General features: G+C 44.8%; 55 protein-coding genes, 4 tRNA genes, 1 pseudogene and 1 riboswitch (1 of these 61 running past the window's edge). Of the genes and pseudogenes, 39 read left to right on the top strand and 21 right to left on the bottom strand.

Translation table 11 applies throughout. From position 1 onward, the window contains the following. On the bottom strand, positions 1-48 hold the 5' end (the start) of the coding sequence (locus IEV39_RS17895; RefSeq protein WP_005281093.1) for an OprD family outer membrane porin. The gene continues 1,248 nt to the left of window position 1, outside the view; 48 of the gene's 1,296 nt are visible here — the first part of the coding sequence; it begins with the start codon at positions 46-48; its stop codon lies off the left edge, out of view. A 737-nt stretch (positions 49-785) separates the two neighbouring features. On the opposite strand from IEV39_RS17895, the gene IEV39_RS17890 reads away from it, so the two are divergent. After that, a complete protein-coding gene (locus IEV39_RS17890; RefSeq protein ID WP_005281090.1) occupies positions 786-1,556 on the top strand; it encodes a TorF family putative porin in 771 nt (256 codons plus the stop codon). A gap of 102 nt (positions 1,557-1,658) precedes the next feature. On the opposite strand, the gene IEV39_RS17885 is transcribed toward IEV39_RS17890, so the two are convergent. The 3 genes from IEV39_RS17885 to IEV39_RS17875 form a co-directional block, all read right to left on the bottom strand. Further along, positions 1,659-2,423 (bottom strand): sulfite exporter TauE/SafE family protein, encoded by a 765-nt coding sequence (locus IEV39_RS17885; RefSeq protein ID WP_005281086.1) that lies wholly within the window; start codon positions 2,421-2,423, stop codon positions 1,659-1,661. Between the two features lie 175 nt (positions 2,424-2,598). Beyond that, on the bottom strand, positions 2,599-4,086 hold the full coding sequence (locus IEV39_RS17880) for a YifB family Mg chelatase-like AAA ATPase (protein WP_005281084.1): 1,488 nt from the start codon (positions 4,084-4,086) through the stop codon (positions 2,599-2,601). A gap of 69 nt (positions 4,087-4,155) precedes the next feature. Continuing rightward, on the bottom strand, positions 4,156-4,383 hold the full coding sequence (locus IEV39_RS17875; protein WP_005226325.1) for an accessory factor UbiK family protein: 228 nt from the start codon (positions 4,381-4,383) through the stop codon (positions 4,156-4,158). 275 nt (positions 4,384-4,658) lie between these two features. Between IEV39_RS17875 and glnK the strand changes: the two genes are divergently transcribed. The 7 genes from glnK to IEV39_RS17840 all read left to right on the top strand — a co-directional run bounded on the left by glnK (position 4,659) and on the right by IEV39_RS17840 (position 11,508). Continuing rightward, the gene (gene glnK, locus IEV39_RS17870; RefSeq protein ID WP_004656379.1) at positions 4,659-4,997 is read left to right on the top strand and encodes a P-II family nitrogen regulator; all 339 of its coding nucleotides are present in this window, start codon (positions 4,659-4,661) and stop codon (positions 4,995-4,997) included. 69 nt (positions 4,998-5,066) lie between these two features. Continuing rightward, positions 5,067-6,476: an ammonium transporter gene (locus IEV39_RS17865; RefSeq protein WP_005281080.1), complete on the top strand. Its 1,410-nt coding sequence runs from the start codon at positions 5,067-5,069 to the stop codon at positions 6,474-6,476. Between the two features lie 124 nt (positions 6,477-6,600). Then, the gene (nrdR, locus tag IEV39_RS17860; protein ID WP_005226327.1) at positions 6,601-7,065 is read left to right on the top strand and encodes a transcriptional regulator NrdR; all 465 of its coding nucleotides are present in this window, start codon (positions 6,601-6,603) and stop codon (positions 7,063-7,065) included. A gap of 12 nt (positions 7,066-7,077) precedes the next feature. Beyond that, entirely contained in the window at positions 7,078-8,178 is a 1,101-nt protein-coding gene (gene ribD, locus IEV39_RS17855; protein WP_005281075.1) for a bifunctional diaminohydroxyphosphoribosylaminopyrimidine deaminase/5-amino-6-(5-phosphoribosylamino)uracil reductase RibD, read from the top strand. Continuing rightward, a complete protein-coding gene (locus IEV39_RS17850; protein WP_004773949.1) occupies positions 8,175-9,467 on the top strand; it encodes a DNA adenine methylase in 1,293 nt (430 codons plus the stop codon). The genes ribD and IEV39_RS17850 overlap by 4 nt, the downstream gene beginning before the upstream one ends. Before the next feature lie 381 nt (positions 9,468-9,848). Next, positions 9,849-10,688 carry an MIP/aquaporin family protein gene (locus tag IEV39_RS17845; RefSeq protein WP_005281072.1) on the top strand — a complete coding sequence of 280 codons (840 nt, stop codon included), beginning with the start codon at positions 9,849-9,851 and terminating at the stop codon, positions 10,686-10,688. Between the two features lie 160 nt (positions 10,689-10,848). Next, a complete protein-coding gene (locus IEV39_RS17840) occupies positions 10,849-11,508 on the top strand; it encodes a riboflavin synthase (RefSeq protein WP_005281067.1) in 660 nt (219 codons plus the stop codon). Between the two features lie 41 nt (positions 11,509-11,549). On the opposite strand, the gene blhA is transcribed toward IEV39_RS17840, so the two are convergent. Genes blhA through IEV39_RS17825 form a run of 3 tightly spaced genes read right to left on the bottom strand, consistent with a single transcriptional unit; the run spans position 11,550 to position 14,060 of the window. Further along, positions 11,550-12,176 (bottom strand): cell division protein BlhA, encoded by a 627-nt coding sequence (gene blhA, locus IEV39_RS17835; RefSeq protein ID WP_005281063.1) that lies wholly within the window; start codon positions 12,174-12,176, stop codon positions 11,550-11,552. Between the two features lie 35 nt (positions 12,177-12,211). Further along, entirely contained in the window at positions 12,212-12,619 is a 408-nt protein-coding gene (locus tag IEV39_RS17830; RefSeq protein ID WP_005281060.1) for a DNA polymerase III subunit chi, read from the bottom strand. After that, positions 12,612-14,060 (bottom strand): leucyl aminopeptidase, encoded by a 1,449-nt coding sequence (locus IEV39_RS17825; protein ID WP_005281057.1) that lies wholly within the window; start codon positions 14,058-14,060, stop codon positions 12,612-12,614. The genes IEV39_RS17830 and IEV39_RS17825 overlap by 8 nt, the downstream gene beginning before the upstream one ends. Before the next feature lie 153 nt (positions 14,061-14,213). Between IEV39_RS17825 and lptF the strand changes: the two genes are divergently transcribed. The 4 genes from lptF to IEV39_RS17805 all read left to right on the top strand — a co-directional run bounded on the left by lptF (position 14,214) and on the right by IEV39_RS17805 (position 19,233). Next, complete coding sequence (gene lptF / locus IEV39_RS17820) at positions 14,214-15,314, top strand: LPS export ABC transporter permease LptF (protein WP_005226334.1); 1,101 nt, start codon at positions 14,214-14,216, stop codon at positions 15,312-15,314. Beyond that, positions 15,314-16,384 carry an LPS export ABC transporter permease LptG gene (gene lptG, locus IEV39_RS17815; RefSeq protein WP_005281054.1) on the top strand — a complete coding sequence of 357 codons (1,071 nt, stop codon included), beginning with the start codon at positions 15,314-15,316 and terminating at the stop codon, positions 16,382-16,384. The genes lptF and lptG overlap by 1 nt, the downstream gene beginning before the upstream one ends. Positions 16,385-16,506: 122 nt before the next feature. Further along, positions 16,507-18,051, top strand: coding sequence for a 2,3-bisphosphoglycerate-independent phosphoglycerate mutase (gpmI, locus tag IEV39_RS17810; RefSeq protein ID WP_005281051.1), 1,545 nt, complete (start codon positions 16,507-16,509; stop codon positions 18,049-18,051). A gap of 9 nt (positions 18,052-18,060) precedes the next feature. Then, positions 18,061-19,233, top strand: coding sequence for a S41 family peptidase (locus tag IEV39_RS17805; RefSeq protein ID WP_005281046.1), 1,173 nt, complete (start codon positions 18,061-18,063; stop codon positions 19,231-19,233). 40 nt (positions 19,234-19,273) lie between these two features. On the opposite strand, the gene IEV39_RS17800 is transcribed toward IEV39_RS17805, so the two are convergent. From IEV39_RS17800 to gacA, 3 genes are read right to left on the bottom strand one after another with little or no spacing between them, the layout of a single operon-like run. Beyond that, positions 19,274-20,710: a sigma-54-dependent transcriptional regulator gene (locus IEV39_RS17800; RefSeq protein ID WP_005281043.1), complete on the bottom strand. Its 1,437-nt coding sequence runs from the start codon at positions 20,708-20,710 to the stop codon at positions 19,274-19,276. Between the two features lie 18 nt (positions 20,711-20,728). Continuing rightward, positions 20,729-22,297, bottom strand: a complete 1,569-nt coding sequence (locus IEV39_RS17795) for a sensor histidine kinase (RefSeq protein ID WP_005281039.1) — start codon at positions 22,295-22,297, stop codon at positions 20,729-20,731. Positions 22,298-22,323: 26 nt separating this feature from the next. Further along, a complete protein-coding gene (gacA, locus tag IEV39_RS17790; protein ID WP_004773961.1) occupies positions 22,324-22,959 on the bottom strand; it encodes a response regulator transcription factor GacA in 636 nt (211 codons plus the stop codon). A gap of 210 nt (positions 22,960-23,169) precedes the next feature. On the opposite strand from gacA, the gene pbpG reads away from it, so the two are divergent. After that, positions 23,170-24,234 (top strand): D-alanyl-D-alanine endopeptidase PBP7/8, encoded by a 1,065-nt coding sequence (gene pbpG / locus IEV39_RS17785; protein ID WP_126687697.1) that lies wholly within the window; start codon positions 23,170-23,172, stop codon positions 24,232-24,234. Between the two features lie 128 nt (positions 24,235-24,362). Here pbpG and thrC read toward each other — a convergent pair whose 3' ends face one another. From thrC to xerD, 4 genes are all read right to left on the bottom strand, one after another. Further along, positions 24,363-25,502, bottom strand: a complete 1,140-nt coding sequence (thrC, locus tag IEV39_RS17780; protein ID WP_005281036.1) for a threonine synthase — start codon at positions 25,500-25,502, stop codon at positions 24,363-24,365. 107 nt (positions 25,503-25,609) lie between these two features. After that, positions 25,610-26,911 carry a homoserine dehydrogenase gene (locus IEV39_RS17775; RefSeq protein ID WP_004773963.1) on the bottom strand — a complete coding sequence of 434 codons (1,302 nt, stop codon included), beginning with the start codon at positions 26,909-26,911 and terminating at the stop codon, positions 25,610-25,612. Positions 26,912-27,040: 129 nt separating this feature from the next. Further along, complete coding sequence (locus tag IEV39_RS17770; protein ID WP_005281034.1) at positions 27,041-27,856, bottom strand: DsbC family protein; 816 nt, start codon at positions 27,854-27,856, stop codon at positions 27,041-27,043. Positions 27,857-27,980: 124 nt separating this feature from the next. After that, positions 27,981-28,901, bottom strand: a complete 921-nt coding sequence (xerD, locus tag IEV39_RS17765; protein ID WP_005281030.1) for a site-specific tyrosine recombinase XerD — start codon at positions 28,899-28,901, stop codon at positions 27,981-27,983. A gap of 149 nt (positions 28,902-29,050) precedes the next feature. On the opposite strand from xerD, the gene IEV39_RS17760 reads away from it, so the two are divergent. The 6 genes and pseudogenes from IEV39_RS17760 to ftsW all read left to right on the top strand — a co-directional run bounded on the left by IEV39_RS17760 (position 29,051) and on the right by ftsW (position 34,491). Beyond that, on the top strand, positions 29,051-29,311 hold the full coding sequence (locus IEV39_RS17760; RefSeq protein ID WP_005226344.1) for a FeoA family protein: 261 nt from the start codon (positions 29,051-29,053) through the stop codon (positions 29,309-29,311). Continuing rightward, positions 29,308-31,161, top strand: a complete 1,854-nt coding sequence (gene feoB / locus IEV39_RS17755) for a ferrous iron transporter B (RefSeq protein WP_005281029.1) — start codon at positions 29,308-29,310, stop codon at positions 31,159-31,161. Before IEV39_RS17760 ends, feoB begins: the two co-directional genes overlap by 4 nt. A gap of 53 nt (positions 31,162-31,214) precedes the next feature. Then, positions 31,215-31,466 (top strand): DUF6587 family protein, encoded by a 252-nt coding sequence (locus IEV39_RS17750; protein WP_005281026.1) that lies wholly within the window; start codon positions 31,215-31,217, stop codon positions 31,464-31,466. 55 nt (positions 31,467-31,521) lie between these two features. Next, positions 31,522-31,813, top strand: a pseudogene (locus tag IEV39_RS18650) (hypothetical protein). Between the two features lie 114 nt (positions 31,814-31,927). Further along, on the top strand, positions 31,928-33,280 hold the full coding sequence (gene murD / locus IEV39_RS17745; protein ID WP_005281023.1) for a UDP-N-acetylmuramoyl-L-alanine--D-glutamate ligase: 1,353 nt from the start codon (positions 31,928-31,930) through the stop codon (positions 33,278-33,280). Between the two features lie 17 nt (positions 33,281-33,297). Then, positions 33,298-34,491: a putative lipid II flippase FtsW gene (gene ftsW / locus IEV39_RS17740; RefSeq protein WP_005226348.1), complete on the top strand. Its 1,194-nt coding sequence runs from the start codon at positions 33,298-33,300 to the stop codon at positions 34,489-34,491. A gap of 51 nt (positions 34,492-34,542) precedes the next feature. Here the strand turns inward: ftsW and gluQRS are convergent, their stop codons facing one another. The 5 genes from gluQRS to thiC form a co-directional block, all read right to left on the bottom strand. Further along, on the bottom strand, positions 34,543-35,475 hold the full coding sequence (gluQRS, locus tag IEV39_RS17735) for a tRNA glutamyl-Q(34) synthetase GluQRS (protein WP_005281020.1): 933 nt from the start codon (positions 35,473-35,475) through the stop codon (positions 34,543-34,545). 3 nt (positions 35,476-35,478) lie between these two features. Beyond that, complete coding sequence (gene dksA, locus IEV39_RS17730) at positions 35,479-36,009, bottom strand: RNA polymerase-binding protein DksA (RefSeq protein WP_005226351.1); 531 nt, start codon at positions 36,007-36,009, stop codon at positions 35,479-35,481. Between the two features lie 291 nt (positions 36,010-36,300). After that, on the bottom strand, positions 36,301-37,116 hold the full coding sequence (gene cpdA / locus IEV39_RS17725) for a 3',5'-cyclic-AMP phosphodiesterase (RefSeq protein WP_005226353.1): 816 nt from the start codon (positions 37,114-37,116) through the stop codon (positions 36,301-36,303). A 23-nt stretch (positions 37,117-37,139) separates the two neighbouring features. Beyond that, positions 37,140-37,751 (bottom strand): NUDIX domain-containing protein, encoded by a 612-nt coding sequence (locus IEV39_RS17720; protein WP_005281016.1) that lies wholly within the window; start codon positions 37,749-37,751, stop codon positions 37,140-37,142. A gap of 75 nt (positions 37,752-37,826) precedes the next feature. Beyond that, entirely contained in the window at positions 37,827-39,722 is a 1,896-nt protein-coding gene (thiC, locus tag IEV39_RS17715) for a phosphomethylpyrimidine synthase ThiC (protein ID WP_005281013.1), read from the bottom strand. Positions 39,723-39,806: 84 nt separating this feature from the next. Next, positions 39,807-39,927: riboswitch (TPP riboswitch) on the bottom strand. Positions 39,928-40,074: 147 nt separating this feature from the next. Here thiC and phoU point away from each other — a divergent pair. Then, positions 40,075-40,797, top strand: coding sequence for a phosphate signaling complex protein PhoU (phoU, locus tag IEV39_RS17710; RefSeq protein WP_004773981.1), 723 nt, complete (start codon positions 40,075-40,077; stop codon positions 40,795-40,797). A 295-nt stretch (positions 40,798-41,092) separates the two neighbouring features. Here phoU and IEV39_RS17705 read toward each other — a convergent pair whose 3' ends face one another. Both IEV39_RS17705 and argH read right to left on the bottom strand, forming a co-directional pair. Continuing rightward, positions 41,093-41,365 carry an oxidative damage protection protein gene (locus tag IEV39_RS17705; RefSeq protein WP_005226361.1) on the bottom strand — a complete coding sequence of 91 codons (273 nt, stop codon included), beginning with the start codon at positions 41,363-41,365 and terminating at the stop codon, positions 41,093-41,095. 49 nt (positions 41,366-41,414) lie between these two features. Continuing rightward, positions 41,415-42,845, bottom strand: a complete 1,431-nt coding sequence (argH, locus tag IEV39_RS17700) for an argininosuccinate lyase (RefSeq protein ID WP_032883118.1) — start codon at positions 42,843-42,845, stop codon at positions 41,415-41,417. On the opposite strand from argH, the gene IEV39_RS17695 reads away from it, so the two are divergent. The 19 genes from IEV39_RS17695 to IEV39_RS17605 form a co-directional block, all read left to right on the top strand. Next, positions 42,836-43,981 (top strand): sensor histidine kinase, encoded by a 1,146-nt coding sequence (locus IEV39_RS17695; protein WP_005281007.1) that lies wholly within the window; start codon positions 42,836-42,838, stop codon positions 43,979-43,981. The genes argH and IEV39_RS17695 overlap by 10 nt on opposite strands. 59 nt (positions 43,982-44,040) lie before the next feature. Continuing rightward, on the top strand, positions 44,041-44,781 hold the full coding sequence (locus tag IEV39_RS17690; protein WP_004773988.1) for a LytR/AlgR family response regulator transcription factor: 741 nt from the start codon (positions 44,041-44,043) through the stop codon (positions 44,779-44,781). A gap of 111 nt (positions 44,782-44,892) precedes the next feature. Continuing rightward, on the top strand, positions 44,893-45,810 hold the full coding sequence (gene hemC / locus IEV39_RS17685) for a hydroxymethylbilane synthase (protein WP_032883123.1): 918 nt from the start codon (positions 44,893-44,895) through the stop codon (positions 45,808-45,810). After that, on the top strand, positions 45,810-46,586 hold the full coding sequence (locus IEV39_RS17680; protein ID WP_005281001.1) for a uroporphyrinogen-III synthase: 777 nt from the start codon (positions 45,810-45,812) through the stop codon (positions 46,584-46,586). Before hemC ends, IEV39_RS17680 begins: the two co-directional genes overlap by 1 nt. Then, positions 46,583-47,410 carry a hypothetical protein gene (locus IEV39_RS17675; protein ID WP_005280998.1) on the top strand — a complete coding sequence of 276 codons (828 nt, stop codon included), beginning with the start codon at positions 46,583-46,585 and terminating at the stop codon, positions 47,408-47,410. Before IEV39_RS17680 ends, IEV39_RS17675 begins: the two co-directional genes overlap by 4 nt. Positions 47,411-47,416: 6 nt before the next feature. Beyond that, positions 47,417-48,610 (top strand): hypothetical protein, encoded by a 1,194-nt coding sequence (locus IEV39_RS17670; protein ID WP_005280995.1) that lies wholly within the window; start codon positions 47,417-47,419, stop codon positions 48,608-48,610. Positions 48,611-48,618: 8 nt separating this feature from the next. Beyond that, positions 48,619-49,065, top strand: coding sequence for an acyl-CoA thioesterase (locus tag IEV39_RS17665; RefSeq protein ID WP_005226373.1), 447 nt, complete (start codon positions 48,619-48,621; stop codon positions 49,063-49,065). 379 nt (positions 49,066-49,444) lie between these two features. Further along, entirely contained in the window at positions 49,445-49,771 is a 327-nt protein-coding gene (locus tag IEV39_RS17660; protein WP_005280991.1) for an H-NS histone family protein, read from the top strand. A gap of 177 nt (positions 49,772-49,948) precedes the next feature. Next, a complete protein-coding gene (gspN, locus tag IEV39_RS17655) occupies positions 49,949-50,692 on the top strand; it encodes a type II secretion system protein N (RefSeq protein ID WP_005226377.1) in 744 nt (247 codons plus the stop codon). After that, positions 50,692-51,531 (top strand): type II secretion system protein N, encoded by an 840-nt coding sequence (locus IEV39_RS17650; RefSeq protein WP_005280987.1) that lies wholly within the window; start codon positions 50,692-50,694, stop codon positions 51,529-51,531. The genes gspN and IEV39_RS17650 overlap by 1 nt, the downstream gene beginning before the upstream one ends. Before the next feature lie 40 nt (positions 51,532-51,571). After that, the gene (gene gspD, locus IEV39_RS17645; RefSeq protein ID WP_005280984.1) at positions 51,572-53,833 is read left to right on the top strand and encodes a type II secretion system secretin GspD; all 2,262 of its coding nucleotides are present in this window, start codon (positions 51,572-51,574) and stop codon (positions 53,831-53,833) included. Between the two features lie 62 nt (positions 53,834-53,895). Then, positions 53,896-54,510, top strand: a complete 615-nt coding sequence (locus IEV39_RS17640) for an FHA domain-containing protein (RefSeq protein WP_005280982.1) — start codon at positions 53,896-53,898, stop codon at positions 54,508-54,510. A 71-nt stretch (positions 54,511-54,581) separates the two neighbouring features. Beyond that, complete coding sequence (locus tag IEV39_RS17635) at positions 54,582-55,247, top strand: phosphoglycolate phosphatase (RefSeq protein ID WP_005280979.1); 666 nt, start codon at positions 54,582-54,584, stop codon at positions 55,245-55,247. A gap of 112 nt (positions 55,248-55,359) precedes the next feature. Further along, positions 55,360-56,853: an anthranilate synthase component I gene (gene trpE, locus IEV39_RS17630; protein WP_005280976.1), complete on the top strand. Its 1,494-nt coding sequence runs from the start codon at positions 55,360-55,362 to the stop codon at positions 56,851-56,853. A 99-nt stretch (positions 56,854-56,952) separates the two neighbouring features. Next, positions 56,953-57,028: transfer RNA gene (locus IEV39_RS17625), tRNA-Thr, on the top strand. Positions 57,029-57,079: 51 nt separating this feature from the next. Beyond that, positions 57,080-57,163, top strand: a tRNA-Tyr gene (locus IEV39_RS17620). Positions 57,164-57,192: 29 nt separating this feature from the next. Next, positions 57,193-57,268 (top strand) — tRNA-Gly (locus IEV39_RS17615). Between the two features lie 11 nt (positions 57,269-57,279). Then, a tRNA-Thr gene (locus IEV39_RS17610) sits at positions 57,280-57,354 on the top strand. A gap of 164 nt (positions 57,355-57,518) precedes the next feature. Beyond that, on the top strand, positions 57,519-57,671 hold a 153-nt coding region (locus IEV39_RS17605), incomplete at its 3' end, for a GTP-binding protein (RefSeq protein ID WP_159725216.1).

Here is a 57,671-nt window from a genome sequence, read left to right as displayed (position 1 = left end):
CGCGGCATTAATCAAAACCGCTAAAGTAAGTTTCTTTGCCTTTGGCATAGCTCGCCTCATTAGAAATAATAAATTTGGGATAAGACCGAAATTTTGATCAATTGTATAAGTTATGCATAAAAAAGATAGATTTTTATTAAAAAATTTTAATTATTTTTAAATAAAATACTTATAAAATTTTATGATTTATTTCTTGTTTAAAAAATACACGTTATAAATTTAAGTTTATGATTTTAAATAATAATATTATTTATTTTGGATATAAAATAATCTGGTTATTTTTTGTTTGGTTTGAATCAAAATATGTGATTTATTGAGGTAATTTTTCTTTTATTTTAAATATTTATTTTTTCTTTGTTTAAAAAATATTCAGCTTGATTTGCAAAAAATGACATCCCGACGAATGGCAATGACTGTCCGTTCTAAAATTTACAAAAGTTCAGGCGGATTTAAGTTTTAACTATGCACTTTTATGGGACAACGCCTATTTTTATAACGAAATGCCTATATTTTAAGCAAGTCAGATGTTTTTGCAGTTCAAGATATGCCACTTTTTTGTGCGAAAAATAATCTTGAATGGATGAATGCGTCTTAATAGTTCAAAAACTCAGAGGATTACAGTAAGGGACTCACTTGGAGAGCGTAAAAATCTAAGTCAAGAGAGGTTATTGGATAAAACCAAGTTGAATAGGGGCTTAAATGGAGTTGGCACAGCAATTGCTACTGACTATGCGATGCAATTTAAAACTTAAATCAGTCGAATATCCATCATGGGGGAGATCAAGATGATGAAATTTGCATGTAAAGCGATCGCGTTGAGTATTTGTGCTGTCACTTCAACTTTTGCGATGGCAGAAGAGGCCAATACCTTATCTCAATACGGTCTGAGTTTTTCAGGAACGGCTGCGTTAACGACAGATTATCGTTATCGTGGTATTACTCAAACCCAATCTGATCCGGCGGTACAGGGCGGTTTTGCATTAACACATTCATCTGGTCTTTATGCGGGGGTATGGGGCTCAAATGTTAATTTCGGTGGTGCTGATCCGCATCTCGAGTTAGACCCTTATGTCGGCTATGCGACTGAGCTACCATTTGCCGGTAAGCCGACTTTAGATGTTGGTTTATGGTATTACGGTTATCCAAGTGCATCTGACCTGAACTGGTTAGAACTCTACGCAAAACTGGGCTTTAAAAATGTATTGGCCTCTGGAGATAGTCTATTGGGGAGTTTGAACTATACCAATGATTTTGCAGGTACAGATGAGAACGGCTGGTATGTGAATACTACCTATAACATTCCGTTTGCGGATACTGGCTTTGGTGGAGTGGCAAGTGTCGGCTATACCAAAGTAGATAACTATGACTTCAGTGATACCGGTGGTGAAGACGATAATTATGTCGACTGGAAAGTGGGTGTGACCTATAGCGTCAAATCCGTGTCTGGCCTGACTGCTGAACTGGCTGCAGTAGGCACCAATATTGATGCAGATTTCCAACCGTATAAACGTGGCACAGAAACAGGTGCAGTATTTACCTTGACCAAAGCTTTCTAAGCTTGCTTGGATAAACAAAAAGCCAGCTCTATTGCTGGCTTTCTATATGGAAAGATAGTCGCTTGAGAGAGCGTTCAAATCAAATAATGACTGGCGATGAATTCACACTATAGATAAACCCATCCTGACAATCAGAAAGACTAACAGGAACAGAAAAAATATCCGGATAAACTGACTGCCATAGCGCAGCGCCAGAAATACACCGACGAAGGCGCCCAAGACATTACAGACGGCAATCATTAAGCCGATTTCCCACAGCACATGACCTGTAGGAATAAAGAATAAAAGTGCTGAACTAAAGGTGCCAATGTTCACAATTTTGGCTGATGCAGAGGCGTTGAGAAAATCAAAGCCAAAGCCTTTGACAAACAAGAACAACAGGAAGCTGCCACTGCCTGGCCCAAATACACCATCATAGAATCCGATGAGTCCACCAAAAAAGATTCCTAGAGCAATTTCTTTAGCTCCACAGTTCACATAGCGGTTATGGGTGCCTAAGTCCTTCTTGAGAAAGGTATAAATCGCCATAAAGATGAGTAAAAACAACACAAGATAGCTCATCAATTGCTTGGGAATATGTGCAATCGTCATTGCACCCACAAAGGCAAAGATAAAGGCTGATAGCATGGTCGGGATGAGCAACTTCCAGACCAATTGAATTTTATTCACATATCTAAAAATAGAGGAAACAGTACCTGCCCATACCGCCAGTTTATTGGTACCCAACACTGTGGTTATGCTGTGTTGGGGCAATGCATGTAATAGCGCGGGTATTTGGACTAAACCGCCGCCACCCACTGCGGCGTCAATCAGACCACCACAGAAGGCAAAGAATCCTAAGCTAAGTAGCACCGTGTCGTAGGTCATAATCGCCAGCCCGCGAGAAAGTTATTTAGGGAGGAATGATCAGGTTGCTTGTCTGGAATATTGATCTCGCTTGGTGCTGATGATTCCATCTTCTATTGTTTATTTTTAAAATCATGCTTCACAAAAGTACCCGCACTTTGATGGATACTTTTGTTGGGGTAGGAAAAGAAAAAACTCAGGTTTGATTGCCCCGATAGGACAGTGCTTCGGTTAAATGGCTGCTTGAGATCAGATCACTTTCGGCTAAGTCGGCAATCGTGCGTGCAACGCGCAATACTCGATGATAGGCACGTGCAGACAGGTTAAGGCGTTGCTGCGCCATTTCGATAATTTTGGTTGAGCTGTCATCTAACAGTGCATGTTGTTCCAGTAACTTCGGTGACAACGCCTGATTTAAGCATTGCTGTCTCTGAATCTGTTTGTTGTAAGCAGCAATCACGCGTTGTCTTACACTGGCAGAATTCTCGGTGGGGGTACGGTCTTGTAGTTCCTGAGCTTGTAACGGCGGTACATCAATATGTAAATCAATACGATCCAGCAATGGGCCAGAGATTCGGTTTTGATAGCGTTGAATACTTTCCGGGGAACATTGGCAACGGCTGTCCTGATTAAAGGCATAACCACATGGGCAAGGATTCATGGCTGCAATAAACTGGAAATTCGCAGGAAAGGTCATTTGCCGTGCCGCACGAGAGATCACAATCTCCTTGGACTCTAACGGTTGTCGTAATACTTCCAGCACCTTGCGGTCAAATTCAGGTAATTCATCTAAAAATAAAACACCCAGATGCGCTAAGGTGATTTCACCTGGCTTGGGTTGGGAACCGCCACCGACCAGCGCAATGGCTGAGGCGGTATGGTGGGGTGCTCTAAATGGACGCTGGCCAAAACTGTGCGGGGCGTTGGCTACCGAATAAATACTGGCGACTTCAAGATTTTCCTGTGCATTGAGCGGCGGTAAAATCGAAGGCAGGCGAGATGCCAATAAGGTTTTACCTGTGCCGGGTGGGCCTTTAAATAATAAAGAATGTCCGCCCGCAGCGGCAATTTCCAGCGCACGGCGTGGGCGCAACTGTCCTTTTACATCGGCCAGATCAAATGCATAGGCAGATGTGGCTGAGTTTGGTCGTTGTGGTGCAGCTACCAGCTTGGTATTGCCCGAAAAATGTGCACACACCTCTTGTAAATGTTGCGCGGCATAGACTTCAAAATCGGGAAGTTGGTTTGCCTCCTCCAGATTACCAGAGGGCAGCAGCAAACGATGTCGGGCCTGCTGGCAGGCCATGGCGATGGTTAATGCCCCTGAAATGGGACGTAAATGTCCATCCAGCGCCAGTTCCCCTATAAATTCAAAGTCTTCGGTACTGTGTTCCGGTAATTGTCCAGAAGCAATCAGAATCCCTAAAGCAATCGGCAGATCCAGCCGTGAACCATCTTTAGGTAAATCGGCAGGTGCCAGATTGATGGTTAAGCGCTTGGTGGGAAATTGAAAACCGCTATTGATGATGGCAGAACGTACACGATCTTTACTTTCACGCACGGCAGCTTCCGGCAAACCCACAATGGTTAAGGAAGGAAGCCCTGCACTGATATGTACTTCAACTTCAATTTGCGGGGCATGTAGTCCTAATAGCCCTCTGGTGTAGATCTTGGCAAAAGACATCTTATTATTGTTCCATTGTGGTGCTTTATTTTTAATCATTGAAGGGTGCAAAATGCACCGAGTTGGTGCTTATTTTTTGTTCTGAATGACGTCTTCAAGTGTTTTCATTTGTTGCTGGAGTTCAGTCAGACGTTGATTAGCAAGCTCAAGTGCCGTTCTTTGACGATCAAGCTCTTGTTTTGAAACGAGATCCAGTTTTTCGATGCTCTCATTTAACAAGGCGCGCAGATTTTTTTCTAAATCTTTTTTCGGTTGATCGACTTGCTGCAAAATAGCCTGTAAAAGCGTTTCAATCATAAGGGACTCAATCAGTTATGTATGTTTGCTGCTCAGTGTATCACTGCTTGCCGCAATCCTCTAGCACAGTTCGGGCCAGAAGCGGATATGACTTAGCAATCCAGTTAAACAGCGGCAAATGATACTTATTTTCGATGGACAATCTACATCTTCAAGGCTAAATAGGTTATAAAGAAAGCTTATGTCCGATATTTAAAAACCCCCAACCTTTAAATATTGGCATGAAAATTGAACATAAAACCTTACTGGTGAAAATAAGCCGAAGGAAAACAAACATGAAGCTTGTAACTGCAATTGTAAAACCATTCAAACTGGATGATGTGCGTGAAGCACTTTCTGAGATTGGTGTTCAAGGGATTACCGTAACTGAAGTCAAAGGTTTCGGACGTCAAAAAGGTCACACAGAACTGTACCGTGGTGCAGAGTATGTTGTTGATTTCTTACCAAAAGTAAAAATTGAAATTGCAATTAGCGATGAAATGGTTGATGCCGTGATCGAGTCGATTACGCGTGTCGCAAGCACAGGCAAAATTGGTGATGGCAAAATTTTTGTGACCAATTTGGAGCAAGTGATCCGTATCCGTACGGGCGAGACTGGGCCAGATGCTGTGTAAGTTGGCACAAACTTTGCTGAGCTATTAAAAGTATAGCAATAGCTCGCGAAATCAGGTTGGGGGACACGAATGAAAAAAATGCTTATGGCGCTCAGTCTATCTGGCGCACTCTTAGGTGGTTCAGCGCTGGTTTGGGCAGAAGATGCTGCTTCAACACCTGTTACTGAACACGCTGTAGCGGTTGATACCACAACTGCATCAACAGATATTGTTGCAGCAGAAGCGCCAGCTCCTGTGGAGGCAACTCCCGCACCTGCTGCGGAAGCAACCATCGATACGGGTGATACCGCATGGGTGCTGGTTTCAACAGCTTTGGTGCTGTTGATGACGATTCCCGGCCTAGCCTTGTTCTATGGGGGGATGGTGCGTAAGAAAAATGTTCTTAGCACCATGATGTTCAGCCTTTCTGCAGCGATTCTTGTGAGCTTGATCTGGGTGACCGTTGGTTACTCGCTGGCTTTCTCCGGTTCAGGGGCCTATGTCGGCGATCTCGCTAAAGCCATGCTGAATGGCGTAGCCTTTGATGCCTTGACGGGTACCATTCCAGAAAGCCTGTTCATTATTTTCCAAATGACCTTTGCCATCATTACGGTTGCCATTATCAGTGGTTCAATCGCTGACCGTATGAAGTATTCTGCATTTATGGCCTTTATCGCAGTGTGGGTGATTCTGGTTTATGCACCGATTACACACTGGGTCTGGGCAGCAGATGGCTGGTTATTTAAAGCAGGCGCATTAGATTTTGCTGGTGGTACGGTTGTACATATCAATGCCGGTGTCGCGGGTCTGGTTGCAGCGTATATGTTGGGCAAACGTACCGGCCTTGGCCGTGAATCGATGGCACCGCATAACCTGACCTTAACCGTGATTGGTGCCAGCCTGATTTGGGTGGGTTGGTTCGGCTTTAACGGTGGTAGTGCTTTAGGTGCGGGTGCACGTGCAGGTATGGCGATTTTGGTAACGCAAGTTGCTGCCGCAGCTGCTGCATTCTCTTGGCTGATTGTTGAACGTGTGATTCGTGGTAAGGCATCGGTACTTGGTGGTGCATCTGGTGCAGTTGCTGGTCTGGTGGTGATTACACCTGCTGCTGGTTTCGTGGGTGTCGGTGGCGCATTAATTATGGGTCTCATCGGTGGCGTGGTGTGTTTCTGGGGAATTACCGCATTGAAACGCCTGCTTAAAGCGGATGATGCTCTGGATGCATTTGGTCTACATGCAGTCGGTGGTATTGTTGGTGCGATTCTGACAGGCATCTTCTATAGCGATGAGATCATCAAGGCTGCAAATGTGGCACTCGCGCCAACGTTTGCGGGTCAATTGTGGGTGCAAATTGAAGGTGTACTAGCAACAATCGCATATAGTGCAATCGTGACCTTCATTATTCTGAAAGTGATTGATCTGGTGATCGGGATCCGTGTTAGCGCTGATGATGAGCGTATGGGTCTTGACTTGAGTCAACATGGCGAACGTATTGAATAATTCATACAAGATATGATGTAAAAACAGCCTCATGGGGCTGTTTTTTTATGCCTTCCGGGTGCTGGTTCTGCAATTGCAGAAACTTTGCTACACTTAGGCGAAGAGATTAAATAATCGCGCAACTATGCATTGTCCATTTTGTAACGCTGCTGATAGTAAAGTTATCGACTCCCGTCTAGCTGCTGAAGGGTGTCAGATTCGTCGTCGTCGTGAGTGCGTCATCTGTGGTGAGCGTTTTACCACATTTGAAAGTTATGATGTGGTGATGCCACGCGTCATTAAATCGGATGGTAAGAATGAGCCGTTCGATGAGGCAAAATTACGTCGTTCATTGATGCATGCTTTACAGAAACGTCCTGTGACTCAAGAACAGATTGAAACGGTACTCAGTGACATTCAGTCGCATATTCGCCGTTTGGGTGAGCGGGACGTGAAATCCAGAACCATTGGTGAAATCGTGATGCAGGCGCTGTTTGCACTGGATCATGTAGCCTATGTACGTTTTGCTTCGGTGTATCAGGATTTTCAGGATGTCGATGCATTTCGTCAGCAGATTGAACAAATGCAACAACGCGAAAATGAAAACTAAATTAGAGAAACCATGTCTGAGTTAACCCAAGATCATTTATCCGAACAGCAGTACTGGATGCAACGTGCCATTGCACTGGCGCGACTTGGACAATATTCAACCAAGCCCAATCCAAATGTGGGTTGTGTCATTGTCAAAGATGGACAGCTGATTGGCGAAGGCTATCATCCTAGAGCAGGCCAGCCCCATGCAGAAGTTTTTGCCCTGCGTCAGGCGGGTGAACATGCCAAAGACGCAACGGCTTATGTGACATTGGAACCCTGTGCCCATTATGGTCGAACGCCCCCTTGTGCCGAAGCATTGGTAAAAGCACAGGTCAAGAAGGTGGTGGTGGCCTGCTCGGATCCCAATCCGCTGGTGGCGGGTAAGGGCGTACAGATCTTGCAGAATGCCGGCATCGAAGTTGAAACCGGGATTTGTGTCGAGGAGGCCAAAACACTGAACCTTGGCTTTTTAAAAGCCATGTCGACCGGTATGCCTTATGTCCGTTTAAAAGTGGCTTCAAGTCTGGATGGTCGTACCGCCATGGCTTCGGGTGAATCGAAATGGATTACCGGCACTGCGGCGCGCCAGGATGTCCAGCATTGGCGTGCAATTTCAGGCGCCGTGATCACAGGCATCCAAACCGTGCTGGCAGATGATTGCGAATTAAATGTCCGCACTTTGACGGATGTTGATGTTTCGACAGTAGTACAGCCGAAACGAATCGTGCTAGATCGCCAAGGTCAGCTACCCTTGTCCGCCAAGATGTTGCAAAATCCTGAAACCGTGATGGTGATGACACCATTTCGTCAAGAACTTGCCGATTTAGGCGTGATACAATTGCCACCGCAACCTTTAAATCAATTATTGCAGACCTTATCTCAACAATATCAAATTTATGATGTATTGATTGAGGCAGGTGCAACTTTATCCACCGCCTTTTTACAGCAAGGTTTGGTTGATGAAATGATTAGTTATGTTGCACCTACTTTACTTGGTCAATCTGCCCGTGCGATGTTCAATGCTGAATTGAGCAAAATGGCAGAACAACGACGATTTGAGTTGGTCGATGTAACCCAACTCGGGCAAGACATTCGCCTGAGATTGCTCCCTATCCAAGAGTTGATATGAATCCAGAACCATCGGTTTATCACAAACGTCGTCATGCGGCCCGTACGACTGACGAATATCTTTTTCATCAGTTAGTTCCTTATCTCGGGAATAAGCGTCGACTTCTACACCTGATTTTAGAAGCGCTTGAGATTACCGGCACACTGAATAGCAAGAAAAAGAATCCACCGATTTTTGCGGATTTTTTTGCAGGCAGTGGGGTGGTTTCACGTTTGGCCCGCCAGAATGGCTACCGTGTGATTGCCAACGACTGGGAGCCGTATAGCCATGCGCTGAATCATGCGATTCTGGCCTGTGTTGATGCACCCGCCTTTAAAGAATTGGGGGGCTATCAAAAAGCCATCGATTATCTGAACCGCTTGCCTGAAGTCAAAGGCTGGGTCACACATAATCTATGCCCGCGCAATGACGATGTCTATGATCCTGCACGTGATCGCCTGTTCTTCAAACGTCGTAATGGCATGCGTATTGACGCGATTCGTCAGCAGATTGCAACTTGGCAGGCACAGGGCGCGATTAATGATGTGGAAATGAGTGCCTTACTGGCGCCGTTACTGTATTCGGCAAGTTTTGTCAGTAATACCAGTGGCGTTTTCAAAAGTTTCCATCAGGGCTGGGGCGGACGTACCCAAACCGCGCTAGAACGGATCGAGTCATTGTTGTGGCTGACACCGAGCCGCTTCTGTGAGATCGGTGATCCTAAACGTCCTGCGGCAGAAATGTGGTGTGTCGATGCCCAGCATCTCGCCAACCAGATGAGCGGTTTCGAAGTTGATGTGGCTTATCTGGATCCGCCTTATAACCAGCATGCCTATAGCAGTAACTATCACGTTCTCAATGCCTTGACTTTATGGGATCAGGTCGATTTACCTTCACCGGATACCAAAGGCTTTAAAAGCGGGATTGATCGGGCATGGCGTAAAGAGCGCCCAAGTCCTTATAACTCTTCTAAATATGCCAAAGAGGCTTATGAAAAGTTATTGGAAACCATCAATGCACGTTACATTTTGACCAGTTACTCGACCGATGGCAATATCGAGCCAAAAGACTTGCTGACCGCCAATTTAAAACGTGGCAAGGTGACTTTGCTGACCCAGGATGTACCGCGTTATCGTGTGAGTAAACAACGTCAGTCTGAACGGGCACGGGTACTGGAATTTATCGTGATTACCGATACGCATGCCAAGTCAGGACCGCCGTTACGACAGTTGTTAGGGCAGTTATATCACTTTGCTGAACTGGGCGGAGTCGATACCACCGGGAACAGTACCCAACTGGCACTTTGGTAAAATACAGGACACCACTTTTAAAAGTGGTGTTTTTGTATTCAGTTTCTTTGTTAAATCGGATAATTAGATAAATAAAATCGGTTTATATGATAAGTGTCTGTTTTTACGGTAAATATCTCGCATCTTTACTGGATTGGACTGTTGGGCTGGCGCTACTGCAAAAAATGATTATAATTTTATAAAAATAAATAAAAACAGATATTTGAGTTGTATTTTGGTCAGCTTATTAGTTGGTTTTAGAGGTGTTTTTTGAAGAAAAATCTTTTGACCAATCGTTTAAAAAATTACCAAACCATATTGACCCGTTTCAAAAATAAATATAGTTTGCCGAGCTTAATTTAGGGTCTTGCCTATTTGCAGCGATGACCAAGAGAGGTTGTTATGAGTCGCTCGGAACCCACCTTATTGGGGCAATGTGTAGCCGAATATTTTGCTACCGCAATTTTTTTATCGTTTGGTATTGGTGTGGTGGCTGCACTTAAGCTTGCAGGTGCAAGTTTAGGTCTGTGGGAAATCAGCATTGTATGGGGCTTGGCCGTTGCATTGGCTGTCTATTTGTCTGCAGGTATTTCTGGGGCTCATCTCAATCCTGCCGTGACCATCGCCCTGGCGTTATTCGCTGGCTTTGATAAACGTAAAGTCCCATTTTATATCATTGCTCAAGTGGCAGGTGCTGCGACAGGGGCTTTGCTGGTCTATGGCTTATATAGCAATCTGTTTATAGATTACGAACAGACCCATCACATGGTACGGGGCAGTGTCGAAAGTCTGGAACTGGCTGGAATTTTCTCAACTTATCCGCATCACCTATTGTCGCTGGGTCAGGCTTTCATGGTGGAAATGTTTATTAGCATGTTATTGCTGTGGCTGATTATGGCGATTGGGGATGACAGCAATGGTTTGCCGCGTGGTGCTTTGGCGCCGATTCTGGTGGGTTTGCTGGTGGCCGTGATTGGGGCTTCTTTTGGCCCATTAACTGGCTTTGCCATGAATCCTGCACGTGATTTTGGCCCGAAAATCGTGGCTTATTTCTCAGGCTGGGGTCCTGTTGCCTTTACTGGCGGTCGTGATATCCCTTATTTCATCGTACCCATCATTGCACCAATCGTAGGGGCATGTTTAGGTGTGCTGGGCTATAAATTATTCTTTAGCCATTTTCTGGTCAAGCATCAGGTGGTAGCAAAAGACCCAACAGATCAGCAAGTCTCTGAAATGCAATAAATGCATCACTCAATAAATAATACCAAAAGGGCGCTCAGATGATCGCCCTTTTTGATTTGCGGGTATTTGCTTGGGAGACGCCTTGTTATCTCAGGTTCTTTGCTTTAAGGTATCTGATTCAATGTGGCATACACTGCAATAAAGATAGGTTGAAACTCCCATGTTTACAGGCATTATTGAAAGTTTAGGTAAGGTTCAGAGCCTACAAAGTGTAGGCGGTGATGTTCGTCTACGTATCCAGACGGATCTGGACATGTCTGATGTGCATTTGGGTGATTCGATTGCCACCAATGGGATTTGTCTGACCGTGATTGAGTGGGGCGAGAACTGGTATGCGGCAGATGTTTCCCGCGAAAGCTTGAACCGTACCACATTAGGTCAATGGAAAGTTGGTCAAGCCGTCAATGTCGAAAAAGCGATGTTACCGACCACACGTTTTGGCGGACACATTGTTAGTGGTCACGTTGACGGGCTGGGTGAGATTACGCTGGTTCGTGAAGACGCACGCTCTTTATATTTTGAAGTGACTGCTCCGGTTGAGCTGGCAAAATATTTGGCTGAAAAAGGTTCTGTTACGGTCGATGGCATTAGCCTGACCATTAACCACTTACGTGGCAATATTCTGAGCCTGAATTTGATTCCGCATACCGCTGAACGTACCAATATTGGCACTTGGCAGGTGGGAAGCAAAGTGAATTTAGAAGTTGACGTATTGGCACGTTATATTGAGCGTTTATTGCTGGGTGATAAGGCGGCTGAGCAGAAAACTGAATCGAATATCAGCATGGCCTTTTTAGCTGAAAACGGTTTTTTAAAATAAAAGATCAAGTATAAAAAGCCCAGTTTAAACTGGGCTTTTTATTATTTCTCGTCCGAGAACTCACTGTTCTTCAAAATATATTCAATTTCATCTTGTGCCAGTGCATGCAGCTTGGCGCGGAACACGGTCACTGCTTGCTCAATCAGGCCTTCGGCTTCAAGCTCAAGTCGGACACGGACACTTTCCAGCTCAGAGAGAATCTGCTGATCATCAATGGCGATGCGCTGACCGCGTGCATAATCAATGCTTGGCTGTTCCGGGTTGGTTTGGTAACGCTCGGTCTGTTGCGCAATTTCCTGATCGATATGACCACGTAAGGCAACTAGATTCTCGGTTTGCTGCTCAAACTGACGTGCTTCATCCGCTTGTAACTGGGCTGCATAGGCGGCTTCAGCTGCACGTTTTTCTGCCAGTGCTTTTTCCAGCGCCAGCTGTTTACGAATACGTGCCTGTTCCAGTAACTCAGCCTTTAAATCGGCATAAGCTTGATCAATGCGTTGTTGAGACCGCTGTTGCGCGCTCTCTTCATTTTGCATCCAGGTTTGAATCGAGGTTTGTGGTAATAACAGATCACAGATACGTGCTAAATCTTCCTGATAGGTCTGACGAACCGCCTCAGGTGCATTTAACCAGCGTTTTTTAAAATCCTGACCTACATTTAATGCCACAAGACACTCCTAAAATGATGTTTTTTATCGCCAATTTATAATTTAAATGTACGAGGTTCTATACCCAACCGTCGATACAGTTTAAATTTTTCCCGCCCAATCTGTTTCGCAGTTTCATTATTTTCAATAATTTCGATAATGTGGCGAAAATCTTGAGTTTGTTCAAGTGCATGATTGTTAAAATTAAACACGATCCAATCATTGGAAGGGGGTAAGTCTTTTGAAATACACACTGGGCTGTGTGGCTGGTCAATCCCGTGCGCAATGAAACTTTGTGGATCAAAGCTCCAGAGCAGTTCATCCAGTTCATTTTGCAAGTCTGGATCAGCACAGTACCACCAGATGTGGGGATGCTGATTCAGAATCTTGCGACACAAACGGCAAGCACTTTCGACTTGCCGTTCCTGACTGTTTTCAAAGAGATAAAAACTGATTTTAGCCATTCGCTTGAACACGATTTGTCAGGAACTGCATCAATAATGGAACCGGGCGGCCGGTTGCACCTTTAGCGGTACCCGATAACCACGCCGTACCTGCCACATCAAGATGCGCCCAGCGATAGTCACGGGTAAAACGTTCGAGGAAGCAAGCTGCCGTGATGGCACCACCGTATGGCCCACCAATATTGGCAATATCGGCAAAAGGTGAGTCGAGTAATTCTTGATACTCTTCCATGACCGGCATACGCCAGACACGGTCAAGTGACTGTTCGCCTGCCTGTTGCAAGTCTTGTGCAAGCTCATCATCTGGTGTGAATAAACCACTGACCACTTTACCGAGCGCAACCACACAGGCGCCGGTCAGGGTGGCGATATCAATCACCAGAGCAGGGTTAAAGCGTTTGATATAGGTCAAGGTATCACACAGGACCAGACGGCCTTCTGCATCGGTATTCAGAATTTCTACAGTCTGACCGCTCATGGTAGTGACGATGTCACCAGGACGGGTGGCATGAGCAGATGGCATATTTTCTGCAGCGGCAATTGCACCCACCACATGAATAGGCAATTGGGCTTCACAGAGTGCCTGAATGGTGCCAAGAACCGAAGCTGCGCCGCACATATCAAATTTCATTTCATCCATGCCCAAGCCTGGTTTCAATGAAATACCGCCTGTATCAAAAGTCACACCTTTACCGACCAGTACCACAGGCGCTTGATCAATCTGGGCATTGTATTCGAGGGTAACAATACGACCTGGACGATCCGAACCTTTGCTTACGGCAAGGAAGGCATACATGCCCAGATCCGCCATTTGCTGCTCATCCAGTACAGTGACTTTTAATACGTCTGGATATTGCTTGGCTAGCGCAAGAGCCTGATCTGCAAGGTACTCAGGGAAACAGATATTTCCAGGACGGTTCCCCAGATCACGGGCAAAGTTTTGACCCGACTGAACCGCATGAATCAGCTTTAACTGTGCTTCATCTAATGTAGTCTGGCTGGCAATCAGGTGAATGGTATCTAATACAAACTCATTCTTTTTCGACTTAAACTCGTCATAACTATAAGCCGCTTGCGTAAGGCTCAAGACAAAGAGGGCGTGTAAATCGGTAGGCAATGCTGAAAGATCGACACTAATTTGTTTAAATTTATTTTGTGATGATTTGATAATGCTTTGTGCAAGTTTTGCTAATTTTGTCGCTTTAAGCTCGTCACTTTTGCCTAGCCCTAATAATTGGGCATTGGCTTGTACAGAGATATTGGCAAGCAGCGGCAAGTTGTCGTTAAAACCAGCTTTATATTGGCTTGCGTTAAGGATGTCATCTAGATGGTTGATTTGATAAGTATTTAAGTTCTGTTGTAATTGTTCTGAATCAACCAAAATCCACAAAGATTCGCTAGACGCCTGAGTTGGGAATGCGTTTTGAAGTGTAAATTTCATTGTTTATATAGAACCTAATGAGTAAAAAAGAAAGATAAGTCCATTAAACACTTTCAGATATGAGGTTGCAATCCGCAACAAGCGATAGGTTTTATATTTTTAACATTCGGGTAAACTAGCGTTACCTTCGATTGGTCTTTTGGAAATATTACTTTGATTATTCGGCGTTATCTCGTCAAACAGGTGGTTTCGACATCTCTCGTCGTCATTGGTTTATTGACCATGATCATGATGGGTGGTCGTTTGATCAAGTATTTTGGCGTCGCAGCTCAAGGTCGTTTGGATGCAGGGATCTTATTTAGCATTATCGGCTATCGTTTACCTGAATTTTTAACACTGATCTTACCACTGGGGTTCTTTATTGCCTTGATGCTGGTGTTCGGGCGTCTGTATGTCGACCATGAAATGGCGGTTTTAAATGGCAGTGGCGTCAGTCGGAATCAGTTGGCCCGATTACTGTTGCCGATGACCGTGGTATATCTGGTGGTACAGACCTGCTTAATGGTCTGGATGGGGCCGTGGGGCTTACGTGAGTTTGAAAAACTGACCAGTACTCAGGCAGTACGGACCGGATTTGACTTGGTCCGTCCGAAAGAGTTTATTTCTTCAGGGCCGTATACCATTTATGCGGGTTCACTTTCAGAAGACCGCAAGAACTTAAAAGATATTTTCTTCTATCAGAAAGGCAATCAGGCAGATAAACCTGATGTCATGATTCTGGCCAAAGAAGCAACACGGGTTGAAGTGGCCAATGATACCGCCAATGTGGTCGATCTGGTTCAGGGCCGTCGTTACGAGATTTATCCGAATCAACCACGTTATACACAGGCAGAATTCCAGTCTTATCGTTTACGTTTAGAAAATGATAAAGACGTAAAATTTGAGAGTGGTGATGTTGAAGCATTATCCATGTCCAAGTTATGGGAAAAACGTGATGATCCTGTCGTACGTAGTGAATTGGGCTGGCGTGTGTTTGGCCCATTTGTGATTATCGTGGCTTTAATGCTGGCGGTCGCATTGTCTGAGGTGAGTCCGCGTCAAGGTCGTTACTATCGTTTGATTCCCGCGATCTTTATCTTTGCCAGCTTGATCGTATTATTGATTGCGATTAAGACCCGAATCAGTAAGGAAGAGCTTGATATATGGGCTTATCCAGTGGTTCTTCTTGTTTATGCCATTGCCGCAGCAGTTTTTGCGCGTAAACAAAAACTGGCACCAAAATTTAAGAGAAGTATTCAGCGAGTGGGGTTGTGATGTTAGCACGTCGAATAGTCGCCAAACATGTGACAAAAACCACGATCCTGGCCATGCTGGGCACGACGCTGGTGTTATCTTTCTTACAGGTTCTGTTTACCTATTTAGGTGAATTAGGTTCGCTCAAGCCCGACTATAATGCCTGGCAGGCTTTCCTGTACGTGATGTGGGGAGCGCCGCATTATCTCTATGAAATCCTTCCTGTTGCCGCCTTGATTGGCTCGGTGCTGGGACTGGGTGCATTGGCTTCGAATAGTGAACTGATCGTGATGCGCTCGGTCGGGATTAGCTTATGGCGAATCGTTGGCTGGGTAATGCGTTCGGCACTGTTATTGATTGTATTGTCCTTTGTGCTGAGCGAATGGGTGATTCCTTATACCAATGAGCAGGCACAAAGCATCAAGAAGCAACGTAGCGTGGCGGCGTTGGGTGAAGTCAAAGGCTACTGGACCCGTGAAGGACAGCGTTTTATTTATATTGACTATGCTAACTCCAAAGGCCAGTTACGCAATATCCAGTCGATCGATTTTGATCAGGACTATCGTTTGCAGTCTTTTGTGAATGCAGAAAAGGGCCAGTTTGTTAAAGATGGCGAATGGACGCTAGAACAGTCACATCAGGTGGATTTGCTGGCTCAAGGGAATGCCATTAAAACCGATCATGCACAGCAGTCGCTGGGTTTGGCCTTGCAGCCTAAATATGTGCATATGGTCACCCTTGACCCGGAAGATTTGTCTCCAAGCCAGCTGATTAGTTTTATGCGCTATATGGATGAATATAGTCAGGTACCGAAAACCTACGAACTGGCGTTCTGGCAAAAAGTGACCTCGCCGTTTGCCTTGATTACGCTGGTGTTAATCGCCTGTTCATTCATTTTCGGACCATTACGCCAACAGTCGATGGGCTTCCGTCTGGTGATTGCCTTATTTACCGGACTGGGCTTTTTCTACTTACAAGATTTCCTCGGCTATGCGAGTCTGGTTTATGCCCCTTCTCCAGCCTGGTTCGTGCTGATGCCGGTGGTGCTCATCTTTATGGTAGGCAGTTACTTACTTTATCGAGCAAGATAAAGGACTTTGATTCATGGGCGCTATCATCGCTATTAATGAAAGCCATGAGTGGGGTCATAGAGAAATACCTTAAACTTCGGTAAAATAGACCGAACAAATGATCGACAAATAGAGAGTCCATTATGACGGATGCAAATGCTGGCAAAATTCCTCACGTTCTCGTAATCATGGATGGCGTAGGACATCGTGAAGCAGTTGATGACAATGCCTTTCTGGCAGCAAAAACACCCAACCTCACGGCAATGAAAGCCAAGCATCCGAATAGTTTAATTTCTGGCTCCGGTGAAGATGTCGGTCTGCCTGATGGTCAAATGGGTAACTCTGAAGTCGGGCATATGAATCTGGGAGCAGGTCGTGTGTTGTATCAGGATTTCACCCGTATTACCAAAGATATTCGTACCGGTGCTTTTTTTGAGCATGAAGTTCTGGTGGATGCGGTTGAAAAGGCTAAAGCAGCCAATGGCGCCGTACACGTGATGGGCTTGTTGTCGGAAGGCGGTGTGCACTCGCATCAAGATCATATTGTCGCCATGTGCGAACTGGCGTTAAAACGCGGTGCAAAAGTGTATTTACACGCTTTTCTGGACGGCCGTGATACACCACCACGCAGTGCGCAACCATCATTAGAAAAACTGGATGCCTTGTTCGCACAATATCCAAATCAGGGTCGTATTGTGTCGATGATTGGCCGTTATTTCGCGATGGACCGTGACAACCGTTGGGACCGTGTGGAACAGGCTTATCGTTTAATTACAGAAGGCGAAGCCGTACGTGTCACCAATTCTGCGGTTGAAGGTTTGGAACAAGCCTATGCAGCCAATGAAAATGATGAGTTTGTTAAAGCCACGCGCATCGGTGATGTCACCAAAGTACAAGATGGCGACAGCATTGTATTCATGAACTTCCGTGCCGATCGTGCGCGTGAAATTACCCGTGCGTTTGTGGAAAAGGATTTTGCCGGTTTTGAACGTAAAGTACTGCCGAATTTATCTAAATTCGTGATGTTGACCCGTTATCAGGCCAGCATTGATGCACCAGTTGCATATATGCCAGAAGGGCTAAAAAACTCGATTGGTGAATACCTGTCTGATTTGGGCAAAACTCAATTGCGTATTGCTGAAACCGAAAAATATGCCCATGTGACTTTCTTCTTTAGCGGTGGGCGCGAAGATGAATATCCGGGTGAAAAGCGTATCCTGATTCCATCACCGAATGTTGCAACCTATGATTTAAAGCCTGAAATGAGCGCTTATGAAGTGACCGATGAGTTGGTCAATGCCATCAATTCAGGTGAGTTTGATCTGTTGGTGGTGAACTATGCCAACGGCGATATGGTCGGGCATACCGGCGTTTTTGATGCGGCAGTAAAAGCGGTTGAAACGGTGGATACCTGCTTGGGTCGTGTTTACGATGCAGTCATGGCAAACAAAGGACACATGTTAATTACTGCGGATCATGGTAATGTAGAGCAAATGCAAGACTATGACAGTGGTCAGGTGCATACCCAACATACCACTGAACTGGTGCCATTTATTTATGTTGGTCCGACGCAAGCAATTATTGCAGAAGGCGGGGTATTGGCTGATGTGGCGCCCACACTCCTGCATTTAATGCACATTCCTGTACCGCCAGAAATGCAGGGTAAGAACTTAATTACTTTAAAATAAGGTGAAGCAATGACCCAGCACAACAACATTTACCGAGCCTTATGTGCAAGTTTGTTGATGTGTTGGGGGCATAGTATTGATGCTGCACCTGTTACCCATGCGTCGGGATGGACCGAAGACGCGCCGCGTACGGCGGAAGTCCCGATTGAATCGATTCAGCAATTTGTCCAGATTTACGGGATTGTGAAAGATAACTATGTCGATAAGAAGTCGGACGATGCGCTCTTTCAGCAATCAATCAAAGGACTGGTCAGTGGTCTGGACCGTTATTCCCGTTATCTGTCGGCAGAAGAATACCGTCAACTGATTCAATATACCGAAGGCGATTTGGCCTCGGTCGATTTTAATTTAAATTATGATGCACATGCTAAATCCTGGCAGATTCAGGATTTAAAAGCGGGTTCTGATTCGAGCAAGCTGGGTTTGCGCAACGGCCAAGCCATTATTAAAGTGGACAATCAGGAATTAAAAAATCTTAATCAGGATCAGGTACAAGGCCTGCTGTATGGCTCAATTGGCAGTACCGTGCAGATCCAGCCTGAAAATAATAACAGCACCACCATTCTGGTCCGAAACAAGAAAGTAGAAACCGATATTGAACCTGTTTTAATGCATAATCAGGTACTTGTACTTAAAATTAGGGTGTTTCAGCAAGACACTGCCAATGAAATTAAACGTTTAATCGAAGAATATAGCTCTAGCAAACTCAAGGCCGTGGTTCTGGATTTACGTAATAATCCGGGGGGCCTATTGTCTGCTGCGGTTGAGTCAGCGGATTTGTTCCTGAATCAGGGATTGATTGTGACTACCAAAAGCCGTTCTGAAGGCGACCAACAGTTTCAGGCCCTACCTTCCTTTGAATTTCAGAATCTGAAACTCGGTATTTTAATTAATAAACGATCCGCCTCGGCAGCCGAAGTGTTTACCGCAGCGCTGAAAGAACATAAGCGTGCCTGGGTCGTGGGGGAAAATAGTTATGGTAAAGGCGTGGTGCAGAAGCTGTTCCCGTTACCGAGTGGCGCTGCCTTGCAAATGACGGTCTCACATTACTACACCCCCAATGGCAATATGATTGAGGGGCAAGGCATTCAACCGAATCAGATTTCGCCTTTGCCACCTGAAATGAAAGAAGATACCTACCTGGAACATGTCACTGATCTGGTGTTGAAAAGCCGATACTAAAAAATAAAGCCCCTTAACAAAGGGGCTTTATGATTAAAATTTATTCATCATCTTCAGTATCCAAACCGAATTTTTTCAGTCGATAGCGTAAAGAGCGGAAGGTCATTCCCAACTTTTTCGCCGCTAAAGTCCGGTTCCAGTGGGTCAGATTCAAGGCATTTAGCAGAATCTCTTTTTCGATATTCTCTAAATAGCGCTCTAAACCTTCTGGTGGCAGTTTTTTCGAACTCATTGTTGGACTGGCAGAATGGTGAGGCGTTTCGATTTCTTCTGCCGGTGCATTGGCAAATGCAGGGGCCGGATTTGCAATCGAGCTACGTAACGGCGCAGTTTGCAAGTGAGCCAGATCAATGGTTTCGTCATCACTGAGTGTAATGGCACGTTCAATGATATTACGCAATTCGCGTACATTGCCCGGGAAATATTGCTGTAACAAGAACTGCTCTGCACGAGAAGACAGTGTCTTCACCGACACTTCCCATTCCTGACTGATCTTTTGAATAAAGTGATTGGCCAGTAACAGAATATCCTGACCACGCTCACGTAATGGCGGCAACACCAGATCCATCACATGAATACGGAAGAACAGGTCCTGACGGAAGCGGCCTTGCTGGACCAGCATTTCCAGATCCTGATGGCTGGCACTAATCACACGGAAATCGACATCAATCTCCTGATCTGAACCGACCGGACGAATTTTCTTTTCCTGCACCGCACGTAGTAATTTGACCTGCATGTTTAACGGCAATTCAGCAATTTCATCCAGAAATAAACTACCGCCGTGCGCAGACAGAATTAAGCCTTGCTTATCTTGTGTAGCTCCAGTGAAGCTACCTTTCTTGTGTCCAAATAACTCGCTTTCCATCAATTCGGTTGGAATGGCACCACAGTTAATGGCAATAAACGGCCCTTCGCTGCGGTTACTTAAACGATGTACCAGATTGGCTACGACTTCTTTGCCTGTACCTGATTCACCTGTGATAAATACAGGTGCTTGAGAACGTGCAATTTTCTTTAAAGCAATGCGAAGTTGCTGGATCGGTGCTGAACGTCCAATCAGAAGCTTGTTTTCTAAAGCAGTTTCAGCAGCTTCCTGTTCTGGCTGAGGCCGGTTCAAAGCTTTCTGGATTAACTGATCCAGATGCATCTGGTTGACCGGTTTGCTGACAAAGTCAAAGGCACCTGCTTTAAGTGCTGCGATGGCGATGTCCATGTTGCCATAGGCAGTAAGCACTGCGATCGGCGTGTTAGGATAGTTTTGAGTGACATGTTTCACCAGGTCTAAACCATTCCCGTCCGGAAGATTTAAATCTGTTAAGCATGCATCGTACTGGAATTCAGTGAAGAATTTTTTTGCCTGTTCGACCCGATAAGCGATATGTGTTTTGATGCCCATCCGCGCAAGCGTCATCTGCATTAAAAGACATAAATCCTCTTCATCGTCTACGAGCAAGACGAGTGGTTGTTTTGTTGCCATTTCCCCGAAAAACCTAATCTAATCTATGAATTTTGAGCATTCCATCCTGAAACATGCTCCTTGTTGTCGCTCTATATAGGTGAGCTTTGCATGATTCGCCTCACAAAATGTATGAGACAAGTACAATCCTAAACCAGTTCCTTTAATTTCGGTACTAAAAAATGGTTTGAATAACTGAGAAATATCCCGTTTTGAGACACCCATCCCAAAATCGATGACATCGATACAGATTCGACCTTCTTTTTCATGAACATCCACTTCGATAAAGGGGGCATCGGTGGCGTTATGACGTAACGCATTCCGGATCAGATTAATCAGCACCTGGCGTAATTGTTTTTCATCAAATACGATCGTCGTCTGTTCGGGTTGTTTTAACCGGATCATCTGTTTGGCATCAGCCAGATCTTCATTCAATAAACTGTCAAAGAACGAGGTGAGCTGGATGGGTTGGGCTTCGGTTGGCCGATTGCGAGCCATCGCCAAAGTATCTTGGACGATGCTATCAATACGTTTGGCTTGCTTGCTAATCATGCGTGACAGCATTTCTTGCTGATGTGCATCACTGTCTTTAAGTAACTCATTAGCCTGAACAATGGCGGCCAATGGATTGCGAATCTCATGGGCAATACTGGCAGACAGTTGGCCTAATGCCGCCAGCTTGAGTTGTTGCACCTGCTGGGTCAGTTTCTGGGCATCTTTTAAGATCAGTAACACCAGCGCTTGTTCAGGAACGATCAGATGTTTAACCCGAACATGAACCGTATACGGGCTTTGTTGTGATTCAAAACTGAACTCTTCACCGTCTTTTAAATCACTAAACTTGATCAGTTCAAATAGATCCGGTTGTAACTTGATGAGTGGTGTTTTTTCAAGAGAAACAGGTAGATAAATTCCCAGTAAAGTGTTGGCTGCCGGATTGGTCAGGACAATATGGTTGCTTTCATCGAGTACCAGATAACCGTCTTCAATCTGCTCGAGAATATAACGGTTAATATTTTGCAGTTGATGGATTTCAATCGATTGATGAAAGGTGAGGGTTTCTAAAATCTTAAAACGTTGAACCGCGATGCGGCCAATGGCATGCACCACAAAAAATAAAAAGGCCAGAAAAATACTATTGCCGAGATGAGTTAAATTGGCTGAATCAAAGAAGTCACCCAAAAAGCGCTGGTAAACCACCATGATCACGGCAAACAGGGTGATGATCAGTGATAACTGTGAATTTAATAAAATGGCCGAGGAGAAAATAATGATGACATAGAGCAAGCTCAGTTGCAGATTCGGTCCACCCGCTGAAAATGTGATTAAACTCAAGCAGATGACGTCAATCAGGAAAATCACAATCAGCTGTCTGGACACCTGCACAGGGACCAGATGCAACATAAAAAGCTGAATGATATTCAGCGTGATATACGCAATCAGGGTATAAAAATATAATATTGGATAGATATAGTTACTGCTCAATTGCTCGGCAGTGAGTAAATAAATCAGCAGCAGGCTAACGGCAATAATCAGCCGATAGCCGCTATACCAAACGCCCAGTCGATAGACGGTCTGAGAGACCGATGATGCAATTTTCCCTAACATAGGCGTTGACTATTATTGTAAGTATTTTAAGGTTTAATCAGTCCATAGCGTATCGCAAGATGCGTCAGTTTGACATCACTATCAATCGCCAGTTTTTCAAAAATACGGTAGCGATAAGTATTTACGGTCTTCACGCTGACAAATAATTTATCTGCAATTTCCTGTGCACTGATACAGTTCACCACCATCATCGCGACCTGCATTTCACGTTCTGATAAAGCATCAAAAGGAGACTGCTGGGTGTCAGAAAGGTAAGAGCTGGCCAGTTGCTCGGCAATATCTGCACTGAAATACTTGCCGCCTTGCATGACTTTATTGATCGCACGGACCATCTCAGAGATTGGCGCACCTTTGGTGATATAGCCTTTGGCACCTGCTTTGAGTAAAAGGGATGGGTAGGGCTCTTCCGCCAGACCGCTGACAGCAATGACCTTGGTTTCAGGTGCACTCTGTAATAAACGTCGCGTTGTCTCAACTCCACCAATGCCAGGCATATTCACGTCTAGCAATACCACTTGGGGATGTTTCTGGCGAACCAGCGCAATCGCTTCTTCTCCAGATTCAGCCTGTCCGATCACCTCGACATCGGGGTGGTCTTCGAGCATACGGCAAATCCCGGTGCGCACGAGTTCATGATCATCAACAACGAGAACAGTGATCAAGAAGACCTCCTTTTTTCAAAAACACTGGTTTTTTGTTACATAAAGCAAAATTAGCTTGCAATGAAACGACAAAATTAGCAATCCTATTCTTCGTTTTTAGAGAATAGTTGTACACAATTGTGTCTACAAAAGCTTTACCCGATTTGTTCAAATGTAAGGCATAATGGTGGTAAGCGCAAATGTGCAGCGTCCTGAGTTGAGTATTGTGTCGTGAAAAATTCTAAAAAATCTATCATGCATGTTCTAAGCATGTCTATCTTGTTGGCGTGGAGTTCAACAAGTTTTGCTGAACTGGTTGTGAATAACAATCCAGCTTCTTCGCGTGCGAGTGGTTCAGCAACCTTAAACTGGTCAGCAAGTGATGCGAGCCAGTTAATGGAAGATGATGAACCCTTAGAGATTGGTCCTCAAGGTTCAACCTCTGTGACCACAACATTACGTAACGGTGGTTCAGCTTCAATTTCTTCCTCAAGTGCTCCGCAGCAATCGACACAGATTCGCGATACGTTTGGCTATAGCAGCCAGCCATCAGTGAATGCACGTGCTGCGCTGGTCATGGATGCACAAACAGGTGAGGTGCTGTACAGCAAAAACAGTAACATGTCGGTTCCGATTGCTTCAATTACCAAATTGATGACCGCGGTGGTGACTGCTGATGCGCGCTTAAATATGTCGGAAGAGATTACCCTTGAGTCGATTGATTTCGCAGGTGCAGGCGGTAAAAACTCAAGCTCAACCTTACGTGCTGGCGATAAGATGAACCGCGCTGAAGCATTGTTGTTTGCCTTGATGAAGTCTGAAAATCCAGCAGCGGCTGCATTGGCACGTACTTACCCAGGTGGTCGTCCTGCATTTATTGCAGCGATGAACGCCAAAGCGAGGCAATTGGGCATGACTTCGACACGTTATGCTGAGTCAACCGGGCTTGATCCGCATAATGTCTCTTCTGCACGTGACTTAGGCATTCTGGTAAGTACCGCTTCGCAATACGGTCTTATCCGCCAATTCTCAACCACACCAACCTATGACTTCAACCTTGGCTACCGTGTACTCAAGTCGAACAATACCAATGCTTTAGTGCGTAATGGTGGCTGGAACATTAACCTGTCAAAAACGGGTTATATCAATGAAGCAGGTCGTTGTGTGGTGATGCATACGACGGTGAACTCACGTCCCGCTGTGGTCGTGTTATTGGGCGCACCAAGTTCACAAGCACGCAATAGCGATGCAACCAATTTATTAACCTGGTTAAGCAGTTTACCAAAACGTGTTTAATGTCGGTTGATGTAAAAAACGCTTCATCAGGAAGCGTTTTTTATTGCCACTAGAAATGACTGATTTTAAGTGAACGTATAAAAAAACCAGTTGCGGGCAACTGGTTTTTTTTATTTCAGACTTGATACTTACATATTTGAAAGAATAGAGTCTTTGACCTGATCCATGGTTGCATCGATGGACAACATTACCGCATCAGCACATTGCTTGATGGCCGTATCTGGATCTTTTAAGCCATTACCTGTCACGGTACATACGATCACAGAACCTTCAGCAATTTTACCTGCCTTGATGTCACGGATTGCACCGCCAATTGAAGCGGCAGACGCAGGTTCTACAAATACGCCTTCGTACATTGAAAGTAAACGTTGCGCTTCCAGGATTTCGCTGTCTTGAAGTTCATCGAACCAGCCTTTAGAGTCACGTACCACTGCTTTGGCATGATTCCAGCTTTGTGGATTACCGATACGAATCGCAGTTGCAACTGTTTCAGGATTTTCAACAGGTGCACCACGTAAGAATGGCGCAGCGCCAGAAGCCTGGTAACCCACCATGGTTGGTAGGCCTTCTGGTTTAGGACCTGTGAACTGTTCTGTCGCCGCATCATAAATCACTTGCTCGAACTGATCTGCAGGTTGGTTGGCAACAGCTTCGGTATAACCCATCCAGTGTGCGGTGATGTTCCCCGCGTTACCCACAGGCAAGCAGTGATAATCAGGTGCACGACCCAATGCTTCCACGATTTCATAAGCAATGGTTTTTTGACCTTGCAAACGATAAGGATTGATCGAGTTGACAATCGTTACAGGTGCCTGATCAGCCACTTCTTTGACCAAGCGCATACCATCATCGAAGTTACCGCGGATTTGCATGGTGATCGCGCCGTACATCATTGCCTGCGCCATTTTACCCATGGCAATTTTGCCTTCCGGGATCAACACGAATGCTTTGATACCTGCACGCGCTGCATAAGCTGCCGCTGCTGCTGAAGTATTACCGGTAGAGGCACAGATAATCGCTTTAGAGCCTTCTTCAACTGCTTTGGTCACCGCCATGGTCATACCACGGTCTTTAAATGAACCGGTTGGGTTCAGACCTTCGTATTTCACATAAATTTCGACGTTTTTGCCAATAATACGTGGAATGTTCTCGAGTTTAATCAGTGGAGTATTACCTTCACCTAAAGAAATTGCGCGTGTAGTTGCAGACACAGGTAAACGGTCACGATAACGATCTACAAGACCAGTATAACGATTGGCATTCGACATGATGGTGTTCCAATATAAGGTAGAGAAAAAATCCCGCTCAACAGGCTCCCTTTCAAAAGAGAGCAGTTCCATTCTTGAGTGAAGAAGGGTGAGGGGATTTAAACTGATTAACTATCGAGCGATTCTAAACGAATTCTCACGATTTCGCCACGAATTGCAGGTAATGCTTGAATTTGGGCAAGCGCTTCGTCCATTTTAGATTCAACGATCGGATCGGTTAAAATCACGATAGGAATCAGGTCTTTTAAGCGCGATTGCTGCATGATGGCATCAATACTGATGCCGGCACGGCTCAGAATGGTCGTCACATCTGCCAATACACCGGTTTGGTCTTCAGCATTGAGGCGAATGTAATAGCCTGTGGTCATTTCTTCACGGCTGAGGATTGGCACATTGGTGAGTGCTTCAAAGGCCAGCTGAGGAATTGTTCCAGCGCCATCTTCGGTATACGAAATATCACGCACGATATCAATCACGTCTGCAACCACAGCTGAAGCAGTTGGACCTGCACCAGCACCAGCCCCGTAATATAAAGTCGGGCCAACGGCATTGGCTTGCACCAGTACGGCATTTTTCACGCCATTGACATTGGCAATCAATTCTTCCGCAGGGATCAGGGTTGGATGCACACGTAGCTCAATGCCTTTGTCGGCACGGCGTGCAATACCCAAGTGCTTGATACGGAAACCAAGTTCTTCGGCATATTTCACGTCCTGAGCGGTGATTTTGCTGATGCCTTCGGTATAGACCTTATTGAACTGTAACGGGATACCAAATGCACATGAAGCTAAAATGGTGAGTTTGTGTGCAGCATCAATACCTTCAACATCAAAGGTTGGGTCCGCTTCGGCATAACCGAGTTCTTGCGCTTCTTTTAACACATCTTCAAAAGCACGACCTTTTTCACGCATTTCAGTCAGAATGAAGTTGCCTGTACCATTGATGATCCCGGCAAGCCATTCGATATGGTTGGCTGCAAGACCTTCACGGATGACTTTAATGATTGGAATCCCGCCTGCAACTGCTGCTTCATAAGCAATTTGCACCGCATTGTCTTCTGCTGCCTTAAATAGCTCATTGCCATGTTCAGCCAGTAATGCTTTATTGGCTGTCACCACCTGTTTGCCATGTTTAATGGCTTCCATGATGACTTCATACGCAGGATGAATGCCACCCATGACTTCGACCACCACATCAACATCAGGTTGACGCACGATCTCCATCAAGTCATCGCTTTGTTTAATTCCTTCGAGTTGTAAATCTGGACGTGGACGGCGTGTGCCTACGTGTGTAATTTGAATTTCTCGACCGGTACGGCGTTTAATTTCCGCAGCATTTTCTTGTAGTAATTTAAGGGCTCCACCACCTACAGTACCAAGACCGAGTATCGCCAGACGAACTGGTTTCACGTCACACTCCATTATATTCAATCATTTTAATGAAGCTTGATCATAGCTAAAAAAATGCGGAGACACTAGGGCTAAGATCATCTTTCATCTGTCGCCCGGGTCTTTGTTATTTTGAAAGGAATGTTTACCTTATTTGTTTAAGCGTTGAACAATTTCTTCAGGGGTCATGTAACCACCTAAATATTCTCCTTCAACGTTATAAATCGCTGGCGTGCCATTTACACCCATGTTTAGACCCAGTTGGTATTGATCACGAACCGGGTTCTTACATTCTGCAGCAGTCACAGGCTGCCCCTGAGTTGCTTGCTCAAATGCAGCCTTACGGTCTTTACTGCACCAGATGGCCTGCATGGTTGGCATGAATTGTTCGCCACGTGGCCATGCGATATAACGCACTTCAATACCTTTGGCATTAATTTCAGCCAAGTGTTCATGCAATTTATGGCAGTACGGACAGCTTGAATCGGTGAACACATAAATCACATGTTTGGCTTTACCGCCTTGTGCCGGATAAACGATCAAGTCTTCAGTCTTGAGGGAAGCCAAATGCTTTTTATTTTCGGTGGCCTGTAATGCATCACTGACATTGTGCAGTTGCTTGTCACCTAAACGCACCACATCACCCTGAATAATGTATTGGCCATCAGCGGTGGCATAGACCGAACCCATTCCTTCCAGACTCACCCAGTACAGGTTGGGTACTTCAGTTTTCTTGACGGCAAGAATTTTGGCATTGATGTTGGCTGTCTTGAAATGTTTTTCTAATGTGGAGACTAAACGCTGCTGTGCATTACGTTCATTTAAGGTTGAAGCTTCACCTGTCGCAGGTGCACTTGCCGTGAGTGCATCTTGTTTTTGTGCTGAATTTTCTTTTGAGCAAGCACTGACGAATAATGTTGATGCTAATGTACAAGCAATTACAAGCTGAGACCGAGTAAACAACATATAGAACCTTTTTGTACGTTTTAAGGGCTTTAGCATACCAAAAAAAAACAATCACTTCGTTAAATCTTGCTGATGCTGTGTGAACGAGACCAAGTTTAAGACCTATTCAGGACAGACGGTGGTTTTAACCGCGTGGGTGGTATTTGCCATGTAACTCTTGCATACGATGTTGAGCGACATGGGTATAAATTTGCGTGGTAGAAAGATCGCTATGCCCCAATAACATCTGTACCACGCGCAGGTCTGCGCCATGATTGAGTAAATGGGTGGCGAAGGCATGGCGTAAGGTATGCGGTGATAACTCGGCCTGAATATTGGCCTGCAAGGCATAACGTTTAATCGCGTACCAGAAATTCTGACGACTCATGATGCCGCCGTGCTGGGTCAGAAATAAATAATCGGTGCTGCTTTTATATAGTTGCGGGCGTGATTCCAGCAAATATTTTTCAATCCAGTCACAGGCAAATTGTCCCAAGGGCACCAGACGCTCTTTATTGCCTTTACCGGTAATCCGTAAGTAGCCTTGTTTTAAATTGATCAGTTCAAGTTTCAGGTTGAGTAATTCTGATACGCGCAATCCACAGGCATACAGCACTTCGAACATGGCACGGTCGCGTAGGCCCAGTGCAGTGCTGGTATCAGGTGCATTGATCAATGCTTCAACATCTTGTTCAGACAAATCTTTGGGCAAAGCCCGTCCAATTTTAGGAGAATGATGTGTGGCAACGGGATTGTCGTCCCGGAGTTTTTGTTCGCGTAAAAATTTATAAAATTGTCTTAAGGCAGAAAGGCAGCGGGCAATTGAACGGGGACTTTTTCCAGCCTTGGTCAGCGCAATCAGCACATCTGCAATATCGTCACTCGACCATTCGGGTAGGGTGGCAGTTCGATGCAATTCACTACATTGGATCAGGTCCGATAAATAGGCATTACGGGTATGCGGGCTCACCGTTTGAGCGACTAAATAATCACGAAAACCCTGTAAAAATCCGAGATGTTCCGGAATGTTAACGGCGGCTGGGATACGTGGTTTTTTATTTAACATAATGGACTTGCTGAACCTTCGTGTTTGCACTGTAAAAGAAAAATGAATTGTTGTCGAACTGTCAAAAGGGTAAATGCCATTGAGATTGTTTTTGGTAATTATTCTCATTTGCTTGTATACTATAATAAAGAGCGTAAAGGGTTAGAGCGGTGCGATTGTCAGCATTAAAAGTCAAGCAGATAGCGGTGATCACGAAAGTGGATCGCTTGGTCGATGAGACACAACAGCCAGATTTAGTTGCGGTTCGTTTAGAAAGTTTAGGCTTTGTGCCTGGTACACAAGTGCAAGTGATTACCAAAGGTATTTTTGGCGGTGATCCGATTCTAATCCAGCTCGGTTTTACGCGTTTTGCGTTACGAAAGGCGGAAGCTGATAAAATTGAAATTCAACTTGAAGGAGCACCTGCATGAGTGATGCGTTACGTGTTGCCCTTGTGGGAAATCCAAACTGCGGTAAGACATCTTTATTTAATCATTTAACTGGAACGCGCCAAAAAGTTGCCAACTATGCGGGCGTGACGGTTGAACGTAAAGTTGGACATTTTCAGCTTCCTTCTGGAAAGTCCGTGCGTGTGCTGGATTTACCTGGGACTTATAGTTTACAAGCCACCAGTCCAGATGAAGAAATTACCCGTGACGTCTGTCAGGGCAAAATCGCTGAAGAAGGCCAGCAAGATGCCTTCCTGTGCGTGGTCGATGCCACAAACTTAAAGCTGCATCTGGGTCTCGTGCTGGAAGTGATTGAGCTGGGCCGTCCGATTCTGGTTGTATTGAACATGATGGATGAAGCACGCCGTCGTGGTATCCAGATCAATACCCAGAAACTTTCACAGCGTTTAGGTGTACCAGTTGTTGAAACCGTGGCGGTGCGTAACGCTGGTATCGAAAACCTGTTACATGCCTTAGATCAGCAAAAGTATAGTGTTCCACAGACTGAATTGAGTGGCTTGACCGGGACTCATCATCAGAAAATCGATATGATTTTCAAAGATGTGGTGAACTTTGTTGATCAGGAAGACAAGCGTACCGATTTCCTCGACAAAATTTTCTTACATCCGGTTCTCGGCTTAGTTAGCCTTGCAATCATGATGTTTATTGTCTTTCAGGCCGTGTTTGCCTGGGCGGCGCCATTTATGGATGGTATTGAAGAATTCTTTGCCTGGTTCGGTGAAGCATTAGGCGAGCATATCTCCCAGCCTTTGCTACATAGTTTGGTGGTTGACGGGATTATTGCGGGTGCGGGTAGTGTGGTGGTGTTCTTGCCACAAATCTTGATTCTATTCTTCTTTATTTTAGTGTTGGAAGAATCGGGCTATTTACCGCGAGCCGCCTTCTTGCTGGATAAATTGATGTTTAAAGCAGGCCTAAGTGGTCGTGCCTTTATTCCATTGCTGTCAAGCTTTGCCTGTGCGGTGCCTGGCATCATGGCCACGCGGAGTATCAGTGATCCACGTGATCGCTTTACCACGATTATGGTTGCGCCATTGATGACCTGTTCGGCACGGTTACCGGTCTATGCCTTATTGATCGCTGCCTTTATTCCAAGTCAAACGGTATGGGGCATTTTCAACCTGCAAGGGCTGGTGTTATTTGGCCTGTACATGTCAGGTATCGTCAGTGCGCTCTGTGTGGCAATCGTGATGAAATTTTTGCAGAAAGATAAATCACAGCATGCATTGTTACTGGAACTGCCAAGCTACCGTATTCCGGATATTCGCAGTGTCGGGATTGGCTTGCTGGATCGCGGTAAGATCTTCTTAAAACGTGTGGGTGGCATTATTTTTGCCCTGTCGATTTTGCTTTGGTTCTTATGTACTTTCCCGCAAGCGCCAGAAGGGGCGACTTTACCTGACATTGATTATAGTTTTGCAGGGATGTTAGGGCACTTGCTCCAGCCGATTTTTGCACCTGTTGGCTTTAACTGGCAGATCGTGATTGCCTTGATCCCGGCTATGGCAGCACGTGAAGTCGTGGTTGCGGCTTTAGGTACGGTATATGCCTTATCGGGCGCGGATGATGAAGCTATTGCGCAGGGTCTGTCACATCTGATTAGTGCGGACGGTACGGGCTGGTCATTGGCGACAGGCTTGTCGTTATTGGTGTGGTTCATTTATGCGCCGCATTGTTTAGCGACCTTGGCAACGGTACGCCGTGAAACAGGTTCATGGAAACATGTATCGATAATGACGGCCTACCTGTTTGGTCTGGCCTATTTAATGTCTTTCTTCACTTACCAGATTGCATCACGTATCTGGGGTTAAGACATCCTACTCAACCTCCCTTGAAAAAGGGAGGAACCACTGGAGAGACGCTTATGTTTGAGTACTTGATTGTTGCTGTATTGGTGCTGTGGAGTGCTGTTGTAGTCTTTAAGAAGGTATTCCCTCAAACAGCAGGTTCAGCATTTTTAGCCTTGTCTAATACCTGTCAGCGTATGGGCTGGCAGCGTTTGGCCGTATGGTTAAAACCTAAAATGGTGGCGGGTTGTGGTGGAAGCTGTGGCTGTTCAACCGATGAGGCTGAAAGCAAAAAAACAGAATCTGTGCAAACTGTGAAATGGCGTTGATAAAACTCAAAATGCCCATCCTAAGATAGGCATTTTTTTTGGAAACAAGAAAAAAATGAATCAGACTCAAATCAGTAAAAAAACAACTATTAAGCCCTAAACATAAATTGATTTTATTGGGCTTTATCCTAGTGGTGACCTTGCTTTATCTTTCTGCTTTGTTTAAAGGTCTGAATATTTATAAAGAAACCCTCTCTTGGCTTATTTCATGTTTAATCTTGATTTACCTATGGCTAAGACCAGAATTCATTGATCTTAAAATCAAACCTTATGCATTTAAATCTGTAGATTGGCTAGGGGCCGTGATCTTGGCTTTATTGGGGATTGGCTTTTTTATACCTGCTTAAGCTTTTACGCACTGACACAAAAAAGATTGAATAAAACCAAAACTGAAAAAGCATTTAAAACAGTAAAGTGCTAACATTTTTGCCATTCTGTGATCTGCGAAAAATGGGGCAAAAATGTTAATACAGCGCGGTGGATTAAAAGTTGTAGCTGGCTTGGGAATTTCCGGTGTATCCGCGGTTAATTTTTTATACGAACAGGGCTACCAGGTTGCAGTCACAGACTCACGCGCAACCCCGCCAGGACATGACCAGATTCCAGCAGGTGTGCGGACCAGCTTTGGTCAACTGGATACGGATCTTTTATTACAAGCAGAAGAAATTATTCTGAGCCCGGGGCTGGCAACGCAACTTCCAGAAATTCAGCAAGCAATGGAAAAAGGCATTGCAGTGGTAGGAGATATTCAGTTATTACGCCGTGCTACAGATGTGCCGATTGTTGCGATTACAGGATCAAATGCGAAAAGTACTGTCACCACCTTAATCGGATTGATGGCTGCAGATGCAGGCAAGAAAGTTGCTGTCGGTGGAAATCTGGGCCGCCCTGCATTGGATTTACTTAAAGATCAACCTGAATTAATCATTTTGGAGCTATCGAGCTTCCAGCTTGAAACCACATCACACCTGAATGCAGAAGTTGCTGTGGTGTTGAATATGAGCGAAGACCATCTCGACCGTCATGGCGATATGCTGGGTTATCACAAGGCTAAACATCGCATTTTCCAAGGCGTGAAAAAAGTGGTGTATAACCGTGACGATAATCTGAGTCGTCCTTTGGTGCCTGATGTGACCCCAATGCAGAGCTTTGGTCTGAATGCACCTGATTTAAATCAATATGGGGTGTTACGTGATGCTGATGGCAGCATGTGGCTGGCCCGTGGCAGAGAACGTTTGCTGAAAACCTCGGAAATGTATATTCAAGGCATGCATAACGTTGCCAATGCGTTGGCCTGTTTGGCGCTGGGAGAGGCGATCGGTTTACCGATGGCTTCGATGTTAGAAAGCTTAAAGCATTTTAAAGGTCTGGAACATCGTTGTGAGTACGTTCAAAGCATTGACGGCGTACGTTATTACAATGATTCGAAAGGTACCAATGTCGGTGCGACCCTTGCTGCGATTGATGGTCTGGGTGCAGCCATTGAAGTAAAAAATGGCAAACTGGCATTGATTTTGGGTGGTCAAGGTAAAGGACAGGACTTCAAGCCGTTACGTGATGCCATTCAAAAATACGTCAAGACTGCGATTCTGATTGGTGAAGATGCAGCAGTGATAGAACAGGCAATTAAAGGTACAACCGTGATTCAACATGCTGCCAGTCTGAAAGAGGCAGTGGCAATGGCACAAAAAGCGACTCAGGCAGAAGATGTAGTATTACTTTCACCGGCTTGTGCCAGCTTTGATATGTTTAAAAGCTATAATGATCGCGGACATCAATTCGTGGCATGTGTGCATGCCTTGAATGAAAAATAAGACCTAGGAACAGAACTATGGCTGATTTGGCCCAAAATACGGTACAGAAGATTTCGCAATTGCTAAATCGTTTACCTAAGCTACCTGCAGAAATGACAGCACGCAATATCTTGATCTTTTGTGTGATTTCGCTGCTATGTTTCGGTTCGATCATGGTCGCATCGGCGTCGATGCCCTATGCGGAATATATCCATGAGAGTCCTTTTTACTTTCTCATTCGTCACGGCATTTCGATTGTGGTTGCTGCCGTGGTGGCATTTTTAACCTATCGGGTTTCTTTGAATCTGTGGTTTCAGAATGCCTTTCCTTTGTGGCTCATTACTATCGTTCTGCTCTTGGCGGTACTGGTGGTGGGTTCTGAAGTGAACGGTGCGCATCGCTGGATCAAGATTGGCGGCTTTACCTTGCAGCCAACCGAAATTGCCAAGATTGTCATGGCGATTTTCACTGCGGATTATGTGGTACGCCGTGCCAAGGAAGTGCGAACGCATTGGAAAGGGCTATTGCGTTTAAGTGGTGTAATGGCCTTAACCGTGGGCTTTATCGTCGCTGAGCCTGACTTGGGTGCAACCGTCGTGATTGTCTTGATGATGGTCGGCGTGTTCTTCTTGGCAGGTGCGCCAGCGACTCAGTTCCTGATCATGTTGGGTGCGATCTTTGCGGGTGTCAGTGCGCTGATTATCTTCGAGCCATTCCGCTTCCAGCGCCTGATTTCCTTTACCAACCCTTGGGCAGATCCATTGGGGGTCGGTTATCAGTTGTCGAATGCCTTGATGGCCTTTGGTCGTGGTGAATGGTTTGGTACGGGCTTGGGGCATAGTGTGCAGAAGCTGTCTTATTTACCTGAAGCGCATACCGACTTTATGTTGGCGGTATTAGGTGAAGAATTCGGTTTCTTTGGTGTGTCTGTGGTGATGATCCTGTCATTTACCATGCTGGCATGCTGTATCCGTATCGGTCATCGTGCCTTGCAGCATAATTATCTACGTGCGGGCTATCTGGCTTATGGCATCAGTATCATCTTCCTGATGCAGATTCTGGTCAATGCCGGGATGAACATGGGTCTCATGCCAACCAAAGGTCTGACCTTACCTTTCATTAGTTATGGTGGTACCTCATTGATGATGTGTGCAGCGATGATTAGCTTAATTCTGAAAATTGATGCATCGACGCAAGAGCTGAACCCTGTGAAAGAAGAGTCGAATTTCTAGCATATTCAAACCAATAAAAAGCCCTGTCATGACACAGGGCTTTTTTATGACTTATAAATAAGTGCCGCTTAAATGAATGCCTTTGGGGATTAAATCAACATCCCATTGTTGTACTGCCTGTTGTAGCATGATACGTGGCTGATCAAGTTCAACCGAAGCTTGCCCCAAAGCTAAAATTGCCTGTTGTAAAAGTTCGGGTGCCTTGCTGATATCAAGCGCTTGGGCCAGATTCTGTTTAGACAGTTTTTGCCCTTGATCATTCATGGCCAGCGGCAGGTGCATATAATTTAGGGTGGGATAATTTAATAACGATCCTAGCCAGATTTGTCGGGCAGTATTATCGAGTAAATCTGCACCGCGAACCACATGGGTAATGCCTTGTCGATCATCATCGACCACCACCGCCAGTTGATAGCTGATAATGCCATCACGACGCTTCAAGACAAAATCGCCTAACTCATCCTGCAAGTTAGAACATTGCTGGCCCTGTAAACGGTCCTGAAAGCAAATCAGTTGATCTGTAACTTTTAGACGAATCGCCTGATGGGCAAAATCCAGATTCAGATTGCGACAGGTACCTGCATAGATGTGATTGGAACCCAACATCTTGCGTGTGCATTGGCAAGCGTAAATGGCTTCTGATTGTTTAAGTTGTTCAAGCACCTGCTCATAAAGATCTAAACGGTCTTTCTGGAAAATAATCTCGGCATCAGGCTCAAACTGGAAGGCATCGATGCAGGAGAGGATGTGTGTTTCGCTATGGGGATAAATGCGGGGAATGTCAGTATCTTCAATACGGACTAGCCATTTGCCATGATTGGCTTTGGCATCACAATAACTGGCCACCGCAGTGAGCAGCGAGCCAAAATGCAATGGGCCGGTTGGCGATGGCGCAAACCGACCCACGTAGCGACAGCAATCTGGTTGCTGATGGAAGCATTCTGGCGAAACAGCTGCTTGCTGTTCCGCAGTATGTTCAAGCATGGTTTAACCGTTGTTTTGCTTTTCTTTGATTTCAGCCAAAGTTTTGCAATCGATACATAAAGTCGCAGTTGGGCGAGCTTCTAGACGACGTAAGCCAATTTCGATACCACAGGTTTCGCAGAAGCCATAGTCTTCGTTTTGAATCGCTTCAATCGACTGTTCAATTTTACGAATAAGTTTGCGTTCACGGTCACGTGTACGTAGTTCAATCGCAAATTCTTCTTCTTGCGTTGCCCGATCATTGACATCAGGAAGAGCACTTGATTCGTCTTGCATGGTATTCAAGGTGCGATCAACTTCAGACATTAACTCAGCTTTCCATGCGTTTAAAATTTGGCGGAAATGCACAAGTTGTCCTTCAGACATGTATTCTTCATTTTTCTTCGGCTGATACGGCGCAATACCAAATAAGCTCGCGGTTGTACCACCTTCTGAAGCTTTCGGTTTGGTTTTACGTACGCGCTTCACCGCTTTCTGATCGTCGATCACTTCGGTCTGTTCGTCCAAGACTTGATTTTGGTTGTCATTCGCCATATAGGGCATTCCTCATCTTACACGTACTATCTATACGCAAAAAATATGGTGATATGCAAGTGTTTTTATAGAAACCTACGATGGTTTTTTCCATCAAGGGTCGACATCATATAGAGTTTTTGGACAAGATGGTAGTCATTCCCGTCCAGATTTTGTGTGAATTCGTCAATGTAATTTGTAATCAAAAGTTTTAGGAACTGCTGCTATTTTCAGCCATGCATGGTGTTATCGGCTAAAACGCCATAAACAAGGTATGAAATGCAGACAAAAGCGATTCCCTTGGCCCATTGCCTAATCATATCCCAAAACTTCAGAACTACTCATGCGCTGCGAAGTAGGTAGCCGATAGACTTGTGTTTCCAGTTCTCCATTGGCTTTCAGGCGGATTAAACGGTAGCCTGGGTGTTCCTCATCCAGCGCGAATTTTTCGCTTTTGGGTCTGAACTGAATACAGGTCGATGGGGTGGACAAGAACTCAACGCCTTGCCAGGTATTGACTGAATCCTGATGCACATGCCCGCAGATAATCGCCTTGACATTGGAAAACGGCTTGATGGTATCGAGCAGGTCAGATGAGTTTTTTAACTTATGCTGATCGATCCAGGCGGACTGCATGGCAAAAGGGTGGTGGTGACAGGCAATGATCACATGACGATCATGTAATTGAGTCAATAATCGGGTTAAGTGCTGTAACTGGATATCGCTAATTTTGCCATCAATACGTTCGGGTTGGGCGCTATTCAATAAGATCACGCTCCATTGGCCTAACTCGACCACGGTCGGTTGGGTTGGATCTTGCTCATGAAAGGGGAAATGCGTGACATCATCATGATTACCCGGGGTATGAAAAAAAGGAATCCCCAAGCTTTGCATGTGTTGTACATAGCGTTTATAGGTTAAAGGTGTCGGCGACTGGGCCAGATCACCGGTATGGATGATCAGGTCGATATGCGGATGCTGCTGGCGCATCAAGTCGATGACCGCATGAAAACTTTGCTCGGGTTGCATGCCGACAAATTCGAGGTGGGGATACTCTAATAAATGTGTATCGGTAATCTGTATCATCACAAAATCTTGCTGTGATAATGATGAGACCTGGAAAGTCACCGTCGTTAGCCCCTTCAGATTTCTTATCTTTGTTGTATATGCTGAGCCAGCCACTGTAATGCCATGATCACAGGTGCATTTCTCAACCGCCCGTTTTGAAATAATGCTTCTAGCTGGGAATAATCAAACAGATGCAGTTGAATATTTTCACCTTCATCTGGCATCCCAAAAACGCCCCCATGTTCTGGAAGCTGAACCTCTGCCACATATAAATGAAAAAATTCAGAGCAGGCCCCAGCAGAAGGGTAGAAGCTAAATAAATGTTTTAATTCAGTGATCTCGCACCCGGACTCTTCTAGGCTTTCACGGCGGATACAACTTTCTGGAGATTCGTCTCCATCCAGCACACCGGCAATAATTTCAAGTTGCCAGGCTGAAACCGGATCATTGACGGCCCCGACACGAAACTGTTCAATCAGTGCAAAGCGTTGTTGCTGATCGCTATATAGCAAAACGCCAGCGGCTTCAGGACGATGAACCAGTTCACGTTGAATGAGAGGCGAGAAATCTTTCCGGTGAAATAACCGGTGTTTTAAGCTCACTTTCTCAACTTGAATGAACCCTCGAAACAATGTTTGTCGAGATTCTATCGTAACGTCGGTGGCTGAATAGCTGGCGTGGTCAAGAATAGTCATCTTCAATCAGGATGAGATTGTACATATCTCATCCTAACCGAGAATGATTCGCAGGAAAATCTTTTTTTAGTCGATTTACACTTTGTGGTACAATTTTTGACCATGTTCCTGATAAGCGGTTTTCATGGCATTGAGACCTGCTTCAACTTCTGTTTCCGCATCATTTGACTGCTTGGCATTGTGTTGATTTTGCGCATAATCTCGCACATTTTGGGTGATTTTCATGGAACAGAATTTTGGACCGCACATCGAGCAGAAGTGGGCCGATTTATGCGCTTCTTTTGGCAGTGTTTCATCATGCATACTGCGTGCGGTATCCGGGTCCAGACTTAAATTGAACTGATCATCCCAACGGAATTCAAAACGCGCTTTTGATAAGGCATTATCACGAACCTGAGCACCTGGATGACCTTTGGCCAGATCTGCCGCATGCGCTGCAATCTTATAGGTGATGATGCCATCTTTAACATCTTTCTTGTTTGGCAAGCCCAGATGTTCTTTTGGCGTCACATAGCACAGCATTGCCGTTCCATACCAGCCAATCATCGCTGCACCAATCGCAGAGGTAATATGATCATAGCCCGGTGCGATATCGGTGGTGAGTGGTCCAAGTGTATAGAATGGTGCTTCTTTACAGACCTCAAGCTGGAGGTCCATATTTTCCTTGATCATGTGCATTGGCACATGTCCCGGACCTTCAATCATGACCTGTACATCATGCTCCCAGGCGCGATGGGTCAGTTCACCCAGAGTTTTCAGCTCGCTAAATTGTGCTTCATCATTGGCATCCTGTACGCAACCCGGGCGCAGACCATCACCTAAGCTGAATGACACGTCATAGGCTTTCATGATTTCGCAAATTTCGTCGAAATGTGTATATAAAAAGTTTTCTTCGTGATGCGCCAGACACCATTGCGCCATGATTGAACCGCCACGAGACACGATACCAGTGAGGCGATTTGCAGTCATTGGCACATAACGCAGTAATACACCTGCATGAATAGTGAAATAGTCTACGCCTTGCTCAGCTTGTTCAATCAGGGTGTCTTTAAAGATTTCCCAGGTTAAATCCTCAGCCACACCATCAACTTTTTCCAGGGCTTGATAGATCGGTACCGTACCGATAGGTACCGGTGAATTACGGATAATCCACTCACGGGTTTCATGAATATTCTTACCTGTCGATAAGTCCATGATGGTGTCGGCACCCCAACGGGTGGCCCACGTCATTTTCGCCACTTCTTCATCAATCGATGAACCGAGCGCGGAGTTACCAATATTGGCATTGATTTTCACCAAGAAGTTACGGCCAATAATCATCGGTTCGCATTCTGGGTGATTAATATTGGCTGGGATAATCGCGCGCCCCGCTGCGACTTCCTGACGGACAAATTCCGGGGTAATTTCTTTTAAATTCTGCGCGCCGAAGTTTTGTCCGGCATGCTGACGCATATCGACGCCTTCACGCTGGCGTTGGTTTTCACGAATCGCAATATATTCCATTTCAGGGGTAATCATGCCTTGCTTAGCATAATGCATTTGCGTGACATTTTTCCCTGCTTGGGCACGACGTGGGTTTTGAATATGGGCAAAGCGGATGTCGGCAGTACGGATGTCTTTTAGACGGGCCTGCCCAAACTCGGAGCTCAGGCCTAAAAGGATATCAGTATCCTGACGTTCATCAATCCAGCTCTGGCGAACCAGTGGCAAACCTTTATTCAAATCGATTTGTACATTAGGATCGGTATACACGCCAGAGGTGTCATAGATCATCACAGGTGGGTTGTGTTCACCGCCTAAACCTGTCGGTGTTTCGGTTAAGCTGATTTCGCGGAAAGGTACCTGGATGTCTGGGCGAGACCCTTGGACATACACCTTTCTTGAAGCGGGTAGGATACGGGTTAAATCTTTAGCGTCTTGCTCATGTTGAGCAGAAATATCAGCAGGGGAAAGATTCGTTAACTGGTTCATGGCATGATCCTTATGTATGGCATTAACGAATCAAGCACGACCAAAAACAATGGCGGATTTATCTCTATGATAAATAAAGGCTAAGTTTTTGCTGGGCTTGATTCCTACGCAGGTGTTAACCTGATCAGGTTCAACGGTACTTGCCTTTAAATTCTGTGATTAAGACAATCTCAGCAGTTTGTTAACTGCGCTCCGTCAAGCGACGTGTTTAGACTACCAGATTTAAAAATTTTTGTTGTATCAATTCACACCAATTTACAATGCCTAAATCCATGCTATTGTCATAAAACTTTCATCATTTCTATGTTCTAATCACCAATCATTTTTTCCATGTGTCTAGTGGAGGCATACTGTGAGCCCAAGCAATCCTGTGTTAAGTCATCATATTTCTTCACAATTTAATGAAGACTTGCAAGATGTGCATACCAAGTTTATGACCATGGGTGGATTGGTGGAGCAACAAGTTGCCAACTCAATTCATGCTTTATTAGACACAGATGCGAATTTAGCGATCGATGTGCAATTTAAAGACAATGCGGTGAATCAGTTTGAGCGTGATATTGATGAAGGTTTAACCCTGATTCTTGCTCGCCGTCATCCTGCAGCGATCGACTTGCGTATGGTGATTGCCATGAGCAAGGCCAATACCGATTTAGAACGTATTGGTGATGAAGCGGCAAAGATTGCCCGTATCGCACAAAACTTGTGTGAAGAGGGTGAGTCACCACGTGGTTATATGGAAACACGTCATATCGGTAATCAGGTACGTGTCATGATTCATGACGCGCTGGATGCATTTGCCCGTTTAGATGTGGAGCAGGCATTGAAAGTGGTGATGGCCGATGTCGACATTGACCGTGAATATCAGTCTGCGACACGTACTTTGATGACCTATATGATTGAAGATCCGCGTCATATTTCACGTGTCATTAACGTGATGTGGGTATTGCGTTCATTGGAGCGTATTGGCGACCACGCACGTAATATTTCAGAACAAGTGATTTATATGGCGAAAGGTATGGATGTTCGTCATACCAGCATTGAAGAAATCGAGCAGAAAGTTCATCAGAAATAAGTGTAAAAATAAAATAACTTTAAACCGTCCAGTAATGGACGGTTTTTCATTTTCAGGATATATAGATAAAAAAAATCCCAGACTTCGGGGGAAAAGTCTGGGAGAGAAATATCATGCGTTACGTGAGATATCAACGTATCTCTTTGTCCTTCTGCATACAACTATAAGCGGAGGCGTCCAAGGTGTCATGTAGACAACTGTGTATACTCTGTAAGGCTTTATTACTTATGTAAATGTCACGTAAAAAGAGAGCTGAAAACAGCTCTCTTTTTATCGCAGGATCAGGCAAAATGACTTACTTTTGCTCAGTCCAACCCTCTGCTTTTTCTACACTTTCATCGTTATTGAAGAACTTCTCACGTTGTTCTTCAAGAAACTTCTTCGCATCCGGTTCAAACACATTTAGACGTTTTTCATTAATCAGCGTGGTCTGGTGTTTTAACCATTCCTGCCATGCCTGCTTTGAAACGGTTTCAAACAATTCCTGACCTTTTGCACCCGGGAAGGGTGCGAAGTCCAAGCCTTCAAGCTCTTGTTTGTATTTGCGGCAAAATACTTGTCTAGTCATTATGGCATCCAGTGAAAGTCCCTCTTCGTAAAAGAGGGATATAGGGAGATTAATATAACTGTTCTAGGCGAGTGTGCGCACGCGCAATCGCAGCTTCAACCTGTTTCGGTGAAGTTCCACCAATATGGTCACGGGCATTCACAGAAGCTTCTAAAGTCAATGCTTTATCGAATACATCTGCGGTGATCAAATCAGAGAATTGTTGTAACTGTTGCAGTGTCAATTCTGATAAATCTTTTTCTTCTGCAACACCTAAAGCCACCGCTTTACCGACAATTTCATGGGCATCACGGAATGCTACGCCTTTTTTCACCAGGTAGTCGGCAAGATCGGTTGCGGTAGAGAAGCCACGAAGTGCTGCTTCGCGCATAATTTCGATATTTGGAACAAGCGCTGGAACCATGTCTGCGAAAGCCATGAGTGAACCGCGAACGGTATCAATCGCATCAAATAATGGTTCTTTATCTTCTTGGTTGTCTTTATTGTATGCCAATGGTTGACCTTTCATCAGGGTCAACAGGCTGATCAAGTCACCAAAGACACGACCTGATTTACCACGCACCAGTTCAGGTACATCCGGATTCTTCTTCTGTGGCATGATGGAAGAGCCTGTGCAGAAGCGGTCAGGAATATTCACAAACTTGAATTGTGCTGAAGTCCATAAAATCAGTTCTTCTGACATACGTGACAAGTGCATCATGATTAATGATGCCGCCGCATTAAATTCAATGGCAAAGTCACGATCAGAAACCGCATCTAAAGAGTTTTCTGAAACCGCTTCGAAACCTAAGAGTTCAGCCGTATAAGCACGGTCGATCGGGTAGGTGGTACCTGCCAATGCCGCAGAACCGAGAGGCATACGGTTGACGCGTTTACGACAGTCTTGCAGGCGTTCGGTATCACGCACCAACATTTCAAACCACGCCAGTAAATGATGACCAAAGGTCACTGGCTGTGCGGTTTGCAGATGGGTAAAGCCCGGCATAATCGTGTTGGTATTTTTGCTTGCCAGACTGAGCAGGCCTTTTTGCAAACGAAGTAACAAGCCCAAGATGTCATCGATTTCATCACGTAAATAGAGACGGATGTCAGTTGCCACCTGATCATTACGGCTACGGCCGGTATGGAGTTTTTTACCGGTAATGCCGATACGTTGAGTCAAACGAGACTCAATATTCATGTGCACATCTTCTAAATCAATACGCCATTCAAAGTTACCCGCTTCAATTTCAGCTTTAATGGTGCTTAAACCTTGAATAATGTCGTCACGTTCAGCTTCAGTCAGTACACCTACTTTCGCAAGCATGGTGGCATGCGCAATTGAACCTGCGATATCTTGTTTATAAAAACGTTGGTCAAATTGCACAGATGCGGTAAATTCTGCAACAAAAGTATCAGTTGCTTCAGAGAAGCGACCGCCCCACATTCCAGAGGTTTGATTCGGGCTGGCTGAAGAAGAGGATTGAGAAGATGTGGTCATGGCGGCTCAGTAAAATAAAAAAGAGTATAGCAAATCCAAACGCAGTTGCCGAAACTCGACGTAAGAAGTTATCGCAAACTCGTCAGGGGGGAAATCCATCAGGCTCCTATTTTTTTACGAAAATCGGGCAATGGCAACACTTATTGGAATTAATTGTTGCCAGCAATGTGCTGGCGATGGTGCTAGCGCTGGCTGAGGCTCGGTCATGGCAGGCTCTGGAGGGGATTCGTGTCCTGCAATATATGTTTTTTATTAACTGGGTGATTTTGTCTTTTTCGGCACTGGTCGACTATTTTCAGGATTTTTTTGCCAGATTTAGCCAGAAAGTCGCTCTGGTATTGGGCTTTATATTATTACAACTGATTGTGCTGTTGACCACTTGTGTTGTGAATGTCCTGCAATATTGGGCAACACGGTCCGGGCCATTTTCCCAAGAAATCCTGTTTCACGGAACCAGCCTGCACTTAGGTTATGGCGTATTACTGGGCGCGTTCTGTATGCGTTATCTCTACATGCGCGAACAATGGATGAATCAGCAATATAGTGAATTGAATGCCCGTATTCAGGCCATGCAGGCGCGAATTCATCCACACTTTTTATTTAACAGTCTGAATAGTGTGGTGAGCCTGATCGCGATTGATCCTGACAAAGCCGAGAATATGCTGATTAATTTATCCCGATTATTCAGGGCCAGCTTTCAGGAACTAAAACTGGTGAGTCTGGCGGAAGAAATTGATTTATGTCAGCACTATTTAAGTATTGAAAAGATGCGTTTGGGCGAGCGTTTGAATGTAGAATGGAACATACAGGCCACGCCTATTGAATTAAAACGGACAACGATTCCGTTATTAACGTTGCAACCTTTGCTGGAGAATAGTATTTTTCATGGGGTAGAAAAAGTTTTGCAGCCATCAACCATCAGCGTATTGGTTGAAATATTGCAAAATCAAGTCAGTATAGTCATTACTAACCCTTATTCTCACGATACAATAAAATCGAGAAAAGGAAATGGTATTGCGATTGAAAATGTGAAGCAGCGCCTGAAAGCTTATTATGGGCAATCGGTCAAGTTTCAGATTTACGGGGGAACGTCGTTGTATACGACGGTGGTGAATTACCACGATCAAGTAAAATAATAAGTCGAGTTAACCATAAAAATGATGGAAATGAAGTTAACGCTGACAAGGAGAATAGGATGAGAGTTCTGATTGCTGATGATGAGCCTCTTGCTGTAGAGCGTTTGTCACGTTTGGTCACTCAAATGGGACATGAAGTCATTGCGACAGCACATCATGGACAGGATGTGTTAAATCATATTGAAAATGACTCACCGGATGTTGTTTTACTGGATATTCAAATGCCCGGGATGAATGGTCTGGAATGTGCTGAACAGCTCAGCCAGCTTAATCCTCGTCCGGCCATTATTTTCTGTACGGCATACGATCAACATGCATTGGAAGCATTTAAATTTCAGGCACAAGGCTATTTACTTAAACCTGTTGCACAACAAGATCTACAGCAGGTATTTAATCATTTAACCCAACTTACACAAGCACAAATGACTGGCTTACAACAACAAGATGATATGTACGATACTAAAACCCAACGCCAACAGATTGCTGCGAAGACTTATCGCGGGGTGGAACTGATTCCCTTGGAAAATGTCTATTATTTTTTAGCGGATCAAAAATATGTCACGGTTCGCCATAAAAATGGCAGCGTACTGATTGATGAAACACTGAAAGATCTGGAACTGGAGTTTGCCGACCGTTTTATCCGTATTCACCGTAATGCACTGGTCTCACTGGATTATCTGGAAGGGCTGGAACTGGTCGCAGCAGGTCAATATCAGGTGCGCTTGCGTGAACTGGATGAGCGTTTATCGGTGAGCCGTCGTCATTTGCCAAGTTTAAGAGAGTGTATGCATCAATTGTAAATATGGCTTTTTCAGCTGAATCAATGCTCACTTTATGATTTTTTACTTGCAATTTCGGGTGATCAAGTTAAGTTGGGAGCAATTGCTTTGATCAATACTTCATTTGAATTTATGAAAACCTTAAAAATTGCGACCCGACAAAGCCCGCTTGCACTTTGGCAGGCCGAGCATATCCGTTCTCGTTTAAATGCACTTTATCCAGATTTAACGGTTGAGCTGGTCAAGTTTGTGACGCAGGGTGACAAGATTCTGGACACCCCACTGGCAAAAATCGGTGGTAAAGGTTTGTTTGTGAAAGAGCTCGAAGCGGCTTTACTGGATGGTCGCGCAGATTTAGCGGTCCATTCCATGAAAGATGTGCCGATGCATTTGCCTGAAGGCTTAACCTTAGCAGTGATTTGTGAGCGTGAAGATCCGCTGGATGCATTTGTTTCGAATCAATACCAGCATTTTGATGAATTGCCGCAAGGGGCAAAAGTCGGTACTTCGAGCCTACGTCGTAAATGCCAGATTTTACAGCAACGTCCCGATCTGGAAATTATTGATCTACGTGGCAATGTCGGTACCCGTTTATCCAAGCTGGATGATGGTTTGTATGATGCCATTATCTTGGCGAGTGCGGGTCTGAAACGTTTAGGTCTGTCAGATCGTATTCGGCATTGTCTGGCGCCGGTACTGAGTTTGCCAGCAGTTGGACAAGGTGCGCTGGGATTGGAATGCCGTACCAATGACGACGCATTATTAAAACTGATTCAGCCATTACAACATGAAGAAACCTCGATTTGTGTCCGCGCAGAACGTGCCTTTAATGCTTATCTTGAGGGTGGCTGTCAGGTTCCGATTGCAGGCTATGCCACTTTGGCCAATGATCAGCTTCAGATTGAAGGGCGAGTGGGCAGTGTCGATGGACATACTTTATTAAAAGAACAACTGGTTGGTGCGCCAGCAGAAGCTGAGCAACTGGGTGAGCAACTGGCACAACGCTTATTGGCGCAAGGTGCAGGTGAGTTGCTAAAAGCGTTGTATTAATGCTGTTTATCAATACACGTCCTGAAGACCGTGCGGGTGCTCTAACACAGGCATTGTCCGAGGCTGGTTATCAGGTTGTGGGTTTACCTTTACTTGAACTGGTTGCGGAGCCTTTTTCGCAAGGCTTGCAGCAGCTCTATCAGCAGCTTGATCAGGTTCAGGCAATTGTGGTGGTCAGCCCCACAGCGGTAGAGGTGGGAATGCAATATTTGCAGCAAGCAGGTGTCACACTTGAACAGTTACAACATGTTCGATGGATTGCAGTGGGTCAAACCACTGCACAGGCACTGGCCCGATTCAATATTCAAAGTGATGTGCCTCAGGTCGAAAACTCGGAAGGCATGCTGGATTTACCTATTTTAAAACAGCAGAAAAATTTAAAGAAAATTGCGTTCTGGCGGGGGCTAGGCGGACGACAATTCATGATGCAGCAATTGCAGCAGCAGGGGATTGAAGTACTCAATTTTGTCCTTTATCGCCGTCAATGTCCCCAACAAAGTTTTGCGCTATTTCCTGAGATTCTAAACCAGATAAACCCTCAACAGCCTGTTACGGTATTGATCAGTAGCGAAGCAAGCTGGAATTACTGGCAGCAGATCTGTGAGCAGGTGCAGCAGCCCCGAACATGGATTTATCTGGTGTTGGGGCAACGGCTGGCACAATTATTAGAAAAAACCAGAACACAGACAAACAAAGCATTTAACATTATTCAGCTTGAAAATTTATCTGCATCAGAGATCATTCAACGCATGAGAGACTGGCAAGGACATGTATGAGAAAAATTGGTTATTTAATATTAGGGCTGAGTTTATTGTGGTTGGCTAAACTCAGTTACGATGTTGCACAATATTCTCAAACGGTTCCCCAGCTTCAACAGCAGCTTAGCCAGACTGAACAGCGTTATGCATTATTGAATGATCAATTTGTCGCGGTCCAGCGTCAGTTGCAGAATAATCGTGTGGTTGAGCCTACAGATAATAGTTCAATTCCGATGACAGTTGAGGGCATCTCACCGATTATCCTGATTAAGCAGCACATGCAACTGGTGCAGTTTGCACTGGATCAGCAACAGTTTATTTATGCACTGGAACAACTGAATCAGGCCCAGCAGCAGGTGCTGCAATATGCAGTTTCACCGGCTTTACAAGATAGCCTGATTAAATCGATAGAGCAGGATAAACAGGCCATCCAGCAATTTGTTTTAAATCAAACCCAACAACAGCAGCAGCTTGATCAATTATTGCAGCAACTGGATCAAAAGATCGCGCAAAACCTGCAAGATCCGAAACTATCAATTGAAAAAGGTGAAAGTGCGACATGGTGGCACTGGTTTAAACTGGAAAAAGTGCAACGCTCATCACCTGATTTAATGAGCCGTAATATTACCTTGAAAGAAGCACAGTTACGGCTATTGCTGGCATCTCAAGCCTTGCATGAAGGTCAATTGACTGAATATCAGAAATCGGTTCAGGAAGTGATCCGGTTACTTGCCGAGTTACCGGATCAAAATAGCCAGAAAATGAAACTGCGCCTAGAGAAAATCTTGAACCAGCAAGCCGTCCCTACACCGAAATTAACCAGCTTAGGCTTGTTGGGATAATCTGTCATGAAGCAATTAATGTTGATTTATTTTCTCTCGGCGCTGGTGTTGTTCGCATTATTTTCTGTATTGAGTTATGGCTATGGAAATGGCTATGCATATATCTACTGGCGAGAATGGCAGTTCCAGAGTAGTGTTTGGGGCTTAATTGCACTGTTTATTGTGATTAGCCTGATCTTGCAATTATGCTGGTTATTGGCTAAACGTTATTTCACCCGGGAACAAAGAAAAAAAGAAACCATTCTGCACTTCAAGCAATTACATCCTTATGAGCAACTCGGTATTGTCTGGTTGCTCGAAGCCTCAAAAGACCAGCAGGTTTTTATAGAGCGGGTATTTGCCCAGTCGGGCCTGCTCAGCAATATTATTGATGCGCAATTTGATTATCAAAATGGTGATTATGTTGCGGCATTGCAGAGTCTGGATAAATCAGCCCCGATGGCCTTTGAATTGGCTGAATTACAACGCATAGATATTTTTCTTGAGCAAAAAGAAACCGAAAAAGCGTTAACCCATTTAGAGTTTCTGGCGCAACATCAGCTTTCTCCGTGGCTGGTTGAAATCGAAACCGCTTACCAGCAGCGTATTACTGCACTATGGGGCAAACTGGCACTCCAACAACCCTGGTTATTTTTGCAAACCACGCAATATGGGTTGTTAGATGCGGAACATCGTGATTTATGGTTGCAGCAATTATTAATTCATTTTGATCAGGCATCGGTTGATGACCTTGGTGCATTACAGCAGCGCTATCTGGTGTTGCAGGATGAGATTGAAACCCGTCCCTATAGCAGCAAGGTGCTGTGGTTGAAACTATTGGCCAGAATGCCTGAGATGAGCGTGCAGCATGAAGAGCTGGCCTTACATTTATTGCAAGATCAGTTCGACCCGGAAGTATTTTATCTGTGGTTCCAGCAACAGTTACTCAAGCAGATTCCGGATTATGCTTATGTTGAGCAGCGCATTATTCAGCTGGAACAGCGTTATACCAGTGTGCCTATGCTGGCTTTTGCAAAGTGGCATATTTATATGGCGACCCAACGTCAGGCAGAGGCAGGGCAGTTATTAACTTTATATCCTGATAATATATTAATGAGTTATTTAAGAATTAAGTCGACCTTGGGTGATAATCAGGACTTAATCAAACAGTTAAATTTAATATTTGAAAATGATGTGAATTTTCTTAATTTCAAGATATGAGTGTAAATATGAAAGAACTGTCTGTCTATCCGGTTATTCATCAGCAATCCGTGGCTTGGGGCGATATGGATGCGTTTGGGCATGTCAATAATGTGCAATATTATCGCTATATGGAAAGTGCCCGTATTGCCTATTTAATGGCATTAAATATCTTCGATCAGGAGATATTGACGGTGGTTGCCTCGAGTCAGTGTAAATATTTACGGCCGGTATTTTATCCCGATGTGCTGCATATTGGTGCGCGTATTGAAGAGTTAAGAAATAGTGCATTTCGTATGCATTATGTATTATGGAGTGAATCCCAGAATCAAATGATTGCCACCGGTGAGGCGGTTATGGTTTGTGTAGATAAGGTAACATCCAACAAACGTAATATCCCGGATTCAATTCGGCAGAAAATTATTCAGCTTGAAGAAAATGTCGGGCATCAATTAATATTAGGCCCCTCATCATAAAGACAATTATGTCTATTTTATTTGAATATATAACAAATTTCATAATGTGGTGCTTTTGAGTGGCCGGCAAAACAGGCAAATTAAAGCACCATGAGCTAAATCAAAAAATAAGAAATTTTTTAGTGAAATTTAAGAATACGTTAATATAAGTGGTGTTAGTTAAGGTTGTTTATTTAATTTTTAAAATCTGTTTAGATATCTAAATTCTCCCTTTTTTTGTTTTATTGTAAATAAAAGACCATTTTATTGTTGATATACGATTAAGTGAGCTATTCTCATATTGATTATTTAATCGCTTATAAATTAATATTGAATAGAATTCTAAATTCATTTTTATTTTTGAGTGATATTTTTTTCTTATTAAGTTGGAGTGGTTCGAATGAAACCAGATATTAGCGAATTATCGGTAGAAGATTTAAAGCGTTTACAGGCTGAAGCTGAAGCTTTAATTGCCAGCAAAAAAGATCAGGCAATTGAAGATGCTTATAATCAAATTGTTGCTATTGCTGAAGCAATTGGTTTTAGCGTTGAAGAGTTATTAGAAGTAGGTGAGCAAAAGCGTAAGAAAACGACGCGTAAAGCTGTAGAGCCACGCTACCGCAACAAAAACAATACTGAGGAAACTTGGACAGGTCGTGGTAAACAGCCACGCTGGTTAGTTGCCGAGTTGGAAAAAGGTGCAAAACTTGAAGATTTCTTAATCTAAGCAAGTTTTAAAGTCATCGTTTTGTCATACGATGGCTTTATCCTGAATCAAAAGCCAGGCTTAAAAAGCTTGGTTTTTTTATATGAGAGAATTGGCGATGTTGAAAAAGTATGCATAATGTCATTCAGGGGCGAGTGTCTCGAAAAGGATGATATTTTGCATGTTGGTAAGGGTTGAATGAAGAAAAAAACCAAGCAATGGAGATGGTGGCTTTTCGCCATTTTTGCATTTTTAATTTTTATTATTTTACAAATTCCAGCGACATGGTTAATTGCAAAATTCTCAAAAGATAATCAAATATTACATAATGTCAGCGGCAATATCTGGCAGGGGCAAGCCGACTGGCAACGTGGCCAGCTACGCGGCTCGGTGCATTGGAAAACCCGTCCTTTAGATTTGTTATTGTTACGTTTAGGGGCAAATCTTGATATCCATAGCGGTAACACGCAATTCAATGGAGTATTTGGTTATGGTTTAGGACAAAAAATCATGATCAAGGATTTGCAGGGTGCGATTTCGCCAGAAACATTAAAGTATTTTGCAAACTGGCAATGGCCTGAAAATTCTATTCAATTGAAAGACGTGCAATTTAACTATCAAAAAGAAAAAGGTTTTAGCGCAGCAGAAGGTCAATTGAACTGGGGCGGCGGTGCCTTGAGTTATACCTTTGGTCAGCGTCAAGACCGTATGAATATGCCTTCCTTGGTGGCTGAGATAAAAGATGAAAACGGCCAACTCCAGATTGATATCCGTGATCAGCGTAGCCAGAAAATGGGGAATCTCAGCTTAGATGCCAACCTGATGCTGGATGTACAGCTGACGCAACGCATGTTATTGAATATTCCATCCTATCAAGGTAAAGCTGGCCTAGATACCTATGTGATCAGTTCACGTCAGCCGTTGTTGCAGGGTGGTTTTTGATGAAAGCAATCACTGAAAAAATGCAACAATTGCGTTGGCAGAAGCTGGATAAGTTAAGTGGCCTGATTCTGGCTTTACTGATTTTATGGTTATGCTGGAAACTGGCCTCCTTATTTTGGTGGGTGGTTGCACCGCCACAACCGATGCAGTTTGACCGGGTTGAACTGGGTTCGCAGCAAGCCCAGGTTCCCAATATCAGTTCATTTGCCTTATTTAATGAACCCGCAGCAGCTTCGGCCGATGACAATATTAATCTGGAGTTACAGGGTGTATTGCTCGGTCAACCAAATTACTTGTCTTCTGCGGTCATTAAAATGAATGATACTGCTGAACGTTATCGGGTAGGCGAGACCGTTGGCTCTACCTCCTATCAGCTGGCAGAAGTGTATTGGGATCACGTAATCTTGCGTCAAGGTAATGGTGCAACACGTGAAGTCAAATTTAAGGGACTGGACAATGGTTTATATCAACCGGCTGCGCCTGTTTTAAATAATGGAACAAGCGTCCCTCCAGCAGCAGCTCCTGCGCCTGCTCAGAATTCGCCCCAGTCTGCTTTAGGGCAGGCTATCCAGCAAATGCAGGATAACCGGGAACAATATCTGAAAAATATGGGCGTCAGTAGTGGAGGGGAAGGCTATGAAATTTCGGATAAGACGCCCTCAAGCTTAAAAAATAACTTAGGTTTGCGTTCGGGTGATCGTATTCTGTCGATCAATGGCCAAAGCGTCGGGCAGGGGCTCAACGAAGTACAATTATTAGAGCAAGTACGTCGTGAAGGGCATGCCAAAATAGAAATAAAACGTGGTGATCAGGTGATGACCATACAACAAAGTTTTTAGTGATCACACGTCACACATCAGTTAGGAATAAGTGCAGGTTATGGCTTTCTTGAATCATCAACGTCCACTTTGGGCATTACTTGCTGCAGCGCCTTTAATTGCGACAGTCAGTACCCATGTGCAAGCACAAACATGGAAGATCAATCTACGTGATGCGGACTTAACTGCATTTATTAACGAAGTTGCTGATATTACAGGGAAGAACTTTGCGGTTGACCCACGTGTACGTGGCAATGTTACGGTTATTTCCAATAAACCACTAAATAAAGATGAGGTGTATGACCTATTTCTGGGCGTGCTCAACGTCAATGGTGTGGTGGCGCTACCTTCTGGCAATACGGTAAAACTGGTACCAGACAGTAATGCCAAGAATTCGGGTATTCCTTATGATGCCCGAAGTCGTGCTGGCGGTGACCAAATTGTCACGCGTGTGATCTGGCTACAAAATACCAATCCGAATGACCTGATCCCGGCATTACGTCCATTAATGCCACAGTTCGCGCATCTTGCTGCGGTGGCTGGAACCAATGCCTTAATTGTTTCGGATCGTGCCACCAATATTTATCAGCTTGAAAATATCGTGCGTAATCTGGATGGAACTGGGCAAAACGACATTGAGGCAATTAGTCTGCAATCCAGTCAGGCCGAAGAAATTATTGGTTTGCTGGAGACCATGAGTGCCACAGGTGCATCCAAGGACTTCATTGGATCGCGTGTCCGTGTGGTTGCAGATAACCGGACCAATCGTATCTTAATCAAGGGTGATCCGGACTCGCGCAAGCGTTTGCGTCAAATGATTGAAATGCTGGATGTGCCGTCGGCGGCTCGTTTGGGTGGCTTAAAAGTTTTCCGCCTGAAATATGCCAGTGCTAAAAATCTGGCCGAGATTTTACAAGGTCTGGTCACAGGGCAATCGGTTTCATCATCTTCTTCTTCGTCAAATAGCAACAGTAGTTCAAATTCGATTAATAACCTGGTTTCAAGTAGTCAGAATTCAGGTTCATCAATGGGATCTTCATCTTCTGTTTCCACACCTTCGATTAACTTAAATAGTAATTCAAATAATAGCCAAAACGCGGGCATTACCAGTTTTAATCAGGGTGGGGTCAGTATTATTGCCGATCCTGCACAGAATGCTTTGGTGGTGAAGGCTGAACCACAATTGATGCGTGAAATTGATGCCGCGGTTCAGCAACTAGATACGCGTCGTCAGCAAGTCATGATCGAGGCGGCTATTATTGAAGTGGTTGGGACCGATGCAGATCAACTGGGAGTGCAATGGGCGCTTGGTGATTTGAATAGTGGCGTAGGGTTAATTAACTTTTCCAATTTAGGTTCTGGCTTGTCCAAAATTGCAGCGGGATATCTAACCGGTGGTGCAGCTGGCGCGGCAGGTGCTTTGGGGGATGGTGCATCAATTGGTCTTGGTAAGTATAAAGAAGGCAGCAACGGCTCTCGTCAACTGTATGGTGCGCTGATTCAGGCTTTGAAGGAAAATACCAAATCCAACCTTCTGTCTACCCCATCAATCGTCACCATGGACAATGAAGAGGCGTATATCGTTGTGGGTCAGAATGTCCCGTTTGTGACAGGTTCGGTTGCAACGACAGGTAACAGTACAGTAAATCCTTATACCACTGTCGAGCGTAAAGATGTCGGGGTGACTTTAAAAGTAATTCCGCATATTGGTGAGGGTGGTTCTGTACGTTTGGAAGTTGAGCAAGAAGTCTCTAACGTTCAGAATAGTAAAGGTCAGGCTGCTGATTTGGTCACCAGTAAGCGTGCAATTAAAACTTCGGTATTGGCAGATCATGGACAAACCGTTGTGTTGGGGGGCTTGGTCTCAGACAACACGACTTTAGGACGTCAAGGCTTACCTATATTAAGTGATATTCCGTACTTGGGCCGACTGTTCCGTTCGGATAATCGCAGTAATGAAAAGCGTAACCTGCTTGTCTTTATCCATCCGACTATTGTTGGGGATTCTGATGATGTACGTCGCATTTCTCAGCAGCGTTATAACCAGCTCTATAGTTTGCAACTTTCAATGGACAAAAATGGTAACTTTGCCAAATTACCTGAAAATGTTGCAGATATTTATATCCAGCAGCCTGCGGCAAATTCACCTTATCAAAAAGTTCCAACCGCGAGGCAAGCCCAAAAAACCGTTGTGGTAACTACGCCAGTTGCGGTTGAGCAGCCTCAGCTGCAGCAGAAAACCGTACAGCTCCCGGTGAAGGAAACCGAGCGGAGTAAAAATACGGTCACCACCACTACGATTCGCCCAGCGTCTTCACAGTAGCTGCACAGAAACGCTTATGTCACAATGTTACGATTGTGGAAAATGATAAAGGATATGCATCTATGACTTGGAAATTACAAGCCATTACAGGTGAATTTACGGGGCAGGAACTGAATATTGAGCGTGATATGTTGGTTGGCCGACATCAGGATGCTGATATTTTGTTGCAATCCGCCGATATTTCGCGTCGTCATGCGGCGTTGTTACTCAAAGATCAACAGCTTTGGGTGCAAGACTTAAACTCGTCCAATGGCACATTTATTAATGATGCGCGAATCGAGCAGGAAACTGAATTGCACGATGGTGATATTTTGCAGTTTGCCAGCTTTGTGTTCTCGGTACTTGCGCCAGCGGCAGCAACAGAATTACCTGAAATTGAAGCAGAGCCTGTAACGGCCCATATACAGGATCAAGGCATGCCGAGCATTGCCGAACGTGCGGCAGAAACACCAATCACACGTGATGGGATGCCACAACAGGTCGCGATTCCAAAACCTGCACCCATTCCTGAAGGTGTGCAGGTACAGGCTGTGCCTGAACCACAACCTGTTGCGCTTGAAGAGCCTGTTTCACGTGTGGCTGAAGAGAAAGAGCAACAGAAGAATGCTTCGGTTGGGCTCATTTCAATTATTGTATTGATCATTTTAGCTGTGATTGCCTGGCTGTTCTTTAAATAATCGGGCGAAGCTTTTACAATCAAAGGCATGCCCGCTTGGGTGTGCCTTTTTTATTATGAGGGTGAAATTTCATGTCTGTTGCGCAGTTGCAAAGTCGTCATCTGGTGTTATTTGATCTGGATGGAACACTGGTAGATTCGGCCGCTGACCTATATCGTGCCATGAATCTGAGTCTGACCAAGCTAGGGCTGCCGCTGGTGACTGAAGCGCAGGTGAGAGTCTGGGTGGGTAAGGGTGCCGCAAAATTATGTGAAGCGGTACTGAGTCATTTATTTGGACAGGTCGATGCGCAACAGCAAGCGCAGCTGTTAAGCACCTTTATGCAGGTGTACGCGCAAGAGCTCTGTGTCGATACGCAGGTATATGACGGTGTGTTGCCCTTTCTGGAGTATTGTCAGGCCCATAATATTGCCATGGCCTGTGTCACCAATAAGCCTGAACATCTGGCGCGAGGAATTCTGGACGTTTTAGAGCTTGCACCTTATTTTAAAATGGTCGTAGGTGGGGACAGTTTGGCGGAACGTAAACCGCATCCGTTGCCGCTGTTGCATTGTGTAGAGCAAGCAGGAATAACCACGGCTGAAACCTTGATGATTGGCGATTCAAGCAATGATGTCGAAGCCGCAAGGCGTGCAGGTATTGATTGTATTGTAGTCAGCTATGGCTATAATCATGGGGAAAGCATTTATGACTGCCAGCCACAGCAAGTGGTTGATCGTCTGGCAGAGTTAGTTTAAGAAAATCAGATAGGGAAAGAGGTGTGAGGATGATGATGGTTTTTCGATGGCGGGATTAAAGCAGTATTAAAACAGGGAAACGCAGATAAATCGAAACCATAAGAGATGACTCATGACAACAGCAATCCAGTTTGAACAATTAAAAGCAGCAGGCTACAACACCATTCCAGTTTATCGTCAGCGCTTGGCTGATACTGAAACCCCGTTATCTGTTTTTGCACGTTTTAAGGAACAGAAACAAGCTTATCTATTTGAGTCGGTAGAGGGCGGCGAGAACTGGGCACGCTATTCCATGATTGGACTCGGCGAATCTATCGTTTTTTCATGCAATGCCGGTGTGTTAACCATCCAGCAAGCAGATGGCACAGTAACGCAACAGGATTGTGCAGATCCGTTTCAATATATTCGTGATTTTCAAAGACAGTTTAAAGTTCCCAGCAAAGCCGAACTGCCGGACTTACCAAGCTTTACCGGTGGCCTGGTGGGTTATTTAGGCTATGACGCCGTGCGTTATATTGAGCCAAAACTCAAGAATGTCCCAGCAGCTGATCCGGTAACCCTACCTGATTTATGGTTGATGCTGTCTCAAACCGTGATTGTGTTTGATAATTTAAAAGATACCCTGTTCCTGATCCATCATGCTGATGTCAGTGAGCCAGATGCCTATAACAAAGCACAAGGCAAGCTGGATCAGCTAGAGCAGTTACTGGCAACACCAGTGAGTCTGCAAGCAAAACCGCATAGCGCACCACATTTTGAATCGATTACCGGCAAGGAAAGGTTTCTGGAAACCGTGGACAAGGTTAAGGAATACATCCGTGCGGGGGATGTGATGCAGGTGGTGCCTGGGCAACGTATGGTGTCTGATTTTGATGGTGAAGCGCTACAAGTGTATCGTGCGCTCCGCCATTTAAACCCATCGCCCTATTTATTCCTGGTGCAAGGCCAGACACTGACTGATCAAAAGCCTTTTCATATTGTAGGATCATCGCCAGAGATTCTGTCCCGTCTGGAAAATGGTATCGCAACAGTACGTCCTTTAGCAGGGACGCGACCACGCGGCAAAACCAAAGAAGAAGATCTGGCCTTGGAACAAGATTTACTAGCGGATGAAAAAGAGATTGCCGAACATTTAATGCTGATTGATCTTGGGCGTAATGATGTGGGACGGGTATCCAAGATTGGTAAAGTGCAAGTGACAGACCGTATGGTGATCGAACGTTATTCACATGTCATGCATATTGTATCTAATGTGCAGGGTGAAGTTCGTGATGATATTGATGCTTTAGATGTATTTAAGGCGACTTTTCCAGCTGGAACACTTTCGGGTGCACCCAAAATACGTGCCATGGAAATTATTGACGAAGTTGAACCGGTAAAACGGGGTGTGTTTGGCGGTGCAGTGGGTTATTTAGGCTGGCACGGCGAAATGGACATGTCGATTGCTATTCGAACCTGTGTGATTCGCGATAAAAAGGTCTATGTACAGGCTGGAGCAGGGCTGGTTGCGGACTCAAATCCTGAATCTGAGTGGAATGAAACCCAAATAAAAGCTCGCGCAGTGATCAAAGCGGTTGAATTATCGTCAAACGGATTGATTTTATGAGTTTTTAACGGTTTTTTTTAAAAAAGCACTTGCATCGATTCTAAGTTTTGCTAAACTGCACACCGTTCCGATACGAAACGTACGAAACACTAAGAAAGAGCCGGCATAGCTCAGTTGGTAGAGCAACTGACTTGTAATCAGTAGGTCCACAGTTCGAATCCGTGTGCCGGCACCATCTTAAAGTGTGGTATATAAAGTGAAGAACAGCACTGTGTAAGTGTGATATGGTGAGATTCCCGAGCGGTCAAAGGGGGCAGACTGTAACTCTGCTACGAAAGTTTCGAAGGTTCGAATCCTTCTCTCACCACCATCTAACTTCGATAGATGTCGTACCAACATGCGGGAGTAACTCAGTTGGTAGAGTGGCAGCCTTCCAAGCTGCATGTCGCGAGTTCGATCCTCGTCTCCCGCTCCATCGAAGATGTCGCTCTTATAGCTCAGTGGTAGAGCACTCCCTTGGTAAGGGAGAGGTCTCGAGTTCAAATCTCGATAAGAGCTCCAGATATACAGTTTAGTGGTTATTCCACAAGTTTTTAAAGAAGCAGGCTATTATAGTCTGCTTTTCAAGTATTAGGTGTCTAGTTTTTTAGGCGAATGTCGATAAAGAAGGTTTTTCAGGGTTGTTTTTCTCTAAACTGGTGTCGACGTAAACGAGGAAAATCAAAATGGCTAAGGCTAAGTTTGAACGTAACAAACCACACGTAAACGTGGGTACAATTGGTCACGTTGACCATGGTAAAACAACTTTAACTGCTGCGATTGCAACGATCTGTGCAAAAACTTACGGCGGTGAAGCGAAAGATTACTCACAAATCGAC

This window comes from Acinetobacter courvalinii, assembly GCF_014635545.1.
GTDB classification, from domain to species: Bacteria; Pseudomonadota; Gammaproteobacteria; order Pseudomonadales; family Moraxellaceae; genus Acinetobacter; species Acinetobacter courvalinii.
The sequence above is the reverse complement of the archived record's forward strand: the minus strand, read 5'-3'. Positions and strand labels throughout refer to the sequence as shown.

What these genes read in the sequence shown, in the direction of transcription:
- lptG (WP_005281054.1), top strand. Translation starts at nt 15,314, where the DNA reads ATGTTAGCACGTCGAATAGTCGCCAAACATGTGACAAAAACCACGATC.
- xerD (WP_005281030.1), bottom strand. Translation starts at nt 28,901, where the DNA reads ATGTTAAATAAAAAACCACGTATCCCAGCCGCCGTTAACATTCCGGAA.
- IEV39_RS17825 (WP_005281057.1), bottom strand. Translation starts at nt 14,060, where the DNA reads ATGAAATTTACACTTCAAAACGCATTCCCAACTCAGGCGTCTAGCGAA.
- IEV39_RS17885 (WP_005281086.1), bottom strand. Translation starts at nt 2,423, where the DNA reads ATGACCTACGACACGGTGCTACTTAGCTTAGGATTCTTTGCCTTCTGT.
- IEV39_RS17880 (WP_005281084.1), bottom strand. Translation starts at nt 4,086, where the DNA reads ATGTCTTTTGCCAAGATCTACACCAGAGGGCTATTAGGACTACATGCC.
- glnK (WP_004656379.1), top strand. Translation starts at nt 4,659, where the DNA reads ATGAAGCTTGTAACTGCAATTGTAAAACCATTCAAACTGGATGATGTG.
- IEV39_RS17650 (WP_005280987.1), top strand. Translation starts at nt 50,692, where the DNA reads ATGAAAGCAATCACTGAAAAAATGCAACAATTGCGTTGGCAGAAGCTG.
- IEV39_RS17675 (WP_005280998.1), top strand. Translation starts at nt 46,583, where the DNA reads ATGAGAAAAATTGGTTATTTAATATTAGGGCTGAGTTTATTGTGGTTG.
- IEV39_RS17635 (WP_005280979.1), top strand. Translation starts at nt 54,582, where the DNA reads ATGTCTGTTGCGCAGTTGCAAAGTCGTCATCTGGTGTTATTTGATCTG.
- IEV39_RS17640 (WP_005280982.1), top strand. Translation starts at nt 53,896, where the DNA reads ATGACTTGGAAATTACAAGCCATTACAGGTGAATTTACGGGGCAGGAA.
- IEV39_RS17840 (WP_005281067.1), top strand. Translation starts at nt 10,849, where the DNA reads ATGTTTACAGGCATTATTGAAAGTTTAGGTAAGGTTCAGAGCCTACAA.
- dksA (WP_005226351.1), bottom strand. Translation starts at nt 36,009, where the DNA reads ATGGCGAATGACAACCAAAATCAAGTCTTGGACGAACAGACCGAAGTG.
- IEV39_RS17670 (WP_005280995.1), top strand. Translation starts at nt 47,417, where the DNA reads ATGAAGCAATTAATGTTGATTTATTTTCTCTCGGCGCTGGTGTTGTTC.
- thrC (WP_005281036.1), bottom strand. Translation starts at nt 25,502, where the DNA reads ATGTCGAATGCCAATCGTTATACTGGTCTTGTAGATCGTTATCGTGAC.
- hemC (WP_032883123.1), top strand. Translation starts at nt 44,893, where the DNA reads ATGAAAACCTTAAAAATTGCGACCCGACAAAGCCCGCTTGCACTTTGG.
- argH (WP_032883118.1), bottom strand. Translation starts at nt 42,845, where the DNA reads ATGACCACATCTTCTCAATCCTCTTCTTCAGCCAGCCCGAATCAAACC.
- thiC (WP_005281013.1), bottom strand. Translation starts at nt 39,722, where the DNA reads ATGAACCAGTTAACGAATCTTTCCCCTGCTGATATTTCTGCTCAACAT.
- murD (WP_005281023.1), top strand. Translation starts at nt 31,928, where the DNA reads ATGTTAATACAGCGCGGTGGATTAAAAGTTGTAGCTGGCTTGGGAATT.
- IEV39_RS17845 (WP_005281072.1), top strand. Translation starts at nt 9,849, where the DNA reads ATGAGTCGCTCGGAACCCACCTTATTGGGGCAATGTGTAGCCGAATAT.
- IEV39_RS17890 (WP_005281090.1), top strand. Translation starts at nt 786, where the DNA reads ATGATGAAATTTGCATGTAAAGCGATCGCGTTGAGTATTTGTGCTGTC.
- IEV39_RS17660 (WP_005280991.1), top strand. Translation starts at nt 49,445, where the DNA reads ATGAAACCAGATATTAGCGAATTATCGGTAGAAGATTTAAAGCGTTTA.
- IEV39_RS17695 (WP_005281007.1), top strand. Translation starts at nt 42,836, where the DNA reads ATGTGGTCATGGCGGCTCAGTAAAATAAAAAAGAGTATAGCAAATCCA.
- gspD (WP_005280984.1), top strand. Translation starts at nt 51,572, where the DNA reads ATGGCTTTCTTGAATCATCAACGTCCACTTTGGGCATTACTTGCTGCA.
- trpE (WP_005280976.1), top strand. Translation starts at nt 55,360, where the DNA reads ATGACAACAGCAATCCAGTTTGAACAATTAAAAGCAGCAGGCTACAAC.
- IEV39_RS17770 (WP_005281034.1), bottom strand. Translation starts at nt 27,856, where the DNA reads ATGTTGTTTACTCGGTCTCAGCTTGTAATTGCTTGTACATTAGCATCA.
- nrdR (WP_005226327.1), top strand. Translation starts at nt 6,601, where the DNA reads ATGCATTGTCCATTTTGTAACGCTGCTGATAGTAAAGTTATCGACTCC.
- ribD (WP_005281075.1), top strand. Translation starts at nt 7,078, where the DNA reads ATGTCTGAGTTAACCCAAGATCATTTATCCGAACAGCAGTACTGGATG.
- gspN (WP_005226377.1), top strand. Translation starts at nt 49,949, where the DNA reads ATGAAGAAAAAAACCAAGCAATGGAGATGGTGGCTTTTCGCCATTTTT.
- IEV39_RS17750 (WP_005281026.1), top strand. Translation starts at nt 31,215, where the DNA reads ATGTTTGAGTACTTGATTGTTGCTGTATTGGTGCTGTGGAGTGCTGTT.
- feoB (WP_005281029.1), top strand. Translation starts at nt 29,308, where the DNA reads ATGAGTGATGCGTTACGTGTTGCCCTTGTGGGAAATCCAAACTGCGGT.
- IEV39_RS17865 (WP_005281080.1), top strand. Translation starts at nt 5,067, where the DNA reads ATGAAAAAAATGCTTATGGCGCTCAGTCTATCTGGCGCACTCTTAGGT.
- IEV39_RS17705 (WP_005226361.1), bottom strand. Translation starts at nt 41,365, where the DNA reads ATGACTAGACAAGTATTTTGCCGCAAATACAAACAAGAGCTTGAAGGC.
- IEV39_RS17680 (WP_005281001.1), top strand. Translation starts at nt 45,810, where the DNA reads ATGCTGTTTATCAATACACGTCCTGAAGACCGTGCGGGTGCTCTAACA.
- IEV39_RS17665 (WP_005226373.1), top strand. Translation starts at nt 48,619, where the DNA reads ATGAAAGAACTGTCTGTCTATCCGGTTATTCATCAGCAATCCGTGGCT.
- IEV39_RS17800 (WP_005281043.1), bottom strand. Translation starts at nt 20,710, where the DNA reads ATGGCAACAAAACAACCACTCGTCTTGCTCGTAGACGATGAAGAGGAT.
- ftsW (WP_005226348.1), top strand. Translation starts at nt 33,298, where the DNA reads ATGGCTGATTTGGCCCAAAATACGGTACAGAAGATTTCGCAATTGCTA.
- gluQRS (WP_005281020.1), bottom strand. Translation starts at nt 35,475, where the DNA reads ATGCTTGAACATACTGCGGAACAGCAAGCAGCTGTTTCGCCAGAATGC.
- IEV39_RS17795 (WP_005281039.1), bottom strand. Translation starts at nt 22,297, where the DNA reads ATGTTAGGGAAAATTGCATCATCGGTCTCTCAGACCGTCTATCGACTG.
- IEV39_RS17805 (WP_005281046.1), top strand. Translation starts at nt 18,061, where the DNA reads ATGACCCAGCACAACAACATTTACCGAGCCTTATGTGCAAGTTTGTTG.
- IEV39_RS17830 (WP_005281060.1), bottom strand. Translation starts at nt 12,619, where the DNA reads ATGGCTAAAATCAGTTTTTATCTCTTTGAAAACAGTCAGGAACGGCAA.
- IEV39_RS17850 (WP_004773949.1), top strand. Translation starts at nt 8,175, where the DNA reads ATGAATCCAGAACCATCGGTTTATCACAAACGTCGTCATGCGGCCCGT.
- gpmI (WP_005281051.1), top strand. Translation starts at nt 16,507, where the DNA reads ATGACGGATGCAAATGCTGGCAAAATTCCTCACGTTCTCGTAATCATG.
- IEV39_RS17690 (WP_004773988.1), top strand. Translation starts at nt 44,041, where the DNA reads ATGAGAGTTCTGATTGCTGATGATGAGCCTCTTGCTGTAGAGCGTTTG.
- IEV39_RS17875 (WP_005226325.1), bottom strand. Translation starts at nt 4,383, where the DNA reads ATGATTGAAACGCTTTTACAGGCTATTTTGCAGCAAGTCGATCAACCG.
- IEV39_RS17720 (WP_005281016.1), bottom strand. Translation starts at nt 37,751, where the DNA reads ATGACTATTCTTGACCACGCCAGCTATTCAGCCACCGACGTTACGATA.